Raw genomic sequence first — 55,904 nt, 5'->3', positions numbered from 1 at the left:
AGACCATGGCGCGGGCGTGCGCGCCGACGTCGAACTCGGCTGGGCACACCAAGTTTCCGACATTCTCGATGATGAGCAGGTCCAGGTCGTCCAGGGGTAGCCGGGGAAGAGCGGAGCGCACCATCGGCGCGTCGAGGTGGCATTCGCCGCCGAATCCGTTGGCGGTGTTGATCAGTGAGATGGCCGCGCCGAAGCCGCGCAGACGGTCCGCGTCGATGCTGGTCTCGATATCACCTTCGATGATCCCGATGCGCAGCCTGTCCTGGAGTCGCCGCAGCGTTTCCCGAAGCATCGTGGTCTTGCCTGCCCCGGGCGAGGACATCAGGTTGACTGCCGTCAGGGCCGCATCGTCGAAGTCGCGGCGGTTGGCCGCAGCGGTCTGATCGTTCTCGTCGAATATCCGCTCAAGCACGACGACACGCTCTGACCCCGTCGCGTAACCGGAGTGATCTCCGTGCCCATCCGCCGTGACGGGTTCGTCATGGTGATTCGGGTGGTCGTGGTCGTGCCCATCGTGATGGTGGTGACCGTCATCGTGTCGATGGAATCTGCCCATGTCGTCACACCTCTGCCAACTCGAGTGAAGTGATGAGGAATTCGTCGCCTTCGATGAGATCGACGGTGCATCCGGGGCAGGACTCGCACGCCATGGCCAGCGCGTCGAGCACCTGCTCGCGACCGCAGCCAGTGCACCGGATCTTGGCCGGGATACGTTCCACCTGTAACTCGGTACCTGCCAGCTCGGAGCTTTCGGTGACCAACGACCAGCAGTAGGCCAGGGTGTCCGGAACGATCTGACGCATCGCCCCGATCCGGATGTTCACGGTGCGAACCTCCCTGCCGGCCGCGTGTTTTCGCACGATGCCGATCATCGAGCTGCAGATCGACAGTTCATGCATCGCTGGCCTCCTCGAGTCAGACGACGACCATACATCCATCGCCGCGCTACCGCCGCAACGTTTCCGACGGGGTAACCCCCCACCTCTTGCGGTACTCGACCGCGAAGCTGCCGAGATGGCGGAACCCCCATCGGGTGGCGACGTCGGTCACCGTTACCCCGTCACTCGGCAGCGCATCGGCGAGTTCTTCGTGCACCCGCTCCAGCCGCCGGTCCCGCACGTACGTCATCGGCGACACCCCCAGCTCCTCGCGGAACCCCTGCTGGATGGACCGCACACTCATGTGCACGTTACGGGCGATCGACTCCATGGTGATCGGCTCGCCGAGGTGCTTGTCGATGTAGTCCATGGCGTCCTGAACCACCGGCCGGACGGGATTTTCGACCGGGCGAACGAACTCGTCATGGTAGTTGGAGGGCTGGATGTGCAGCAGGCTGTTCATCAGCAGCTCCTCGATCCCGCTGATGCCGTGACCGCGCTGCACCAGCGATCCGGTGTGGAAGACCTCGGTGTGCAGCAACTGCACCGCGGCGTGCCAACGCACCGCCACGTCGCTTGTCAGGTCGAATTCGGGATGGAACACCAGTTGCCGCGACAGACGCCGGCCGCGCAGCCGGGTCAGGTATTCCACCAGGGATTTTTCTTCGATGCGGAATAGCAGCTGCGGGGAGTCGTCGTCGAAGTGCATTGTCAATGCGGCGCCCGGGCTGGTCACCAGCGCCCGGATCGTGTTCGCCTCGAAATCGTGGCCGTTGTGGTGGCATTGTGCGGTCCCGTTCATCGGCATGTGCACACCGAAATACCTTCCCAGACGCGGGATCTCCAGAGTCGCCCGAACGTGCAGGTCCAGATACAACATGCTGATGTTGCGCAGTCGCACACCATGCATGGTGGCCGCGAAGCCGGATCCGTTCTCGTTCAACGTGATTCGGGCTGGCGCCAGCGCCTGACCGATCATCGTAGACGCCTCGCGAGTGTTTTCGGTGTAGAAGATCTCATGGTCGGCCAACGCCGGTGGCACGCCGCGCGAGCGGACCTTACGGCGCACCGGGTTCCCGGTGTTGTGGGTGTCGATGAAACCCAGCCTGGCCAGCCGATTCACCAGCGCAGCCTCGCCTTCCCGAGGACCGCTTGTTGACGATTTGTTGAAGGGTTCGCGGCAATCATTCAAGTCTCCAGAGCGTTTTGAGCGCTTCTACGCGCACAAGTCTGCGCAATTCTGACAGCTTTTGCGCGAAATCGATAGGCCCAACGCTTGTGCATCGCTACCTTGTGTGAACACCGACACACCGGCGTAGGAGGATTGAGTGGCTGCACACGCTTCGCTCACCGCAAGCCTTGACGGGGACGAGCTCATCGCCGAGTCCCCAGGAGACGAGCTGATTCAGCGGCTCGACGATCCACAGATCGCGTCGTCGCTTTCGCTGATCCTCGAGCACGCCGACCTGTTGGCCACCATCATCGCCGGACTGGACGGGCTGCTTCGCCGCGCTGACGTAATCGGTGACTCGCTGGCATCCGGTGTCGCGGAGTTCAGGGAACTTGCGACGTCCGGCAACGGCCAGCGGCCATGGCCGAGCGTCGATCTCGCAGCGCTCAGCGACACCGTGACACGGTTGTCGGCCGCTGCCGTCGATGCCACTCCGGCACTGGACAGGCTGCTGCATTCGCCGCTGACCGATCCGCAAACGGCGGACCTCCTCGCCGAGGTAGGCGAAGCGGTGCTCGAGGGCAAACAAGCGGCGGCCGACGACCCACGTGGGCCCAAGGGAGTTTTCGCGCTGATGCGAGTAACGAAAGACCCTGACGTTTCACGCGGTTTGGGCTTCATGATCCAGATCGCCCGAGCGTTCGGCCGAAGACTGGCTCCACCGGAGCCGCCCAAGAAGGGCCGTGCCGGCCGGCACGCAGCCGCGTAACCCCAGCCCACCGAGACAACCAACCTACGCAATCGCGTTCATTGAGAGGAGTTTTCATGGCATCTGTGCTCTGGCTACAAGGAGGCGCGTGCAGCGGCAACACGATGTCGTTCCTCAACGCCGAAGAGCCCAACGTTGTTGACCTGATCGTCGACTTCGGGCTGGACCTGTTGTGGCATCCGTCGCTGGGCCTCGAACTCGGCGACAACGCGCAGAAGGTGTTCTGGGACTGCGCCCGAGGCGAACGACCCCTCGACATCTTCGTTTTCGAGGGTACCGTGATCGAGGCACCGAACGGCACTGGACGCATGGACATGTTCGCAGACCGTCCAATGAAGGACTGGGTCACCGATCTGTGCGCCGCCGCCCAGATCGTCGTTGCGATCGGCGACTGTGCCTGTTGGGGCGGCATCCCGGCGACGGAGCCCAACCCTTCCGCGTCGACGGGCCTGCAGTTCCACAAGCGCAAGAAGGGCGGATTCCTCGGCCCCGACTTCCGGTCGAAGATGGGTTTGCCGGTCATCAACATTCCCGGCTGTCCAGCACACCCGGACTGGATCACCCAGATCATCGTCGCGCTGGCCACGGGCCGTGCCGGCGATATCACGCTCGACGAATTGCACCGGCCCGAGACATTTTTCAAGACATTCACCCAAACCGGCTGCACCCGAGTGCAATTCTTCGAATACAAGCAGTCGACCCTGTCGTTCGGTGAGGGCACCCGCACCGGCTGCCTGTTCTACGAGTTCGGCTGCCGCGGCCCGATGACGCACTCGCCGTGTAACCGGATCCTGTGGAATCGCCAGTCGTCGAAGACCCGGGCAGGCATGCCGTGCCTGGGCTGCACCGAACCCGAATTCCCACATTTCGACCTCGCCCCGGGCACCGTGTTCAAGACCCAGAAGGTAAGCGGGATGATTCCCAAGGAGGTCCCAGAGGGCAGCGACCATCTCACCTACATGGCACACGCCGCGGCCGCGCGTATCGCCGCACCGCAGTGGTCGAAAGAAGACATGTTCGTCGTCTAGCCGCTTCACCAACTCACCATCGGCATCCACCACTTGGGTGAGGCCGCACAACCGTCGGGATCGATAACGTCACGCGGTCGCGGTCGAAACACAAGCCACTTGAAGAACGTCTGTGAAAGGACCCACCAATGACCGCATTGGACCTATTTGTCAGTCCCCTAGGGCGCGTCGAGGGTGACCTCGATGTGCGCGTCACGATCGACGACGGTGTCGTGACCTCGGCGTGGACCGAGGCCGCGATGTTCCGCGGCTTCGAGATCATCCTGCAGGGAAAGGATCCGCAGGCCGGCTTGGTGGTCACGCCGCGCATCTGCGGCATCTGCGGCGGCAGCCACCTCTATAAGTCGGCCTACGCACTGGACACCGCATGGCGCACGAATGTGCCGCCGAACGCGACGTTGGTGCGAAACATCTGTCAGGCTGCCGAGACACTGCAGTCGATTCCGCGCTACTTTTACGCACTGTTCGCGATCGACCTGACCAACAAGAACTACGCGAAGTCCAAGCTCTACGCCGAGTCGGTACGGCGCTTCGCGCCCTATGTCGGTACCAGCTATCAGCCCGGCGTGGTGCTGTCGGCCAAACCCGTTGAGGTGTACGCGATCTTCGGCGGACAGTGGCCGCACTCGAGCTTCATGGTGCCCGGCGGGGTGATGTGCGCGCCAACGTTGTCCGATGTGACGCGGTCGATTTCGATCCTTGAGCACTGGAAGGACAATTGGCTGGAAAAGCAGTGGCTGGGGTGCTCGGTGGACCGCTGGCTGGCCAACAAGACCTGGGAAGACGTTCTGGAATGGGTCGACGAGAACGAGGCCCAACACAACAGCGACTGCGGGTTCTTCATCCGCTTCTGCCTCGATGTCGGCCTAGACAAGTACGGTCGGGGGGTCGGTAACTACATCGCCACCGGCACCTACTTCGAGCCGTCGCTGTACGAGAACCCCACAATCGAAGGCCGAAATGCCGCGGTGATCGGGCGATCCGGGATCTTCGCGGACGGCAAGTGGTCCGAGTTCGACCAGGCCCGCGTGCGTGAAGACGTGACGCACTCGTTCTACGAAGGTACCGGCGCTCTGCATCCGTTCGACGGCGAGACGATCCCCGTCGACCCCGAAGAGGGTCGCAAGCAGGGCAAGTACAGCTGGGCCAAATCGCCCCGCTACGACGTGCCCGGGCTGGGCCACATCCCGCTGGAGGCGGGGCCATTGGCCCGGCGGATGGCCGCCGGCGGGCCGAATGCCGCAGCACATCAAGACAACGACCCGCTGTTCGTCGATCTCTACAACAAGATCGGCCCGAGCGTGTTTGTCCGCCAGCTTGCTCGCATGCACGAGGCGCCGAAGTACTACAAGTGGACGCGCGAGTGGCTCAGCCAGCTCGACCTCAAGGAGAGCTTCTACACCAAGCCGATTGAGCACGCCGAGGGCAAGGGCTTCGGCTCCACCGAGGCCGCCCGTGGGTCGCTGTCGGACTGGATCGTGATCGAGGACAACAAGATCAAGAACTATCAGGTTGTCACCCCCACGGCATGGAACATCGGCCCGCGTGACGGTGCCGATGTGCTGGGTCCGATCGAAAGGGCATTGGTGGGATCGCCGATCGTCGATCCGGAAGACCCGGTGGAACTGGGGCATGTCGCTCGCAGCTTCGACTCCTGCCTGGTGTGCACAGTGCATGCCTACGACGGCAAGACCGGGCGTGAGCTGTCACGGTTCGTGATCAACGGAATGGTGTGATTCCCACGTCAACCAACCCGGACCAGATAACACAACCCGGCGGGTCTGAGGCAGCGCCCGACCCGCCGGGTTGTCCGGTCCTGATCGTCGGCTGCGGAAATCTGTTGCGTGGCGACGACGGCGTCGGCCCAATCCTGGTGCGCCACCTGTGGGAACGTGGCATGCCGGAGGGTCTCCGGCTCGTCGACGGCGGCACCGCGGGTATGGATGTCGCCTTCCAGATGCGAGGCGCCGAGCGAGTGGTGATCGTCGACGCGTCGGCCACCGGCGCCGCGCCGGGCACCGTCTACCGAGTACCCGCTGCAGAGTTGTCCGAGCTGCCGCCGCTGGAGGGCCTGCACACCCACTCGTTCCGCTGGGACCACGCAATCGCATTCGCGCGCTGGGCCTTAGCGGATGCGTGCCCTTCCGACATCACGGTCTTTCTCATCGAGGCCGCCAATGTCGCACTGGGCGCAGACCTTTCACCCGAGGTAACCACTGCGATGGAGCAGGTGATCGAGATGATCGAAGCCGATTACGTCGCGCCGCTGCGGCCACCGAACCCCAGCGATCCGGACGACCTCACCGTGGAGTTCACCGAGGACGGCTATCTGCGGTTGACTGCAGCGCTTTCGGCGGCCCACTTCCCCGCCAACGTCGCGGTCGGCGCCGTGCGTGACGATCAGTTGTGGCTGCTGCCGCTGCGGGGCCCGCGCAGTGGTGGGCTGCTACTCAAGCAGCGCAATGCGGCCGGCGATCGCGCGGTGCTGGTGCGCGAACTTCTCGACGACGCCATCCCCACCGGTGTGCGCCGGGCGTTCTGGGACGAGGACCATGGCGCATTGCGGATTCCGCTGGAGCGGCAGAAGTGATAATCGTGGCCGAGCAACCCGACATCGACCCGCACACCAACGATCAGGGGGACAGCGCGGCCGATGAACCCATCCTGCCGCGCACTCAACGTGGCGAGGACAGCTCGGCCGACGACGCGCTGAGCGTGGACACGGTGGTGGTCGAAGAACGCGGGCGCTGGGCCGTCGGCATCGTGGTTGTGTTCGCCGACGGCATTGTGCGCAAGCGCATCGACTCCCACCCGACCAAGGCCCGCGCCGAGTTGTCGGCCCGGATGATCAAGCGGGCCGCCGAACGTGACATAAGAGGACCGCTGAATGGCTGACTCATTGATGACCTCGACATCCGTTGTCAGCGGCGACATTTCGGTGCCGCCGGGACTCGCGGTGCGCCCGCAGCCGCTGGGCGTGTTTGCACTGCCGCTGGGCTACCTGCTGATTCCGGCCGGCGAGGAGACCGAAGCCGCACGAGCGGAGATGCTCGAGGGACGGCTACCCCGGCACTGGCCACCAAGCATGCGCGCCCACGAACTGGCCGCCGCAGGCAAGCGCGACGCTGCCATCGCCGCGCTGGAACACCGCGCCGATCCGGTGGCCCTTTACAACCGCTTCGTGCTCGACCCCGACGGCGTCGACCCCGACGAACTGCGGGCGGCACTTGGTGAGTTCGCGATCCTCGTCGACGTGGTGCTGTTCGCGCTCGGGCGCACCGACATGCCGCCACGATCGGAGAATATCCACGGCGAACTCGCCGCGGCCGTGCTTTCTGCCCAGGCCACCCACGCCCTGTCGGACGGAAACCCCGCAGCGGCAATCGAATTGCTCGACCATGCCGTCGAGGCGGCCGAGCCCGTGTCGGCGCCCCTGGCTGGACTCCTGCTCGGCGCAGCGGGCGCGATCTGCCGAGACAGCGGCGACGACGGCTGTGTTTCGCGGCTGCAGAAATCGCTGATCGCGCTCGACGGTGCCGACGGGCTGCGGGTGGCGCGCGCCGAGATCCACATGTGCCTGGCCGGTGTGTTACACGAACACGCCCAGCAGCGGCCGGAACTGCTGGCGACCGCCGTCCCCCATTACCACTCGACGCTGCAACTGATCAAGCGCACCGACGCGCCGTTGGTGTGGGCGGCCGCGCATGCCGGACTCGCCACCGTGTACCTGACGATGCCGATGGTCGAGGCTTCCGGACAGCTGCGATTGGGTGTGGCTGCCCAATCCCTACGCTCGGCGCTGACCGTCTACACCCGTGATGAGCACCCCAGGGAATGGGCCAGTGTGCAGCTGAATCTGGCTAACTCCCTGGTGTATACACCGTCGCGGCACCACAAGGAGAACCTCGTCGAGGCCGTCGAACTCTACGAGGCCATCCTCGAGACGCGTGACCGCGCGACCGATCCCCTCGGCCGGGCACGAGTGCTTGCCAACCAAGGCAACGTCCTCGCGCACCTCGGTGTGTTCGATGACGCCAAGGCCAAGCTGTACGAGGCACGGTTCCTGTTCGAGGAGCTCGGCGACGACGACTCGGTGCGCGCCGTGCGCGGGGTGCTCGACGAAATAGCGCGGCAGCGCGTGCTTTCCACCGCCGACGAAATCGGGGGTCCGTGATGTCCACAGCCATTTCCGAGGTTTCCCAACCTCGACCCGCAGGCGAGCAGCCGCCCGACCCCAGCTTTGAAGAGCTGGCGAAGCGGGTCGATGACGCCACCGCCGCGCTGCAGAAGCTAGACCCTTCGGCCCGCACGGTCGCTGAGGAGCTGAAGGCGGCCATCGAGGCCATCCACCGGGCCGGCCTGGTGACGATTGTCCGACGCATGCGCGCCGACGAGGCCACTCGGCCCCTGCTGTTCGATCTCGTCGACGACCCCGTTGTGCACCTGCTGCTTTCGCTGCACGAGATCATCCGGCCGGACCCGATGACACAGGCCACCAAGGCATTACACGCGGTGCGACCGCAACTACAAGGCCACGGCGGTGATGTCACGCTCGTGCGCATCGACGACGGAACGGCGTACGTGCGTCTGCAGGGCGCCTGCAACGGATGCTCGATGTCCTCGGTGACACTGCGCAACCTGGTGGAAAAGGCACTCGTCGAGAATGTCTCGTCGGTCACCGCCGTTGAGGTGCTACCCAATGAGCCCGAGCCGACCTTGATTTCGGCGGACTCGCTGTTCGCCGCCCGTCACCCAGTCGAAGAAGGCTGGGTGCAAGCCGGGCACGCGACCGACGTAGGTGACGGTGACCTCATCGCGGTGCAGGTGACCGCACCGAACTCCGGGCAGGAGGTGTCGGTGCTGGTGGTCAACCTGAATCAGCAGCTGACCGCCTACGTCAACGAATGTGCCCACGAGGCATTGCCTTTGGACAACGCGGTGCTCGACACCGACAACGGCACCCTGACCTGTCCCTGGCATGGCTTCTGCTACGACGCTGCGTCCGGGGAGTGTCTCACCGCACCGGCGGCGCAACTCGAGCAGCTGCCGCTGCGCGTCGACAACGGACAGATATGGATCCGGGTGGGCACATGACGGGCTTGACCGTGCGCACCAGCCTGCTGCCACCGGCGCCACGCACCGACTCCGCTGCGGCCGTGGACCTTTCCGGTGGCTGGGAGCCGGAGGTGTGGCTGGGCGCGCCCGCACCGGGCGGCCTGGCGCTGCCGCCGGCCAACCCGACGCTGGCGTGGATGTACTCACCGCGCGGAGTGTTCTTCGACGCGCATCACCTGGTGGTGGCCGACTCGGGCAATCATCGGGTGCTGATCTGGCACGGTCGGCCCGCCCACGACGAACAGCCAGCCGACGTCGTGCTCGGGCAGCCCGACGGCACCACCGAGGGGCGCGCCGCGGCCGGACGCGGCCCCGAGAACGGGATGAATCTGCCCACCGGCGTGCTCGTCCACGACGGGCGCCTCATCGTCGCCGATGCCTGGCACCACCGCATCCTGGTGTGGCACACGGTGCCCGAAACTGACTGGACCCCACCGGATCTGGTGCTGGGCCAGCCCGACAGTTCCGCAGTGGAACCCAATATGGGCGGTGAGTGCTCGGCCTCGTCGCTGTACTGGCCGTTCGGAATGGCCTTCATCGGCTCGGTGTTCTGGGTCGCCGACACCGGGAACCGTCGGGTGCTCGGCTGGAACGGGGGACTTCCCGAGCCTGGGCGCCCGGCCGACATCGTGCTCGGCCAGCCTGACCCGGCGAGCCGCGAAGAGAACCGCGGCGATCAGGTTGGGCCCGCCAGCTTCCGCTGGCCGCACAGCATCAGCGGGCGCGACGACCTGCTGTTGGTTGCCGATGCCGGCGATCACCGGGTGCTCGGCTGGTCGCCGCTGCCCGGCGGCGATCGCCCCGCCGACCGGTTGCTCGGTCAGCCGGATTTCGCCACCGCGAGCGAGTGGCCGTACGGACCGCAGCGCGGTAACCGATTCCGGTTTCCGTACGGGGTAAGCATGGACACCGCGGGCGGCGGCCCAGACCGGTTGGCTGTCGCCGACACCGCCAACAACCGCGTCCTGCTGTGGGACGGTGTGCCCGCCGATGGCCGGGCCGCCGACTACGTCCTGGCTCAGCCGACATTCGAAGCGAACGGCGAAAACCGCTGGAGTGCAGTCACTCATGACTCACTGTGCTGGCCGTACGGGCTGTGGCTGCATGGCGATCGCGTGGCTGTGGCCGACTCGGGCAACAACCGCGTCATCATCTGGCGGCGACGATGAGCCGCGCACCAACGCCCACCATGGTGGCGCCGCTGCAGCGGCGCCGGTTCACCGTGACCGGGGTCGTGCAGGGTGTGGGTTTCCGCCCCTTCGTGCACCGGGTGGCCAGCGAACTGGGGTTGGCAGGATTCGTCGGCAACGACTCGGCGGCGGTTTTCATCGAAGTGCAAGGCACGCCGACCGCCATCGCCGAATTCGGCCAACGCCTCCTCGCCGAAGCACCGCCGCTGGCCGCGATCAGCGATGTTTCGTGCGCCGACCTCGCAGCAGACCTCCACGGTGACAACGGCTTCCGCATCGTCGCCAGCCGCACCGCCGATGCCGCACCCAGCTCAATCCCCGCCGACATCGCGGTCTGTGACGACTGCGTGACCGAGCTGTTCGACCCATCCGACCGGCGTTACCGTCACCCCTTTATCACCTGTACCAACTGCGGTCCGCGGTTCACGATCATCCGTGAACTGCCCTACGACCGGCCCGCGACCACCATGTCGGACTTCCCGATGTGTGAGCACTGTGCCACCGAATACCACGACCCGGCGAACCGGCGATTCCACGCCCAGCCCATTGCGTGCCCCGACTGTGGGCCATCGCTATGGTTCACCGGCCGCGGCGTCCACATCACCGTGATCGACGCGGCGCTGGCGGCCGCCCAGCGCGCGGTGGCCGAAGGGAGCATCGTCGCCATCAAGGGCATCGGCGGCTACCACCTGGCCTGCGCGGCCGACCGCGCTGCCGCCGTCGATGAGTTGCGGCGGCGGAAAGCCCGGCGCGGCAAGGCATTCGCCGTGATGGTCCGCGATCTCAGTGTTGCACGCCGTTACGCCCACATCAGTGTCAACGAGGCGAAGGTGTTGTCCAGTCCCGCCCGGCCGGTGGTGTTGCTGCGTCGCAGAGCCGACGCGCCGGTCGCGGCCGGGGTAGCTCCCGATAATCCGTTGATCGGCTTGATGCTGCCGTACTCGCCGATCCACCACCTGCTGCTGTCTACAGTGCCGGGCGAGGCTACGACCCCACCCGAATCGATCGTGTTGACCAGCGCCAACCGATCCGACGAACCCATTTGTTACACCGACGACGATGCGGCCCAGCGGGTGCCCGCACTCGCCGACGCGGTGCTCGACCACAACCGGCCCATCCACGTGCCGTGCGACGACTCGGTGGTGCGAGTGCTTAGTGACGGGGACCGAGCTCGGGAGTTGCCGATCCGCCGCTCCCGCGGCTACGCACCCCTGCCCGTTGACCTCGGCCGGGACGGCCCACCAGTGCTTGCCGTCGGCGGGGAGCTGAAGAACACGTTCTGCCTGACCGATGGTCGACGTGCGTTCTCCTCGGCCCACATCGGCGACATGGGCACCGTCGCCACGCTGAAAGCGTTCACGCACTCGGTGCGGCAGCTCTGCGGTATCCGTCGCCAGCCTGCGCGGCTGGCCGCCGACCTGCATCCGCGTTATGTGACACGAAATTGGGCCGAGCACAACGTCGGTGACCGCCCGCTGGATCTCGTGCAGCACCATCACGCCCACGTGGTATCGCTGCTCGCCGAGCACGGCATGCTGGGCGAACCAATCATCGGCGTCGCCTTCGACGGCACGGGCTATGGATGCGACGACACCGTGTGGGGTGGGGAAATCCTGCGTCTGGGCACCGACAGCCACCGCTTCACCCGTGTCGGACACCTGGCCGAGGCGCCGTTGGCGGGCGGCGATGCCGCGGTGCGCAACCCATGGCGGATGGCGCTGGCGCACCTGTGGCACGCTCGTGTGCCGTGGACGGCGGACATGGCTCCCGTCAAGGCCGCCACCGCTGCCGAATTGCGGCTACTGCGCACGCAATTCACCACCGGCCGCGGGTGCGTGCCCACCACGAGCATGGGCCGGCTGTTCGATGCGGTGGCCGCACTGCTCGACGTGCGCCAGCACATCGACTACGAGGGCCAGGCAGCGATCGAGCTGGAGGTCCTGGCGGCATCGGTCGACGGTGACGCACCGGGGTCGGTGCCCCTGCGCCTGGACGTCGCCCCGGACGGAATCCTCGATCCCGCTCCGATGATGGCCGCGATGATGGCCGCGCTGCGGGACGGGGCCGAACCGGCCCGCCTGGCCGCGGCATTCCACCGCGCCGTCGCGGTGGCCGTCGTCGAAGCAGTCAGCCAGGTGGCGGGGCACACGCGGACGGTGGGGCTCACCGGTGGGGTGTTTCAGAACGTGTTGTTGCTGCAGGCATGCCGTCAACTGCTCGAAGGGGCGGGTTTCACCGTGCTGACTCATCGCATCGTTCCGCCAAACGACGGCGGGCTCGCACTGGGTCAAGCCGCGATATCGACACTGACGGCGCTGGAGGAAGGGACCACAGAATGTGCCTAGGGATTCCCGGCCGGATCTCCGAGATCTGGGATGCCCCCGACGGTGGCCGGTTCGCCAAGGTCGCGTTTGGCGACGAGGTCAAGACCGCGTGCCTGGCATATCTTCCCGATCTGGCGGTCGGTGACTACACCATCGTGCACGCCGGTTTCGCGCTCACCCGCATCGACGAAGAGTCCGCCCGGGTGACTCTCGCGACGATGCGCGAGTACGGCGTCTTCGGTGCTGAGGAAGCGGCATCGTGACCGCGCCAACCCATCCCGTCATGACGCCGGATCTGGCGGCCGATCTGGCGGCGGCGTCTTTTGCTCTGGCGCAACGGTTCTCGGCCGGTGCCACGATGTGGTGCGTCGCACCTGCGTTCTCCCCGCACGCCCAGCACATCGCGGTCGAGTTCGTGCACCCGGTCATCGTCGGGAAACGTGCCCTGCCCGCGGTGGCGCTGGCCGGACCGGACCTGCTCGGGCAGGTGCGGGTGTCCGCCCGCGCCGGCGATGTCCTCATTGCCGTCGCCGACGCCGCCGACCCCGACGTGCGCGCCGTCATGCGCCGCGCCGCCGCATGGGGCATCACGACGATCTGGATCGGCAACGGCGACCGGCCCGAACACGGGGCCGCCGACCACGTGCTCTGGCTCGACGATCCCGATCCGACACTGCCCACGACCGGTGAGTTCGTCCTGCTCTACCACCTGTTGTGGGAACTGACCCACGTGTGCTTCGAACATCCTGGGCTGCTGACGGCACCATCACAGGAGTGCACGGACGACGTGTGCATCACCTGCAGCGACGAGGGCAGGCTCGGCGAGGTCCTGATGACCGCCGCCGACGGAACGGCCTCGGTGCGCACCGCATCGGGCACCGAGACCGTGGTGACCACCCTGGCGGGGCCGCTGTCTCGCGGTGACCTCGTGTTGATCCATGCCGGCATGGCGATCAGCAAGTTGAGTGAGGACTGACGATGACAAGCCAGCAGCGTCTCGACGAGGCCACCAATTTTCTGTATCCGTTTATCGACGGAAACGAGTCCGATGCCAGCACGCTCCTCGCCGATCTGACGGAGTCCGCCTTAGCCAAAGCGGCGGAGAGCGCGGCGCTGCGCCGGTCAACCTTGGAAGCGTGCAGGCCCCTCATCGCGAGCGCGGCCGCCGAGATGGCGCGCCGGTTCGCCGCCGGCGGCAGGCTGTTTACCTTCGGCAACGGCGGAAGCTCAACGGACGCCGCGACACTGGCGGCACTGTTCGCGTCGCCGCCAACCGCGCAACCGCTGCCCGCATGGTCGCTGACCGCCGACCAGGCGGTGCTCACGGCGCTGGGCAATGACGTCGGATTCGACCTGGTGTTCGCGCGGCAGCTGATCGCCCGGGGTCGCGACGCAGACATCGCGATAGCAATGTCCACAAGCGGAACTTCGGCCGACCTGCTTCTCGCCCTGCGGGAGGCCCGCAGTCGCGGCATGTACACCATCGGCTTCACCGGATACGACGGCGGCGACTTCGTCGACAACCCCGACGTCGACGTCTGCTTCGTCGTTTGCTCGCAAAGTGTGCACCGCATCCAGGAATCGCAGGCGCTGGTGGGCTATCAACTGTGGGCCGCGGTGCAAGCACGGGAGGAGAACCGATGAGCGACCACGTTGCGGAATACCTGGCTTCTGGCCCGTCATTTCGCGAGAGCCAAGTCATCGAACGCATCGAGACGTTCCGCAAACGGCGGCCTCGGCTGCGCGACACAGTGGTGACACTTGCCCACGGCGCGGGCGGGAAGGCATCGGCAGCACTGGTCGACGCGGTGTTCGTTGAGGCGTTCCGCAATCCGTACCTGGAGGCGCTCGGCGACGGAGCGGTCGTCGCGATGCCCGGGGGGCAGCGGATGGCGATGTCGACCGACTCATTCGTGGTGCAGCCGCTGCGCTTTCCCGGTGGATCGATCGGCCACCTCGCCATCCACGGCACCCTGAACGACCTCGCGATGGCCGGCGCGGTGCCGTCGTGGATCACCGCGGCTTTTGTTCTCGAAGAAGGCTTTCCGATAGCCGAACTCCGCGAGATCGTCGCCGACATGGCCGCGGCCGCACTCGCCGCCGGCGTGCAGATTGTCACCGGCGACACCAAGGTCGTGCCCAGGGGGGCTGCCGACGGGATGTTCATCACCACCGCCGGGGTTGGCATCGTTCCCGCCGGCCGGGAACTGTCCCCGCACAGCGTGCGTCCCGGCGACAGGGTCCTGGTCTCCGGGACGATCGGCGACCACGGTATGGCGGTCATGCTGGCCCGCGGCGACCTTGCGATCGAGGCCGACATCCACTCCGACACCGCCGCGGTGAGCGAGTTGGTCGAGCGCCTGCTCGAAGCCGCGCCCTCAACCCGCTGGCTGCGGGACCCCACTCGCGGTGGGGTTGGCACCGTCTGCAACGAGCTGGCGCAGGCCACCGGCTTGGCGGTGGTGCTCGAGGAGGACCGGCTGCCGATCAAGCCCGAGGTCGGCGGCGCGTGCGAGATGCTCGGCATCGACCCGCTCTATGTGGCCAACGAAGGCAAGTTCCTCGCCGTCGTCGACCCCGACGAAGCGGAGAACGCGCTCGCCGCACTTCGTTCGCACCCCGACGGGCAGGACGCCACCGAGATCGGGCACATCGCCGACGAACCCGTCGCCACCGTCGTGGTGCGGACCGGTTTCGGCGGCACCCGAATCGTGGACATGCTCGTCGGCGACCCACTGCCCCGAATCTGCTGAGAGAGGACCCACCATGTGCCTGGGAATCCCCGGACGGATCATCGAGATCACCGACGCCGCCAACTGTTTGGCCAAGGTCGACGTCAGCGGCGTGCGACGGGTCATCAGCGTGCGACTGCTGGAGAAGGACATGCCCGAGCCCGACGAGTGGGTACTGGTGCACGTCGGCTTCGCGATGGCCAAGATCGACGAGACCGAGGCATTGCTGACGCTGGCCGCGGTCAAGAAGCTCGGCGAGGCCTATTCCGACGAAATCCAGGCGTTCGACTCGTCCGCAATCATCTGAGCTGGAGGCAATAATGCGATTTGTTGACGAATTCCGTGACCCGGCGGCGGCGCGAAAGCTGTTGGTCGCCATCGACTCCCTGGCCCGCGAGGCCGGCCCGAACGAGCACTTCAAGTTCATGGAGGTATGCGGCGGGCACACGCACACGATCTATCGGCACGGCATCGAACATCTGTTGCCGGAGAACGTCGAGCTGGTGCACGGGCCGGGATGTCCGGTCTGCGTCATCCCGATGGGTCGCGTCGATGACGCGATCTGGCTGGCACGTCAGCCCGGGGTGATCTTCACCTGCTTCGGCGACATGATGCGGGTGCCTGGCTCGAATGGCAGCCTGCTGGACGCGAAGGCCACCGGCGCCGATGTGCGGTTCGTTTACTCACCGCTGGACGCGCTGAAGATCGCCGTCGACAACCCCGACAAGCAGGTGGTGTTCTTCGCCATCGGCTTCGAAACCACCGCACCGTCAACGGCGGTCACCCTGGTGCGGGCGCGGGAGCTCGCAATCAAGAACTTCACCGTGTTCTGCAACCACGTGACAATCGTGCCGCCGATCAAGGCGATCCTGGAATCCCCGGACCTGCGGCTGTCGGGTTTCCTGGGGCCAGGCCACGTCTCGACCGTCGTCGGCAACCGGCCGTACCGATTCGTGCCGGCCGTCTACGGTAAACCGTTGGTGGTGGCGGGATTTGAGCCGCTGGACATCCTGGCGTCGATCGCGATGCTGCTGCGCCAGATCCGCGATGGCCGTTGCGAGGTCGAAAACCAGTACTCGCGCATTGTCCACCCGGAGGGCAACCCGGCGGCGCTCGCGCTGATGGGCGAGGTATTTGCGTTGCGGCCCCACTTCGAGTGGCGTGGGCTGGGATTCATCTCGCAGAGCGCGCTGAGACTTCGCGACGAGCTGGCCGAGTTCGACGCCGAGGAGCGATTCGCGATGCCCGGCGTGCGGGTGGCCGACCCGAAGGCCTGCCAGTGCGGTGAAGTGCTCAAGGGCGTGCTCAAACCGTGGGAGTGCAAGGTGTTCGGGACGGCGTGCACGCCGGAAACGCCGATCGGCACCTGCATGGTCTCCCCGGAGGGTGCATGCGCGGCCTACTACAATTTCGGCAGGCTGCACCGAGACGCCGCCACATTGATCGGGCAGGGCGCGCCGGCATGACCACCGCGGACATCACCCACACCCGTGGCGCGGAGATGTTCGCGAGGTATGCATATGCCCCCAACCGGCTCGGCTACTGCGGGCCTGAAGACTCGTCGGCCTTACTGGATGGCTCGCGCGACCAGATCGAGCGGGCCGCAAGACAATTCACCGGAGCATGGCCATACCTGAAGGTGTTGTCCCGAATGACGGGAATCCCAGACCCGCTCGATCATCGTCTGGTCGAGTCGTACTGGCTCGGCGGCGGCATCGGAGCCAGGCTGGATTCCCGCGCGTTCACCGCCGAGCTGCTGGCGGTCATCGGTCCGCAGGCCGGCCATTACTGGAGTCACCTCACCCCCGACCTCGCCGACGAAGCCGCCCCGAATCATTGCTTCCACGTCTTCGGGGTGTACCCGTGGACGCGACTGCTCGGCAAGGGCATGGACGACCACCCGTTGTCGGTGCTGGACAACTGCCGAATCACCTGGGGCACAGTGCTTTCCATCGACAGTATGACGGCCATGGTGCGGTGTCAGCGGCTCCGTTGGGACGACATGATGCTGTCGATGTCGCCGCCCATGACCTGTCAGGTGGAAGTCCCTGCCGATGGCAGCATGTCCGATGTCTCCCCGGGTGACCTCGTGGCAGTGCACTGGGGGCGGTTGTGCGACAGGCTGACACCTGAACAGATCGCGGCACTCAAAGACAGTACGGACCGGCAACTTCGGGTGACCAACCGCCGATTGGGTGCGCACACGCCGTGAGACCGCGAATCGTCCAGGCCGACGGTCAGATCGGCTTCTACTGGGTCACACCGGACGGTGTGCCGACCACATTGCCGGATCTGGTCATCGGTGATGAGGAGCCGGACCGGCTGGTCGCAACCCACCTGGAGGCGCTCGACGACGCGCTGATCATCGCCGCAGCGCGGTTCGGGGACCTGCTCGGCGGCGGTAAGCATCCTTATCCGGATGAACGCGACGACTTGATTGCCTTGCATCGCTGTCTGGATCTCCTGGTGCGCGACTATGCGTTGGCCGCCGAGGTCACCGGGCTCGTCCCAGATGTGCGGGCAGGCAAGATCATCGGCACCGCCACGCTGTTCTCGATCCGCGCTCGTTTCCCCGTCGGCCTGCTAGGTCCGGCGCCGCTCGACGGTGAACTCGCCGAGCCGTCCCCCGGGGTCATCAGCGGATTCGGCCAGATGGTGCAGGTCGATCCCGAGAGGCCGTGGAAGGGTGGCCGGTGGGTGCTCAAATCGGAGTCGGGAGAACGGTATCCGCTGACGTTGTCGACGATGTTGTTCGACAGCTCCGGGGTGAACAAAGACGCCGCCCGGCGCGAACACCGCGAGGCGATCGAATCCTGCGTCGCGAGCGCAACTTCTGACGATGCCGACCCGTTCACCGTCGCCTGCGCGCTGGACTGGCTGCTGTATGACTGGCTGATGGCCCACCGCGAGGATCCGGACAGCGCCGCGATCCAGATCCCGAGAGGCCACGACTCCGACGCAGGAATGATCGTGGACGCGGCGTTCGCGTCCGTTCGTGCCAGAACCAAGATCGACCCCGGCCTCACCGCCCCGATACCCACCGACTGACGCCAATAAGGTCAACCTAACCTAAGCTAATGCATTGCGGTGCTATTGATCGTGAAATCGGTTTGGGGTAGGCCTGGATACATAACCCCGAGGTGCAGATTCGCCCTATCGGCGATGCCGATCACCAGGTACTACCCACAAATGGGGGAAACAATCGTGGTATGTCGCAACGATCCGTTGACAAGACATCAGTGCCGGGAGTAAACCCAAAATCTATAGCCGCGCAAGTGGGCCGAAGGTCGACTCCAGCGGCTTAGGGGCCACAGCCCAGGCCCCGGAAAGCGGCTGCAGGATGCCAACTGAAGCAGCAGTCAAAGCGGAAGAAACATTGATCCATGTGCTCTGGATCAATGCAGGTTTGAGTTGTGACGGCGATTCGGTGGCGTTGACTGCCGCCACCCAGCCCAGTGTCGAGGAAATCGCGTTAGGCGCACTTCCCGGCCTGCCCAAAATCGCCGTCCACTGGCCCCTGATCGACTTCGAGTGCGGACCTACCGGGGGCGCCGACGACTTCCTCGAGTGGTTCTTCAAGGGAGAACGCGGCGAACTCGACCCGTTCGTGTTGGTGGTTGAGGGGTCGATCCCCAACGAGCAGATCAAGAACGAGGGATATTGGTGCGGGTTCGGCAACAACCCGGCGACGGGTCAGCCGATGACCACCAGCGAATGGCTGGACCGCCTGGCACCCAAGGCCACCGCGATCGTCGCGGCCGGGACGTGCGCGACCTACGGCGGTATCCACGCGATGGCGGGCAACCCGACCGGCGCGATGGGTGTCCCCGACTATCTCGGCTGGGATTGGAAGAGCAAGGCCGGTATCCCGATCGTCTGCGTCCCAGGCTGCCCGATCCAGCCGGACAACCTCTCTGAGACGCTGACGTATCTGCTTTACATGGCCACCGACCAGGCCCCGATGATTCCGCTCGATGAGGCGCTGCGGCCCAAGTGGCTGTTCGGCGCGACGGTGCACGAGGGGTGCGATCGAGCCGGCTACTACGAGCAGGGCGACTTCGCCACCGAGTACGGGTCACCGAAATGCATTGTCAAACTGGGCTGTTGGGGCCCGGTCGTCAAGTGCAATGTGCCCAAGCGTGGGTGGATGAACGGCGTGGGCGGCTGCCCCAACGTCGGCGGCATCTGCATCGGCTGCACCATGCCCGGTTTCCCCGACAAGTTCATGCCCTTCATGGACGAACCGCCGGGCGGCAAGCTATCGAGCGCGGCGTCCGGGCTGTACGGGTCGGTAATCCGCAGCCTGCGCAACGTCACCGGTCGCACTGTCGACAAGGAGCCGCGCTGGCGGCACCGCGGGACGAAACTCGAAACCGGAGCGACTCGCACCTGGTAGGTGCGGGTCGTTTTCGCTATCCGCCTTCAGGCGATGAGTAACCGAAGCGAAAGAAGCATTCGATGACAACGATCATCCCCGAGCCGTCACACGCGAAGCGCGAGCCTGGCCAACTGGTCGAAATGGCGTGGGACCCGATCACCCGCATCGTCGGCAGCCTCGGCATCTATACCAAGATCGACTTCGACAACCGGGAAGTGGTTGAGTGCAATAGCACTTCGTCGATCTTCCGTGGCTATTCCCTGTTCATGAAGGGCAAGGACCCACGCGACGCGCACTTCATCACCAGCCGCATCTGCGGGATCTGCGGCGACAACCATTGCACGTGCTCCTGCTACGCGCAGAACATGGCCTACGGTGTCAAGCCGCCGCACATCGCCGAGTGGATCATGAACCTCGGTGAGGCCGCAGAATACATGTTCGACCACAACATCTTCCAAGAGAATCTGGTCGGCGTGGACTACTGCGAGAAGATGGTCTCCGAGACCAATCCCGGTGTGCTCACCAAGGCCGAGAACACCCAGGCGCCGCACGCCGACATGCACGGGTACCGGACGATCGCCGACATCATGCGGGCGCTCAACCCGTTCACCGGCGAGTTCTACCGGGAGGCGCTGCAGGTCAGCCGCACCACCCGAGAGATGTTCTGCCTCATGGAGGGTCGCCACGTGCATCCCTCCACGCTGTATCCCGGCGGCGTCGGCACGACCGCGACCATCCAGCTGATGACCGACTACATGAGCCGGCTGATGCGCTATGTCGAGTTCATGAAGAGGGTCGTGCCGATGCACGACGACCTGTTCGACTTCTTCTACGAGGCGCTGCCCGGCTATGAGCAGGTCGGTTTGCGACGCACACTGCTCGGCTGCTGGGGGTCGTTCCAGGACCCCGAGCACTGCAACTTCAACTACAAGGACATGGAGTCCTGGGGCCGCAAGATGTTCGTCACCCCGGGCGTGGTCGTGGACGGCAAACTCGTCACGACGTCGCTGGTGGACATCAACCTCGGCATCCGCATCCTGTTGGGCAGTTCGTATTACGACGACTGGACCGACCAGGAGATGTTCGTCAAGACCGACCCGCTCGGGAACCAGGTCGACCGGCGACATCCGTGGAACCAGCACACCAACCCGCATCCGCAGAAGCGGGACTTGGAGGACAAGTACAGCTGGGTGATGTCGCCGCGCTGGTTTGACGGCACGGATCACTTGGCGCTGGACACGGGCGGCGGTCCGCTGGCGCGGCTGTGGGCAACCGCACTGGCGAATCTGGTGGACATCGGCTACGTGAAGTCGACCGGCCACAGCGTGCAGATCAACCTGCCGAAGACCGCTCTGAAGGGCCCGGTCTCGCTGGAGTGGAAGATCCCGCAGCACGGCAGCAACACGATCGAACGCAACCGAGCGCGGACCTACTTCCAGGCCTACGCCGCCGCGTGCGCACTGCATTTCGCCGAGAAGGCGCTGGAAGAGATACGCGCCGGCCGCACCAAGACCTGGGAGAAGTTCGAGGTGCCCAAAGAGGGCATCGGCTGCGGATTCACCGAAGCGGTGCGCGGCGTGCTGAGCCACCACATGGTGATCCGTGACGGCAAGATCGCGAACTATCACCCGTATCCGCCGACCCCGTGGAACGCCAGCCCGCGGGACAGCTACGGCACGCCGGGGCCGTACGAGGATGCGGTACAGGGTCAGCCGATCTTCGAGGAGAACGACAGGGAGCACTTCAAGGGCATCGACATCATGCGCACGGTCCGCAGTTTCGACCCGTGTCTGCCGTGCGGGGTACATATGTATCTGGGCAACGGGAAGTCGTTGGATCTATTGCACTCCCCCACCCAGTTCGCAACCGGGGAATAGCGTATGGCCCATCGCCCGGACGAAACCCAGGATGACGCGCAGTGGCGTACGGCGGGCGATCGGATCCAGACCTTGCTCGACGCCAGCGCGGCGGGCGGGGCTGTCGCGCGCGAGCGAGCGGAGCAACTGGTCCGCGAGGTAACCGACCTGTACGGTGCCGGTCTGGAGCGGATGCTAAGGATCGCCGCAGCGGTTGATCCCGAGGTCGCCGACCGCTGGGCCGCCGACGATCTGGTGGCCAGCCTGTTGTTAGTGCACGGCCTGCATCCGCACAGCGTCGAGCGGCGCGTCACCGACGCGCTGGACAGTGTGCGGCCCTACCTCGGCTCTCACGGCGGCGATGTGCACCTGCTCGAAGTCGACGGCGACGTCGTCCGCCTGCAGTTCTCGGGAAGCTGCAAGAGCTGTCCGTCGTCGGCGGTCACCCTGGAGTTGGCGGTCGAGGACGCGGTGCGGGCGGCCGCTCCGGAGATCTCGTCCATCGAAGTGGTTGCCAGTGAAAGGGAAGAACCAGGTTCAGTTTCCGGTGTGATTCCCGCAGAGTCACTGTTGACCCGCTTGCGCACCAATGGGCATCACCCGACGGCGTGGCAACCGGTTCCGGAACTCGCCGAGTTGGCTGACGGGGAGGTCGGGGGCTTCCTGGTGGCCGGTACAACCGTGTTTGTTTGCCGTATCGGTGATGAGTTCTTCGCCTACCGCGATCGATGTCCGGACTGCGCCGGCTCGCTGGCCGGAGCCCAGCTGCGCGACACGGTGCTGCGGTGCCCGCGGTGTGGCGCGACCTTTGATGCCGTCCACGCGGGCGTCGGCGTAGGAAGCACACTGCATTTGGAGCCCATCCCGCTGCTGGTGCACGACGGCGTGCTCTCGATGGCAGTCGGCGAAGCGGTGGCATCATGACCGGCTCATTGGATGTGCTGGCCCGAATCCGGGCCAACCGCGGCGCGCCGGAGCCAGCCGGCGAGCGCTGCGAAATGTGTTCGGAGCCGATCGCCGACGAGCACCAACATGTGGTGAATGTCGAAGGCCGCCAATTGATGTGCGTCTGCCGCGGCTGCTACCTGCTGTTCACCGACACCCACGCCGAGCTCCGATACCGGGCCATTCCGGACCGCTACTTGTCGTTCCCCGACTTCGCCCTGGGGCGGCGTGAATGGGAGTCACTGCAGATCCCGGTCGGACTGGCGTTCTTCTTCCGCAACTCCACCCTTGGCCGCATGGTCGCGTTCTATCCCGGTCCAGCCGGCGCCACCGAATCCCAACTGGATCTCGACGCTTGGAACGAAATCAGCGCCGCCGATCCGCGGGTGACCATGCTTGCCGACGACACCGAAGCCTTGATCGTTCGGGTGCCCGACGACGAAGCGCTGCCCCCGAGGTGCAATTTGGTGCCGATCGACGCGTGCTACGAGTTTGTCGGCCGGCTGCGCATGCTGTGGCGCGGCTTCGACGGCGGCCAGGATGTGCGCAACTTCATGGACGAGTTCTTCCGCGCCGTCGACGACCGCAGCGAGGTGGTCGAGCGATGACTGAGGTCACCTTCGCGGTCCTCGACATTGCGCCGGAACCCTATGCGGTGACCCCGATCCTGATCGCGCGCATTGGCGTCGCGGCCGTCGGTGACGAGCCGGTGCACGCCATAGCCCTGCGCTGCCAAGTCCGCATAGAACCGGTGCGACGCGGCTACACGGACGACGAGGCCGCCGGATTGTTGGACCTGTTCGGTCCCCGGGAACGCTGGAGCACCACGCAGCACACCTTCCTCTGGCAGCACAGCACCGCGATGGTGCCCGGATTCAGCGGTGCCACCCAGGTCGAGCTGCCCCTGGAATGCACGTACGACTTCGAAGTCGCAGCGGCGAAGTACCTGCACGCGTTGCGCGATGGCACTGTGCCACTGCAGTTCCTGTTCAGTGGAACGATTTTCGTACCGGGCGCCCGGGGCTTCGCGGTACAGCAGGTGCCCTGGGACCGCGAGGACCGCTACGACATGCCGGTGTCGGTCTGGCGCGGGCTGATCGCGCAGCACTATCCGAACACCGGATGGCTGCGCCTGGGGCGCGACACCATCGACGAGTTGGCGGCCTACAAGTCGCAGCGCGGACTGCTGTCGTTCGACGACGCGATCATGTCCCTGATCTCGCGCGAGGAAATACGATGAGCGCCAACTACCAGGTCCGAGCCGTCGCCGATGCCGTGCTGTACGAGGGGTACCTGCTCTACCCATATCGGGCGAATTCGCGCAAGAACCAGTCGCGCTGGCAATTCGGCGTGCTCGGTCCGCCGGGCGCCGAGGCAGCCGGCATCGGCGAGAACGACACCCTCTCGGCACAGTTGCTGGTGCAGCCGCACGGTCAGCCGGCGGTATCGGTCGTGGTGCGGTTCCTGCAGCTCCAGCACCGCGCCGCCGAACGTGACGTCGGTGGCGGCCGCTACGAACCCGTCGACGAACTGGTGGCCGGACCGCGTTCCTGGCTGAGCTGGGATGAAGCCGTGGAACGCGAGATCAGTTTCGGCCCGTTCGACCCGGCTGAACTCGAAGCGGCACAGACACATCCGATCGTGGTGGCATCCGGCACCGACATCGAGACCGTCGACGGCGGCCGCCTGGTCCGGACCCGACGCGAGCTGCGCGGCGAATTGAGCATTGCCGCCGAACAGGACGGTGCCTTGGCACGGTTGACGGTGACGGCACGCAACACCGCGGGGCCCGCCGCAGACAAGGACGAGGCGATCGCGGTGTCGTTGATCGGCACCCACCTGATCGCCGAGGTCACCGGCGGCGAGTTCGTCTCGCTGCTCGAACCGCCCCCGTCGGCCCTCAAGGCGGCGGCCCGCTGTCACCAGCATCGTTGCTTCCCCGTCCTGGCTGGATCACCGGGAATGCACGATCTCATGTTGGTGTCGCCGATCATCCTCTACGACTATCCGGAGATCGCCGAGCAAAGCGAAGGCGCGCTGTACGACGCATGCGAGATCGATGAGATCCTCACCCTGCGCATCATGACGATGACCGACGAAGAAAAGGCGGAGGCCCGCGCCACCGATGCACGGGCCGCCGAGATCATCGACCGCTGCGACTCGATGTCACCCGAAGCGATGCTCAATCTGCATGGCGCGCTGCGCAATCCGCATGCCATGACCGAACGTCCCGGTTTGATACCGGAGATACCTGAGGGCGTCGACTGGTGGGATCCATTGGCCGACAACGCCGTCAACCCCGAGATCGATGCCGTGCTGGTCAACGGCGTGCGGGTCAGCCGAGGCAGTCGGGTCCGGTTGCATCCGTCACGACGCGCCGACGCCCAGGACCTGTTCTTCGCCGACCGGATTGCGCTGGTGACCTCGGTGCACGAGGACGTCGACGGTGACCAGCACGTCGGAGTGGTGCTCGAGGACGATCCGGCCGCAGACCTGCACGACTGGTACGGCCGCTACCTGTACTTCGCACCGGACGAAGTCGAACCGTTAGCGCAGTGAAAGGGGTTCAAGATGGAAGCAGTGGGCTGGGTAGCCGTCGGTATCGCCGCGGTCGTCGTGATCGCGGGAGCGTATATCGGGATCCGGTCGATCCCGGATGCCCGGCGCTATCTGAAGATGCGGCGAATGTAGCTCGGCAGGTGTGACTACGTCCAGAATTCTGGTAGCCGGCATCGGCAACATCTTCCTCGGCGACGACGGGTTCGGCCCCGAGGTGCTGCGGCATATGCCGCAGCGGCTAGCGAGCGAACGGGTTCGGCTGCGGGACTACGGTATTCGGGGTATGCACCTGGCCTACGACCTCCTCGACGGCTGGGACGCCCTGGTACTCGTCGACGCGCTGCCCAGCCGCGGCTCGCCGGGAGCACTGCACGTCTTCCAGGCCGACCACGAAAGCCTGTCGGCCACAGTGGCTCTGGACGCGCACGCCATGGATCCCGCGGCGGTATTCGCCAGCCTCAATGCGCTTGGCGGCACACCGCCGTACACCGTGGTGGTCGGCTGCGAGGCGGCGAACGTCGATGAGGGCATCGGACTGTCCGACCCTGTCGCGTCGGCCGTACCCGATGCGGTGCAAGCGATCGAGGACGTGGTGGCGCAACTGTTGACGTCGGAACAGGTGGGCTGAGCGATGTGTCTGGGAATCCCCGGGCGGGTGGTGCGGGTGCTGGACGGATATGGCGGCCAACTTGCGCTGGTCGACGTCGCCGGACAGGAGCGCAAGGTCAACGTCGGCATGCTGCCCGAGGAGACCTTCGCCTCAGGAGATTGGGTGATCATCCACATGGGCTTCGTGGTCGAAAAGACCGACAAGGCAGGCGCCGACGCCGCGATGGCCGGTCTGCAACTGCTGGGCCGCGACGATAACGCAGAAGCGCCACCATGATGACCCGGCGCAGGTTACGGATCTGTGTGCGCGGTGTGGTGCAGGGCGTCGGCTTTCGGCCGTTCGTCTACACCACCGCCGCCGGGCTGGGGCTGGCCGGCTGCGTGCGCAACGACAGCAACGGCGCAGTGATCGAGGTCGAGGGCGACGACGACGCGGTGGGCACTTTTCTCGCCCGGCTGCACGACGACGCTCCTCCGCTGGCGGTGATCGAAACCGTTGACACCGAGGTTATTCCGTGTGTCGGTGGCACCGGGTTCGCGATCACCGACACCACTCGTAGCACTGGCGGCCGCACGCTGGCCTCCGCGGATGTCGCGATGTGCGCAGAGTGTGCAGCCGAACAACGGGACCCGGCCAACCGGCGCTACCGGCACGCGTTCGTCAACTGCACCAACTGCGGACCGCGGTTCACCATCATCGAATCACTGCCCTACGACCGCGGCGCCACCACGATGGCCGCCTTCACGATGTGCACCGAGTGCGCGCGCGAGTACGCCGACCCCGCCGACCGACGGTTCCACGCCCAACCCGTGTGTTGCCCGAATTGTGGGCCGACGCCGAGCTACCGGGATGACGGAGGCCACGTCACCCAGGGCGAGTCGGGGTTACACCAGGCGCGAACGCTGCTCCGCGACGGCGGCATTCTCGCGGTCAAAGGTATCGGCGGGTATCACCTGGCCTGCGACGCCGCCAACGAACGCGCTGTCGCCGAACTACGGCAGCGAAAGCGGCGTGGCGACAAGCCGTTTGCAGTCATGGTGCCCGATCTGTCCACGGCCCGCTGCATCACCGACGTCGACGAGGCGGCCGCGCGCGTGCTGTCCGGCCCACAACGGCCGATCGTGCTGATGCCACGACTCCCGGCAGCGCCCGTGGCCGATGCAGTGGCACCGCACAATCCCGATCTGGGTGTCATGCTGGCCTACACGCCCCTGCACGCCTTGCTGTTTGGCCTGCCCGGTGACGCACCCGGACCGCCTGTGCTGGTGATGACCTCCGGCAATTTGGGCGGCGAGCCGATCTGCTTCACCGACGACGACGCGCTGCACCGGCTCGCCCACCTAGCGGACGGCTGGCTGATGCACAACCGGGCGATCCTGGTGCCGTGCGACGACTCGGTCGTGCGGGTGCTCGACGGTGCCGAGCTGCCGATCCGCCGCTCCCGCGGCTACGCACCGCTGCCGGTGGCGCTTCCAGTGCCGGTACCGCCGACGCTGGCGGTGGGCGCAGATCTGAAGAACACACTGGCCGTCGCCGAGGGCAAGTACGCCTGGCTGAGCCAGCACATCGGCGACATGGACGATCTCGCCACCCTGGCCGCATTCGGGCGGGCCGAGCAGCACCTCGAAGCGTTGACCGGTGTGAACCCGGAAATCGTTGTGGCAGACACTCATCCGGGCTACCGCTCCGCCGCCTGGGCCCACCGAAACGCGGGCGACCGGCCGGTGCGATCAGTGCAGCACCACCACGCGCATATCGCGGCGCTCATGGCCGAGCACGGATTGGACGGTTCGCAACAGGTGCTCGGATTCGCCTTCGACGGAACGGGTTACGGTCCCGACGGTGCGGTCTGGGGTGGCGAGGTCCTGCTCGCCGACTACAAGAGCTATCAGCGCCTGGCCCAACTCAAATACGTGCCGCTGGCAGGTGGCGACATCAGCGTGTTGCGGCCATACCGGATGGCACTTTCGCACTTGTGGGCGGCCGGTCTGCCGTGGGATGCCGACCTGGTGCCGGTGCAGGCGTGCCCGATCGATGAGCGTCAAGCGCTGGAGCATCAGCTGAAGACCGGATTCGGCTGCGCACCAACGTCCAGCATGGGCCGGCTCTTCGACGCGGTGGCAGCGTTGGTCGGCGTCCGGCAAGTGGTCGCATACGAAGCCCAGGCCGCAATCGAACTGGAGGGCCTGTCGCGCGATGCCGATCCCGGCGCGACCCATTACCGCTTCGACGTCGAGACCGGCCAACTACCGGAGGGCATCGACCCGGCGCCGGTCCTCGCCGCTGTCATCGGCGATCTGCGCGCGGGCGTGCCGGCGGGGGTGATCGGCGCGCGGTTCCACCGCGCCGTGGCCGAATTGATCGTCGAACTGGCCGCCGCCGAAGGCGTGACCAAACAGAAGGTCGCATTGTCGGGCGGCGTGTTCCAAAACGCGCTGCTGCTGCGGCTGGCGCTAGTCGGCCTACGGGCCAAAGGTTTTCAAGTGATCACCCATCGGCATGTACCACCGAATGACGGCGGCATCGCCCTGGGTCAGCTAATGGTGGGGAATGCGGGGTAGCACGATGACCGCACTGCCTATCCAACCACTTCCCGCCGGACAAGCGTTATTCGGCCGATATGCCTACCCGCCCAATGAGCTTGGGTACTGCGGGCCGACTCTTGGCGTCGACACACCGACCGAAGTGGCCAGCCATGCAAGGGAATTCGACGGCGCCTGGCCCTACCTGCGGGCGATCGCGGATGCGGCCGGCTCGGATCCGCTGAGCGCCGACGTGGTGCGCAGCTACTGGGTGGGCGGACCCCTATTGGACCGGGTCGACCCCGCAACCTTGTTAGACGCCCTGAGAAGGGCATTCAAGGGTCAAGCCACGGGGTTGCTCGACGAACTGGTCGAGTCGGCGGGCGCGCTGGCGCATCACAGCTTCCACGTTTTCGTGGTTTATCCGTGGGTGCGGTTTCTCGACCGGGACGCCACGACGGCGCTTCGCGTACTGCAGGACTGCCGAATACGTTGGGGCACAGTTGAATCCATCGATAGCGAGCACGTCGTGATCACCTCTCGGCCGCTCACCTACGACGCCGGCCTGCTGGATCTCGGCGCGGCCACGACCGAACGCGTGCGATGGAGCAAGGACGGGGTGGCGCTGATCGCCGCGCCCACACCTGGCGACACGGTGTCCGCCCACTGGGACTGGATCTGCGACGTGCTCACCGGCGCGCAGAGCTCCGAATTGGCCGCGGCCACCCAGGCGACGCTGGATCTGGTCAACGCCGCCCGGCGACCGGTGGCGAATGCGGTGACGTCGCACCCAACGCGGAGCACACTGGTTGATAGGAGGTCGAAATGACCGTCACTGCACAGCCGAGTACGTCCTTCGTCGACACCGATCTGGCCGCCGACCTAGCGTCGGCAGCCCTGGACCTGGCCCGCAGGTTCCATGACGGCGCCACCCTGTGGGTGATGTCTCCCCAATGGGAACCGCACGCCCACCACGTCGCCGTCGAATTCGTCCATCCGGTGATCATGGGCAAACGGGCGCTGCCATCGGTTGCGCTCGTAGAACCGGATCCGGTGGCACAGGCGCGGGTGGCCTGCCAGCCCGGTGACCTGCTAATGGCGGTGGCTTCGGCCGACCAACCGGCGGTGGTGGACGCCATGCGACGGGCACCGGCATGGGGGGCCTTGACACTGTGGATCGGCTCTGGCCCCCGACCACCGGCCGGCGCGGCGAACCACATCCTGTGGGTCGACTCGGACGATCCGATGGTGCCGGCCACCGGACGGTTCGTGCTGCTGTATCACCTGCTGTGGGAGCTCACCCACGTCTGCTTCGAGCACCCCGGACTGCTCAAGCCGCAAGCGGAGGGCGACGCCTGCGTGACCTGCAGCGACGAAGGTCGGCTCGCCGAGGTCATTCTCGAACCCGCCGACGCGAATAATCGGGCGCTGGTCCGCACCGCGACCGGCGAGGAATCGGTCGATGTCAGCCTGATCGGCGACGTGACACCAAATGACCTCGTCCTGGTGCACGCGGGCGCGGCGATCTCGCGTCTTGACGACACCGGAAGGTGAACCGATGACAACTCACGAGGAGAGCACCGGCTTTCTGTACCCCTTCATCGAGTCCGAGGAGACCGACGCGAAGAGTCTGCTCGAGGACCTTGCCGCGTCGGCCCGCAGCAAGGCCGCCGAAAGTGCCCGCCTGCAACGAGAATCGTTGGACGAGTACGGGCCGGCATTGACCGAGGCTGGCATCAAAATGGCCGAGAGGTTCCTGCGCGGTGGCCGGCTCTACACGTTGGGCAACGGCGGCAGCTCCACCGACGCGGCGACGCTGGCGTCACTGTTCAGCCGTCCGGCGCGAGGGCGCCCCGTCGCGGCGTGGTCGCTGGCGGCCGACGAGGCGGTGGTGACCGCCCTGGGCAACGACGTCGGCTTTGAGCTGATCTTCAAACGGCAGATCATCGCCCACGCCCGCGACCGCGACGTCGCGATCGCGTTGTCGACATCGGGCAACTCCGAGGACCTCATGACGGCAATCACCGAGGCCAATCATCGGGGTGTGCTGACCATCGGGTTCTCCGGCCACGACGGCGGGCGGATGGCCGCGGCCGAGGATCTCGACTATTGCTTCACCGTGCACAGCCAAAGCATCCACCGCATCCAGGAAAGCCACGCGATGCTCGGGTACCGGCTCTGGTCGGTGACGCAGGAGCACATGGCCCGGGCACGGAAAGCATCATGAGCACCACCGCCGCCGACCGCGAAGACCGGGTGCTGGAACGCATCGACAAGTTCCGGCAACGACGCCCGCGGCTGCTAGACGACGTGGTGACCCTGGCGCACGGCGCGGGCGGGAAGTCGTCTGCGGCGCTCGTTGATGCCGTGTTCCTCGAAGCGTTCCGCAACTCCGAACTCGAACAGCTCGGTGACGCCGCCGTGTTGCCCCTACCGTCGGGCGAGCGGCTCGCTTTCTCCACCGACTCGTATGTTGTTCAGCCGCTGCGTTTTCCGGGCGGATCCATCGGACAGGTCGCGGTGCACGGAACGATCAACGACCTCGCGGTGTCCGGGGCCCGGCCCCAGTGGTTATCGGCGGGATTCGTCATCGAGGAGGGCTTCGGAATCGCCGAACTCCGCGAGATCGTCGCCGATATGAGCGAGGCCGCTGCCCGGGCCGGGGTGCAGATCGTCACCGGCGACACCAAGGTCGTCGGCAAAGGTGCCGCGGACGGCGTGTACATCTGCACTACCGGTGTGGGATTGATTCCAGAGGGCAGGCGGCTGGCCCGCGACCGGGTGCAGCCCGGGGACAAAGTGCTGCTGTCGGGCACGATCGGCGAGCACGGGATGGCGGTCATGTTGGCCCGCGGCGACCTCGCCATCGACGCCGACATCGCCTCGGACACCGCACCGGTCAATGCGCTGGTCGAGGCCCTGCTCGAGGCGGCGCCGTCGACACGCTGGATGCGCGATGCCACCCGCGGCGGCGTCGGGACGGTGTGCAACGAACTGGTCAAGGACTCCCCGTTCGCGGTGATCCTGGACGAGGACCGCCTTCCCGTCGAACCGCAGGTGTTGGGCGCCTGCGACATGCTCGGCATCGACCCCTTGTACGTCGCGAACGAAGGCAAATTCGTCGCGATCGTCGCGCCCGACGAGGTTGAGGCGGCTGTTTCCGCTCTGCGCACTCATCCGCAAGGTAATCGCGCGGCCGTCGTCGGTGAGATCGTGCCGGAACCACCGGGCATCGTCGCACTGCGTACTTCCTTCGGCGGCAGCCGAATTGTCGACATGCTCGTTGGCGACCCGCTGCCGCGGATCTGCTGAGACTCGAGAGGAGAACCACGATGTGTCTGGGGATCCCCGGCCAGGTGGTCGACATCGTCGACGCCGAGCAATACCTGGCCAAGGTTGACGTCAACGGTGTGCGCAGAAACATCAGCGTGCGGTTACTGGCCGACGACAACCTGCAAGTCGGCGACTGGGTGCTGGTGCACGTTGGATTCGCGATGGCCAAGATCGATGAACTCGAGGCCAAACTGACCCTGGATCAGGTGCAGAAGATGGGCGAGAACTACCAGCAGGAGATCGACGCATTCAACGAGTCCGAAATCGCATGAGGGTGTGAGCCATGAAGTTTGTCGACGAATTCCGCGATCCGGCGGCGGCACGCGCCCTGGTCAAGTCGATCACCGAGCTGGCGGGCGACGCCGAGTTCAAATTCATGGAGGTGTGCGGCGGTCACACGCACACGATCTACCGTCATGGCATCGAGCACCTGCTGCCCGAAGCTATCGAGTTGGTGCACGGACCCGGCTGTCCGGTGTGCGTGATCCCGATGGGCCGGGTGGACGACGCAATGTGGCTGGCCGAGCAACCCGGCATCATCTTCACGACGTTCGGGGACATGATGCGGGTGCCGGGGTCCAACGGCAATCTCATCGAGGCCAAGGCGCGCGGGGCGGATGTGCGCTTCGTCTACTCCCCGCTCGACGCCCTCAAGGTTGCGCTGGACAACCCCGACCGGCACGTGGTGTTCTTCGCGGTCGGGTTCGAAACGACCGCACCGTCAACGGCCGTGACGCTGGTGCGGGCGCGCATGCTGGGCGTGACGAACTTCAGTGTGTTCTGCAACCACGTCACCATCGTGCCGCCGATCAAGGCCATTCTCGAGTCACCAGATCTGCGCCTCGACGGGTTCCTCGGCCCGGGCCACGTTTCCACCGTGGTGGGGTTGCGGCCGTACCGATTCGTGCCCGAGGTGTACGGCAAACCGATGGTCGTCGCGGGGTTTGAACCGCTCGACATCCTCGCGTCGGTACACATGCTGCTGGCACAGATCCGCGACGGCCGCTGCGAAGTGGAGAACCAATACACCCGCGTGGTGCGCCCAGAGGGCAACACCCAGGCGTTGAAGCTGATGGCGCAGACGTTCGAGTTGCGCCCCCACTTCGAGTGGCGGGGGCTCGGGTTCATCTCGCAGAGCGCGCTGAAGATCCACCACGACTACGCCGAATACGACGCCGAGCTGAAGTTCGAGATGCCCGGCGTCCGCGTGGCCGACCCCAAGGCGTGCCAATGCGGTGAGGTTCTCAAGGGCGTCATCAAGCCCTGGGAGTGCAAGGTGTTCGGCACGGCCTGCACACCCGAAACGCCCATCGGCACGTGCATGGTGTCCCCCGAGGGCGCCTGCGCGGCGTACTACAACTTCGGCCGGCTACACCGGGAAACCGCGCAACTGCTGGGCCAGAGCGGCTGAGTTTCCGCCGCCGTGCCGCGAATGTGCGTTTTCATACGCCCTCACCGGCGCGTCGCGTATGAAACCGCACGATCAGCGCGACGGTCAGCGACGCCAGTGCGGAAAGTCGTCGTAATCCCGCAGCGTCATCACGAACCCGACACCGCCGACGAGTATCGCCACGATGTACCCGACAGCCGCATGCCATCCGGTGAGAACCGACGCGACCAGCCACACCAGCAGAACTGCAGCGATCACCACCAGAACGCCATAGAACGGCGTCCGCATCGGATGGTCGCCGAGACCCATAACTCCGGTATACGCCTATTCCCCGAACAGGAAAAGTCACCACTGATCGCGGGGTACGTCGAAGTCCGCGCACAGTGCCCGCCACACATCGCGTGGGTCGACGCCGTCCTCGATCGCCTGCGCCGCGGTGCGCCCGCCGAGCCCCGTCAGAACGTGGTCCACCAACAGCGATGCCCCGCGCACACGACCGAACTGCGCCTCCACCAACTCGTGGAATTCCGTCAGCCGCACGCGACCCAACCTACGCGAGCGCGTCTCGGCACACCCGTACCGGATCGGCGACCTCCGCCACGCTGGCTCCCGCCCGCTGCGCCGCCTCCCGGTATCGCGGTGAGCCCAACACCTCCGACACCGCCGACGCCAGCCCCGCCGCCGTCAACGGCCGCACCAGCTGCGCACTACCTTGGCGCACAACGCGATTCGCGATCTCCCATTGGTCGCCACCGCCGGGCACCACCACCAGCGGCACCCCGGCAAGCAGGGTCTTGGACACCATTCCGTGGCCGCCACCGCAGATCACCAGGTCGGCATGCGACAGCAGCTCGTCCTGCCGCCCCAGCCCGACGGTCGCCCACGGCGGCACCGAGACCTCGGAGCCGCCCAGCCGCGACACCACCACCCGCGACCCCTCGGGCAGTACCTCCCCCGGCGTCAACGTCTCCAATGCCAGCTCGGTCAGGCCACGAGCACCGGTCATCGCCGTCGACGGCGCCACCACCACCACCGGGCCGCTACCCGCTGGCACGTCCAGCACCGTCGACGTCGGCTCGAAATGCAGCGGGCCCACCACCACCGCCTCCGACGGCCAGTCCGGCCGCGGCACCTCCAGTGCGGGCAGCGTCGCGATCAGTCGCCGCAGCGGCCCGGGATCCGCAGCGGGCAAACCGATTTCGACCCGAACCACGGACCTCTGGCGCAGTCCCTCACGCCACGATCGGGCCGTCAGCGCACGCATCAACGAGTCGCGCAGGCGCCCCCGCAGCCCCACGCCCGGCGCCAGGCCGCTTCCCAGCGGCGGCAGCCCTTTCGACGGCCGATACAGCGGATGCGGGCTCAACTCCACCCACGGCAATCCCAGCAGCTCGGCCGCCAGCCCGCCGCACGCGGTGATCACATCCGAGACCACCAGATCCGGTGCCAGTTCGCGCAGCGGCGGCACGTTCAGTACTGCCATCCGCGCGGCCCGCTGGTGGATCTTCGCGCCGGCGTCGGTGTCATCGTCGAGTTCCGTCGGGTCCAGGCCCAGCAATTCCACGGCGTCCACGCCCGCCGCGCGGGCGGAATCGAGCCACTCCACGCCCGTCAGCAGCGTCGGCGACCACCCCGCGGCCAGGAATTTCAGGCACAGCGCGATGGCCGGAAACGCATGTCCGGGATCCGGCCCGGCAACCACCGCAACGCGCATCGGGCCTACCCTGCCACAGCGCTCGCCACTACCCTGAGGACCCATGAGCAACCAGACTTCCGAACTCACCGCTGTCGACACCACGCGCATCGTCGAGACATTCCTCAACGCCCTGCAAGACGAGGACTTCGACACCGTCGAAGCATCGGTGGCCGACAACTTGGTGTGGCAGAACGTCGGATGGCCGACGGTGCACGGACGTCAGCGCGTCATGAGGCTGTTCCGGTCGATGTCGGGCCGCGCGGGCTTCGAGGTGAAGATCCACCGGATCGCCGCCGACGGCACCACAGTGCTCACCGAGCGCACCGATGCGCTCACCGTCGGGCCGCTGCGGCTGCAGTTCTGGGTGTGCGGGGTGTTCGAGGTGCACGACGGCCGAATCACGCTGTGGCGCGACTATTTCGACTTGTTCGACGTCACCAAGGCCATCGCGCGTGGCATCGCCGCGACGGTGTTTCCGTCACTGCGGCCGGCGTTCTAAGCGCCGCGCAGGTGCCCCAACTCGTCAAACGCCTGCGCCCAGCCCATCAGCCGATCGGTCGCGTTGCTCAACTCGTCGCGGTAGCGCTGCGACATCGGTGAACTTGACAGCGGGCCGCTGTTGGCCGCAGATACCAATTGCGCTGCGGCGGTGACCATTTCGTTGTACTGACGCACGCCACTGTTCAGCTGTGCGGTGAACGCGTTGATGGTGGGCACCAGATGCGATCGCGAATGCGGCGCGTTGGCGATCGCCTTCTCCATCGACACCACCTCGTTGGCCGTCGCCGCCATCGTCGCCGCCGTCTGGTTGGCCGCCGCGGTCAGCTCACGCAGCTCGTCGGCCGGCAGCATCCGGCCCCGCTCCATCACTCCAAGCAGTGAGAACAGTCCCCGCTCCGAGGCCACCAGCGCGGCCATCGGCTGCCGCGCCGCCGATCCCCACGGCGGCAGGCGTCGTCCCGCCCGGGAGCGCTCAGGCGGCAGCGGAGTCGCCCGCAGCCACCGATAGCGCAGCCAGAACAACGTCGCCGGGAACGCGGCGCCCGCGGCGATGGCCCCCGTGATGATCAGCACCCAGAACGGCGTGCTCCACGCGGCCAACACGGCCGTCACCAACAACCAGAACCCGCACGCCAGCGTGAAGAACAACCCCAGCCGCAGCGCCCACCGCCGCTTACGCAACAGCTTGGCGCGCGGATCGGCTGCGGCATTGAGCTTTTCGGCCACGACGTCCGAAAGCTCAGCAGCGGTGTCGACGCCGCGCTGCACCAGCGACCGCCACGCTTCGGGCCTACCCGGCCGGGAATTCACTGCCATCGCTACGAAACCTATTGGTTGAGTGGCTTTTCCGGAGTCGCCGTGCTCGGGTTGGCGGCGGGAGTGGCCGGGGCCGGCTTGGCGGCATCGCCGGCCGGCAACTGCTCACCGCGCATCGACGCGCGGATCTGCTCCAGCCGCGAATGGCCGGCCATCTGCACGCTCGACTGCTGCACCTCGAGCATCCGGCCCTGCACCGAGTTCTGCGCCAGCTCGGCCGAACCCATCGCATTGGCGTAGCGCCGTTCGATCTTCTCGCGGACCTCGTCGAGGCTCGGCGTGGTGCCCGGGGCGGCGATCTCGCTCATCGACCGCAACGAGGCGCTGACCTGCTCCTGCATCTTGGCCTGCTCGAGCTGGCTGAGCAGCTTGGTGCGCTCGGCGATCTTCTGCTGCAGCATCATCGCGTTCTGCTCGACGGCCTTCTTCGCCTGGCCGGCCGCCTGCAACGCCTGATCGTGCAGGGCCTTGAGATCCTCGACGCTCTGCTCCGCGGTCACCAGCTGAGCGGCGAACGCCTCCGCAGCGTTGTTGTACTCGGTGGCCTTGGCGGCGTCACCCGCGGCGGTGGCCTGATCGGCCAGGGTGAGCGCCTGACGGACGTTGACCTGAAGCTTCTCAATGTCGGCGAGCTGCCGGTTCAGCCGCATCTCCAGCTGGCGCTGGTTGCCGATCACCTGGGCGGCCTGCTGCGTCAGCGCCTGGTGCTGGCGCTGCGCCTCCTCGATGGCCTGCTGAATCTGCACCTTCGGATCGGCGTATTCGTCGACCTTCGAGCTGAACAGCGCCATCAGGTACTTCCACGCCTTGACGAACGGATTGGCCATGAGTTCACTCCGCCTTTGTGTCGTTGTGCTGGTGCGCTTGCTGTACTGCCAACTTATCGGTTTTCGCGCAGTTCACCACACCCCTTGCAGGTGATTCACCAGATCGAACGGCGCACGTCGGAACTAAGCCACCGCGAGCGACACCACGGGCGGGATGACGACCTTGGTGCTCGCGTCGATATTCACGGCGCTCACCGTCTCGGGAACGGCGGCCGCGCGTTCCTCGCGGGCCAGTTCGTCACCGGCATCGGAGAGCACGCGCGACAGCGGCACGTCCAAGGCGCCGCAGATGGCGCTGAGCAGTTCGCTGGACGCCTCCTTGCGGCCGCGTTCGACCTCCGAGAGGTAGCCCAGGCTGACCCGGGCCGAATCGGACACCTCGCGCAACGTGCGCCCCTGCTCGGTGCGGGCACGGCGCAGCACGTCGCCGATCACCTCGCGCAGCAATGCCGCCATCGTACCCTCCTTCGTCGGCCGGATCGGTTACCTACGTCAACGCTGCCGCACGCCGCGTTGGTTCCCGCGCGACCGAAATCACTGTTGTTCGACGAGCCTGCGCAGACGCACGATCGCCTCGCGGACCGCGCCGACGCGGATATCCCACCGCGAGCCGGACAACTCCAGCTCGACGACCTCGGTGACTCCGGCGTCCACGGGGCCGGCCAGCCCGAGAAAGACGGTGCCCACCGGGTGACCGCCGTGCGGTTCGGGGCCCGCGACGCCGGTGATCCCGACGCCCCACGTCGCGGCGCACCGTTGTTGGGCGCCGACCGCCAGCGCGCGGGCGGTGGGCGCCGCCACGGGGCCGACCGCATCCAGGACCTGCGACGGCACGCCGGCCAGCGAGATCTTGGTGTCTTCGGTGTAGGTGATCAGCCCGCCGCGCAGCACCACACTCGCGCCGGGCACGCCGGCCAGGGTGGCGGCCAGCAGCCCCGCGGTCAGCGACTCCGCCGTCGCCACGCTCTGCCGGCGCACCGTCAGGTCGGCGATCAACGCACGGGCGTCATCACTGACCAGTGGGTCGTCCACGGGAATCCCTGACCGCCGAAACTACGTAATCGACACCGGTGATCACCGTCAGGACGATCGCCGCCCCCATGATCACCCAGGCCACCGCCAACCACGCGCCCGGCCAGTTCTCCAAGGGCAGCACGAACAATCCGATCGCGACAGCCTGCACCAGAGTCTTGAGTTTGCCCCCGCGGCTGGCCGGGATGACGCCGTGACGCAGCACCACGAAACGTAGGACAGTGATGCCGATCTCACGCACCAGAATCACCACCGTCACCCACCACGGCAGGTCGCCGAGCACCGACAGCCCGATCAGGGCCGCGCCGATGAGCGCCTTGTCCGCGATCGGATCGGCCAACGTGCCGAATTCGGTGACCATGCCGTAGCTACGCGCCAGTGCGCCGTCGAGCCGATCGGTGATGACCGCGACCGCAAAGACGATGAAAGCCGCTATCCGCCAGAAGGTTTCATGGCCGTCGCCGACGAAAAGCAGTACGAGAAAGACCGGAACCAACGCGAACCGCACGCCGGTGAGCACATTGGCGAGATTCGCCACCCGCGCGCGCGGAACCACCGGATCGGTATGAGGTTGGCCCGACACCGCCACAGAATATCGGTTGGGCAAACCGATACCCTCGCACCTGTGAGCGCTGCGCCTGATGACCGGCTTGTGGTCCGGCGTGCGCGAACGTCGGATGTGCCTGCAATCAAGGCGCTCGTCGACATCTACGCCGGCAAGATCCTGCTCGAGAAGAACCTCGTGAACCTGTACGAGGCCGTGCAGGAGTTCTGGGTCGCCGAACTCGACGGTGAGGTGATCGGTTGCGGCGCCCTGCACGTGCTGTGGGCCGACCTCGGCGAGGTGCGCACGGTCGCGGTGCATCCCAAGGTGCGCGGCCAGGGCGTCGGGCACCGCATCGTCGAGGTGCTGCTCGATGTGGCCCGCGAACTGCACCTCGAACGCATCTTCGTGTTGACGTTCGAGGTGGACTTCTTCAGCAAGCACGGGTTCGAGGAGATTGAGGGCACGCCGGTCACCGCGGAGGTCTACGAGGAGATGTGCCGGTCGTATGACACCGGCGTGGCCGAATTCCTCGACCTGTCCTACGTGAAGCCAAACATCTTGGGCAACACCCGAATGCTGCTGACGCTCTAGGTGATTTGTGTGCGTTCAGCGGCGCTCACCGCCGCTCAGCGCACACAAATCACACGTCGTCGGGCTCCGGCTCGCTGGTATCCACGCCCCGGATCGACGCTAGGGTCGCCGCCAACTCGTCGGGTTTGACCAACACCTCGCGCGCCTTCGACCCTTCGGACGGGCCGACGATGCCGCGGGTTTCCATCAGATCCATCAGCCGGCCCGCCTTGGCGAAGCCCACCCGCAGCTTGCGCTGCAGCATCGACGTCGAACCGAACTGCGACGACACCACCAGCTCGACGGCCTGCAGGAACACGTCCATGTCATCGCCGATGTCCGGGTCGACGTCGGTGCGCTCGCTGGTGGTCTTGGCCGTGGTGACACCCTCGGTGTACTCCGGTTCGGCCTGCTCCTTGCACGCGTTGACCACCGCGTGGATCTCCTCGTCGGTGATGAACGCGCCCTGCAGGCGGATCGGCTTGTTCGCGCCCATCGGCAGGAACAACCCGTCGCCCATGCCGATCAGCTTCTCGGCGCCCTGCTGATCGAGGATGACGCGGCTGTCGGTCAGCGACGACGTCGCGAACGCCAGCCGTGACGGCACATTCGTCTTGATCAGACCGGTCACCACATCGACGGACGGCCGCTGCGTGGCCAGCACCAGATGAATGCCCGCGGCGCGCGCCTTCTGCGTGATCCGCACGATCGCGTCCTCGACATCGCGCGGCGCGGTCATCATCAGATCGGCGAGCTCGTCGACGATCGCCACCACATACGGGTAGGGCCGGTATTCGCGTTGGCTGCCCAGCGGTGTGGTGATCTCCCCGGAACGCACCTTGGCGTTGAAGTCGTCGATGTGCCGCACCCGCGACGCCTGCATGTCCTGGTAGCGCTGCTCCATCTCTTCGACCAGCCACGCCAACGCCGCGGCGGCCTTCTTCGGCTGCGTGATGATCGGCGTGATCAGATGCGGAATGCCTTCGTACGGCGTGAGTTCCACCATCTTCGGGTCGATCAGGATCATCCTGACCTCTTCCGGGGTCGCGCGGGCCAACAACGAAATCAGCATCGAGTTGACGAAGCTGGACTTGCCGGAGCCCGTCGACCCCGCCACCAACAGGTGCGGCATCTTCGACAGGTTCGCCGACAGGAACTCCCCTTCGATGTTCTTGCCCAGCCCGATCACCAACGGGTGGTGGTCGCGTCGCGTCGACGGCGCGGTCAGCACGTCGGCCAGCCGTACCATCTCCCGGTCGGTGTTGGGCACCTCGATACCGACGGCCGACTTGCCCGGGATCGGCGCCAGCATCCGCACGCTCTCGGTCGCCACCGCGTAGGCGATATTGCGTTGTAGCGCAGTGATTTTCTCGACCTTGACGCCGGGCCCCAGCTCGACTTCGTAGCGGGTGACGGTCGGGCCGCGGGTGCAGCCCGTGACGGCGGCGTCGACCTTGAACTGCTGCAGCACCTCGGTGATCGCGTCGGCCATCCGGTCGTTGGCCGACGTGCGCTTCTTGGGCGGGTCGCCGGCGATGAGCAGGTCCAGCGACGGCAGCATGTACGGACCCTCGACGACACGGTCCAGCGACAGCGTGTCCTGTTTTGGCTTCTTGCGCCGCGTCTTGGCGGTCGGCTCCGGGATCGTCGGCGCCTCGTCGTCCAGCGGGTAGTTCTCCATCGGCGTGCCCGGCCAGGCCTGGGCCTCGTCGCCGCGATCCGGATCGTCGTAGTAGCCGTCCGAGAAGTCGTCGGTCTCTTCGGCAACCGGCTGCTCGTCGGCGTCGTAAACGTATTCGTCGTCGTCGTAGTCGCGGAATGCCCTGGTGGAGAACATCGCTCGCACGGTCTCCGGCACTTCCCGGATCGTCGTTCCGGTCAGCAGCAGCACCCCGAACAACACGCCGATGAACAGCAGCGGCGCGGCGATCCACTCCGTCAGCCCGTCCGACAGTGGGCCGCCGATCGCGAAGCCCAGAAACCCGGCCGCGTGCTGGCGATCCGCCGGTGTCTGCGGGGAACCCGCCCACAAGTGCCAAAGGCCAAGCGCGGGCAGCGCGACCATCGCCGCACCGAGCACCAATCTCGGCCGCGCCCCGGGATCGGGCTCGGTGCGCATCAACACCACCGCGATCAAAGCCAGGACGACGGGCGTCAACACCACCGCCGACCCGATGAGCGCTCGGATGACGCTGTCGATCCACGCCCCGACCGGGCGCGCCGCGTCGAACCAGGAACTCGCGGCCACCACCACGGCGACGCCCAAGAGCGCCAAGGCAATCCCGTCGCGCCGATGTCCCGGCTCGATGTCGTGCGCGCGGCCGACCGACCGCGCAGCGGATCCGGCGCCCTTGGCCACCATCAGCCAGCCGGCGCGCGCGCCCCGGCCGACGGTCATCCCCGCGTTGGCGAGCATCGACGGCTGGTGCCGACGGGCCGGCTTGCGCCGAGGGGCGGACGGCTTGCCCGTGCGTGCCGGACGCCGCGCACCTCCCCGCGAACCAGTCTTTGACCTGGTCGAGCGGGCTCCGGAGCGGGCGGCGGTCTTACTAGGCATGCCGGCAAGCCTAGTCGCAAATGCCCCAAATTCACCATCTGCCACACGGGTCACAGATCAGTTTCGATGCTGCTCTACGGTTCCGAAATGGACACAGCACAGCGCCCATCAGGCACGCCCACCGCAACCAAATTGTTATGTGTCACCTATGCGGCCATCGCAATCGCCGCTCTGATCGCCACCTGGAGCCAGAATGTCGCCTATCTCGACGACGCGGCCAACTTCCTGACGGCGTTTGTCAACGACACGAAAGTCAACCCGGCGTCGCGGTCCATCACCGTCGACATCGTGCTGTTCTTTCTCGCCGCCGCAATCTTCATGGTGGTCGAAGCACGCAAACACGGCATCCGGTTCGTCTGGGCATACATCGTCGGTGGCGGGTTGATTGCCATCAGCGTGACGTTCCCGCTCTTCTTGATCGCCCGTGAACTGCGCATCGGACGGACCGACGCGACGCGGCTGCCGGCCGTCGACACCGTCGCGCTCGCGGCACTGGGCGTTGCCGCGGTGGCTTTCACGATCTGGGTCGACTTCGTCTGACCCGGCGTGAGTAGGCTGGGCACTCGTCCAGCAGCACTCATCGAGGAGTTCTCACCTATGCCCATCACCGTCGTCGCCACCATGACCGCCAAGCCCGAATCGGTCGACACCGTGCGCGAGGCATGTAAGAAGGCGATCGAAGCCGTGCATCAGGAGCCGGGCTGCGACCTGTACTCCCTGCACGAGGCCGACGGCACGTTCGTCTTCGTCGAACAGTGGGCAGACGCTGACGCACTCAAGGCGCACAGCACCGCGCCCGCAGTTGCGAACCTGTTCGGCACGGTGGGCGAACACCTCGATGGCGCACCGGATATCAAGATGCTGCAACCCGTCGTCGCGGGTGATCCGAGCAAGGGTCAGCTGCGTCCGTAATGTCTGGCCTCGAAGGCAAAGTCGCATTCATCACCGGCGCGGCGCGGGGGCAGGGTCGCGCGGAGGCCGTCCGGCTCGCGGCCGACGGCGCTGACATCATCGCCGTCGACATCTGCGACCAGATCGCGTCGGTCCCCTATCCGATGTCCACGCCCGACGACCTGGCTGCGACGGTCAAACTCGTCGAGGAGGCCGGCGGACGAATTGTGGCGCGGGAAGCCGACGTTCGCGATCAAACCGGCCTGCAGAAGGCCCTGCAGGCCGGGCTCGACGAGTTCGGCCGGCTCGACATCGTCGTCGCCAATGCCGGTATCGCCCCGATGATGTCGGGTGCCGACGGCTGGCGTGACGTGATCGATGTCAACCTCACCGGCGTGCACCACACGGTGGAGGTGGCCAAGCCAACGATGGTGGAGCAGGGTGACGGCGGGTCCATCGTGCTGATCAGTTCGGTGGCCGGGTTGATCGGCGTCGGCAGCGACGACCCTGGCGCAATCGGCTATGTCGCGGCCAAACACGGCATCGTCGGGCTGATGCACCTGTACGCGAACCTGCTGGCCCAGCACAGCATTCGGGTCAACTCGGTGCACCCGGCGGGTGTGGATACCCCGATGATCAACAACGAAGCCACCCGTGCATGGCTGGGCAGCATCGCCGAGAAAAGCCCCCAGGATATGGGTAATGCACTGCCGGTGCAGGTGCTGCAGGCGGAAGACATTGCGAATGCGGTGGCGTGGCTGGTATCCGATCAAGCCCGGTACGCCGCAAGAGATTCATCGACGAGAAACTCGACGCGGCACTGCCCGATATCGATGCGGTGGTGGTGCTCGGCGCGGGCCTGGACACCCGGGCCTACCGCCTTGCCCATCGCAGCGATGTTCCGGTGTTCGAGGTCGACCTGCCCATCAACATCGCGCGCAAGGAGGCCCTAGTGCGCCGCGCGCTCGGCGGGCAGCCGGCGTCAGTTCATTTGGTCCCCGTCGACTTCGAGCGCGATGAACTCGCTGCCGAACTTGCCAAGCACGGCCACCGCGCCGAGGGCCGCACCTTCTTCATTTGGGAAGGGGTGACCCAGTATCTGACGGAAGACGCGGTGCGCGCGACGTTTTCGTATCTCCAGGGTGCGGCGTCGGGCAGTCGGCTGGTATTCACCTACGTCCAGCGGGATTTCATCGACGGCACCAACCTCTACGGTTCGAAGTCGGCGTACCGGAAGTTCCGGGGCAAGCGGCAGATCTGGCATTTTGGCCTGTACCCCGACGAAGTCGCCGATTTCGTGGCCGAATACGACTGGCAGCTCGTCGAACAAGCCGGCCCGGACTACTTCGTACGCCACTACATCGCGCCGGCCGGTCGCAATCTGACCGCGTCGAACCTCGAGTGGTCGGCATACGCGGAGAAGGCCTGATGAGCTTCGCGGTCGCGCTCACCTTCGTGTGGCTTGGCATGGTGCTGGCCATCTCGTTTCTCGAAGCGCCGCTGAAGTTCCGTGCGCCCGGGGTCACGCTACAGATCGGACTCGGCATCGGCCGCTTGGTCTTTCGCGCGCTCAATACCGTCGAGGTAGTGCTCGCCGTGGGCATCGTGATCGCGCTGGCCGTCAGCCGTCCACCCGTCGGGTTCGTGGTGGCGTTCGGGGTCGCGGTCGCTGCTCTGGCCGTGCAGTTGCTCGCCGTGCGGCCGCGGCTGACTCGTCGTTCTGATGCGGTGCTGGCCGGTGAGGACGCGCCGCGATCGCGTGGGCACTACGCGTACGTTGGGCTCGAGACGGTCAAGGTGATTGCCCTGCTGGTCGGGGGCATTGTCCTGCTGGCCGGCTGAGAACCCGCGAGACTGTAGTTGCCGTGGTCGTTACTCGAACTTTCGCTCGGTAACAACAGTTTCGCGAGCAAACGCGTCAGATCTCGATGACGGTGGGCACGATCATCGGTTGCCGACGGTAGGTCTCGCCCACCCACTTGCCGACCGTGCGGCGCACCGCCTGCGCGATGCGCGTCGGGTCGGTGACCTTGTCGGCGGCCAGGATCTCCAGCTCGGCCTCCACCTTTCGCGCTGCGGGCTCCAGCGCCTTGGGATCTTCGGAAAAGCCTCGCGAATGTAGATGCGCCGGCGCGGCGGCTCGGCCGGTGCCGCGATGCACCACCACCGTCACCGCGACGAATCCCGACGTCAGGATCAGCCGCTCGCCCAGCGTCGCATCACCGACGTCACCCGTGATCAGCCCGTCGACGAACATCTTGCCGACCGGCACCGCGCCGGCGATCGATGCCTTGCCCGCGACGAGGTCGACGCTGACGCCGTTCTCCGCCAGCATGATCGACTCCGGCGACACCCCGCTGCGCGTCGCCAAGGCGGCGTTGGCCCGAAGCATCCGCCAGGTGCCGTGCACCGGCATGACGTTGCGTGGCCGAACACCGTTGTAGAGGAAAAGCAATTCGCCGGCGTAGGCGTGGCCCGAAACATGCACGCGTGCTTGGGCGTTGGTCACTACGCGCGCGCCGATCTTGGAGAGCGCATCGATGACGCCGTAGACCGCTTCCTCGTTGCCGGGAATCAGCGATGACGACAACACGATCAGGTCACCCGAAGTCAGCGTGATGCTGCGATGTTCGCCGCGCGACATTCGGGACAGCGCCGACATCGGTTCGCCCTGAGTTCCGGTGGTGATCAGCACAACTCGATCGCCTGGCATCTCCTCGGCCGCTCCGATGTCGAGCACATCGGAGTCGTTCACCCGCAGGTAGCCAAGCTCACGCGCTATGCCCATATTGCGCACCATCGACCGCCCGACGAACGACACCTTGCGGCCCAGCGCGACAGCGGCGTCGATGATCTGTTGTACCCGATCGACATTCGACGCGAAGCAAGCGACGATCACTCGGCCTTCTGCCCCGCGAATCAGCCGGTGCAGCGTCGGGCCGACTTCACTTTCCGAGGGGCCGACACCGGGAATCTCGGCGTTGGTCGAATCGCAGAGGAACAGGTCGACACCGGCGTCGCCGAGCCTCGACATGCCGGGCAGATCGGTCGGGCGGCCGTCGAGCGGCAGCTGGTCGAGTTTGATGTCGCCGGTGTGCAGCACCGTCCCCGCGCCCGTGTGCACGGCGACGGCCAGACAGCCCGGAATCGAGTGGTTGACCGCAAAATACTGGCATTCGAACACGCCGTGGGTGCTGCGCTGGCCCGCGTCGACCTCGGTGAACACGGGCTTGATGCGGTGCTCGCGGCACTTCTCGGCCACCAGCGCGAGGGTGAACTTGGACCCGACCACGGGGATGTCGGGGCGAAGCTTCAGCAGAAACGGGATCGCACCGATGTGGTCCTCGTGCGCGTGGGTCAGCACCAGCGCTTCCACATCGTCGAGCCTGTCCTCGACGTGGCGCAAGTCCGGCAGGATCAAGTCCACGCCCGGTTCGTCGTGCGTCGGAAAGAGCACTCCGCAGTCGATGATCAGCAACCGCCCGAGGTGCTCGAAAATCGTCATATTGCGGCCGATTTCGCTGATACCGCCCAGCGCCGTAACCCGCAATCCGCCAGGCGTCAGCGGCCCAGGCGGTGCGAGTTCTTCGTTCATGACCGCAGTACCGCGGCGGCGCGCATGTCCTGAGCCAGGGCTTCGACTTGCTCAGGGGTGGCCGGCATTTGGGGCAGGCGCGGATCGCCGGCCTCAAAGCCCTGCAATCGCAACCCCGCCTTGGACAACGTGACACCGCCGAGGCGGGCCTGGGCGGCAGCCAGCGGCGCGAGCGTGACATTGATCTTGCGCGCCGTCGCGATATCGCCGGAAGTGAAGGCCGACAACATGTCTCGCAGCTGGCTGGCGGCGAGGTGGCCCCAGACACTGATGAACCCGACGGCGCCCATCGCCAGCCAGGGCAGGTTCAGCGCGTCGTCCCCCGAGTAGTACGCCAGCCCCGTCTCGGCGATGATCTGACCGCCGCCGGGCAGATCGCCCTTGGCGTCCTTGATACCGACGATGTTCGGATGGTTGGCCAGGGTGCGGATGGTGTCCCAGGCGATGGGGATTGCCGACCGAGGCGGAATGTCGTAGAGCAGCACCGGCAGCGGGGTGGCGTCGGCGACCGCGGTGAAATGCGCCACCAGCCCGGCCTGCGGCGGCCGCGAGTAGTAGGGCGTCACCACCAGCAGCCCGTGCGCGCCTTCGGCGGCGCATGCCTTGGCGAGGTGCACGCTGTGCGCGGTGTCGTAGGTGCCGGCGCCGGCGACGATGCGCGCGCGGTCGCCGACGGCCTCCAGCACGGCGCGCAGCAGGGCGAGCTTCTCGTCGTCGGTGGTGGTGGGTGATTCACCGGTGGTGCCCGAAAGGACCAGGCCGTCGCAGCCGGCGTCGACCAGACGGGTGGCCAGCCGGGCGGCGGTCGCGGTGTCCAGCGAGCCGTCGGGCTTGAACGGCGTCACCATCGCGGTCAACACGGTGCCCAGTTGGGCGGTGACGTCGAATCCGCTGGTGCTCACGGCCACCAAGATTACCTGCTCGACCTCACGCCTCCGTGGCTAGCGGGCTGGTTGCCACCTCCGTGCCGTCGGCAAGCGTGGAGATCTCGAAGTCGGCGAACGCCTGCGGGGCGAGATCGATGAGTTGCCGCAGGCATTCGATGGCCAGTCGGCGAATCTCCACATCGGCGTGTTCGCTGGCCCGCATCGCGATGAAATGCCGCCAGGCGCGGTAGTTGCCGGTGACCACGATGCGGGTCTCGGTGGCGTTCGGCAGCACCGCGCGGGCGGCCTGGCGGGCCTGTTTGCGGCGCAGCACGGCGTTGGGCTGATCGGCGAACTTGGCCTCGAGCTTGGCCAACAGGTCGATATAGGTGGCGCGGCTGGCGTCGGCGGCCGCCTTGAGGATCTCCTGCAGTTCGGGGTCGTCGTCCATGCCCGGCGGGACGACGACCTGCGAATCGTGCTCGGGCACGTAGCGCTGCGACAGCTGCGAGAACGAGAAGTGGCGATGCCGGATGAGCTCGTGGGTGCAGGAGCGCGACACGCCTGTGATGTAGAAGGACACCGTCGCGTGCTCGAGCACCGAGAAGTGCCCGACGTCGATGATGTGCCGCAGGTAGGCGGCGTTGGTCGCGGTCCGCGGGTTGGGCTTCGACCAGCTCTGGTAGCACGCCCGGCCGGCGAACTCCACCAGCGCGGGTCCGCCGTCGGCGTCGGTTTCCCACGGCACGTCGGGCGGCGCCAAGAACTCGGTCTTGGCAATCAGTTGCACGCGCAGCGGCGCGGTCTCGGCCACGGGTGTGACCTTAGCCCGCGTCGTGCTGACGACGGGCCAGCGGCTCCGCTGCTACGACGATGCGGAGTAGGGCCAACCTGCCGGGGCACGGCGAGGATTCGTGCAGGGAGCCCATCCCGTGGTCACTTAGGATCGACCTACACCGGAAGTCAAGTTCGCTTAGGGATCATGTTTGACAACCTGAAGGTCGACACTGAGCAAGCGTTCAACACCGCGCACGCTGTGTGTAACGACGCCGAGGAACTGCGAGAAGAGCTAGCCGGCATCGTGCGTGAGTGGGACAACATTTCTCGCGGATGGTCCGGTGCGGCGGCGTCGGCCTTCGCCGCGATCTGGGAGGAGTGGCACGAAGGCGCTGCCAAAGTCGTCGAGACGCTTGCAGAATCGTCGCGCCGCTTAGCTGAGGCCGCCGTTCGCTACAGCGAACGAGACGCCGATTCCGCGGAACAGCTGGGCTCGGTTGCGATGGATATGGGGCTCTGATGCGCTACCGAGTCGAACTTGAGGAACTGCTGGCATTTGTCGAGACCCTCCGCGCGTTCGAACAGCGTGCCGAAGCCATCGCTGCACGAGTCGACGAACAGATCGCAGACCTGCATACCAGCTGGTCAGGCGAGGCGGCCGCCGCGCATCGCGCACATCACGACGAATGGAGCGCGGCAGCAGCACAAATGCGACAAGCCCTCGGGCAACTGCGCGAAGCTGCGCACTCGGCTCACCGCAACTACACCGAGGCCGTCAAACTGAATATCGCGATGCTGTCATGACGCGCTGGAGTCCGGCGTGACACAGGACGTCGATCCCGAGACGTTTTATCTGGTCGGCAAGCGGCTCTACGAGCTGGCCGGTCAGATGTATGACGCCTTCGCCGTCAACGTTGCGATCCTCGGCGAAACCGGTGCGATGGCCGGCTCAGACGATGCGGGCACCGCATGGGCGGCTTCGTATGACGCACGTGCCCGCGAAATCTTGGATGCGGTCAACGACCTAACCGTGGCAATGGAAAACTATGGCGGCGTTGTGATCCAAGCTGGATACAACCATGCGATGGCCGAACACAACGCCACGCCAGGCGCTGGCGCGCCGCCGACACGCCCGCCCGAACCAGCAAGCGTTGCAGGGGTTTTGACGGCACCGCCCTCGGCGGGTGGACCAGGCGAAGGCCTGATCGACAATGCACTTGGTCTGGTCGATCAAATCGGTGTTCCAGTGCCCGATGGCGATACAGACAAGGTTGACAAGGCCGCGCAGGCGTGGGATCGGTTGGCGACGGTGTACCAGACGAAGACCGTGCCAGAGGCACTCGATGTGCAGGCGGGGATCTTCAGCAATACGAGTACGCCCGAGGTGGAGTACATCGGCAAAGATTTGGGCGAGCTGCGTGACGCCGCCAAGGGGATCCTTGCCGCGTGTGGCGAGCTGTCACAGTCGTGCAAGGACTATCGAGCTGCTCTCGATGACCTGCGGAATCAATTGAAGGGCATCCTGAATGATCTGGCCGTGGAATTGGCGGCCACAGCTGCGATCGGCATCGCAGCATCATTCGTCACCTTCGGAGTCGGGGCGGTTGCCGCTACCGCGAAGACGGCGCACACGATCACGAAGTTCGCAGGGATCATCCGCACGGCGATAGCTGGATGGAAGATCTCGAAGAACATCAGCAACGGAGTCAAGAAGGCGCAGGACGTAGCCGCCGTCCGGCAACGCCTCCAGCGGATCAAGAACCTCGGGCGTAAGGGGAAGCCGGAGGAACCGAAGCTCGGCCCGGGAGTGCAGACGACAAGTGGCCAGCCTTTGACGACGTCCCGCGCTCAAATTGAATCCAAGTACAAGCACGCTGCGGACTTCGGAGTCACCGAGCCACGCGGCAAGGCAGGCTTCGAAACCTTCGAGAACGCAGTCAAGCAACACGTCGACGATCCTGCGACGATGCATATCAACGGCACTTATCGGGGGGAACCCGCTATTCTTAACTACAACTCGAACAATGGGTTAGTCGTTGTCCAGTCCCCGACCGGAGAGTTCATCTCTGGCTGGCGCGTAAGCCCGGCGCAAGCTACGAACATTCTCAATCAAGGAAAGCTCGGTGGTGGCTGATGTCGTCCAATGGAGATGCCGTGGACAGGATGCTAAGCGGATACAAGCCGATCATCGGTAGATTCGTGTCCGGGGAATCGTCTGCCGCTCAATTCGAGGAAGACTTCCTCAATTACTTCAAGTCCGATGCCAATCAGATCCCCGGTGAAGACTTCGACATCCTCGATGCCTTATTCGCCGATGTTGACGACTACGTCGACGATCCAGCACTAAGAGCTGAAGTCGGTGGTCTCGACGAGATCGAGCTTCGAGAGCGCGCAAGCAATGCCTACCGACGTCTGTATGGAGAGCAATGATCATCGAGAATGCTTGGCGCCGAACGTGGTACCTCCGACGGTAGTGTAGTTACCGGATGGGCGAACTATAGCAGCGGAACACGAGGAGCAGGTGGATAGTACATTCAGTTGCCTGTCTAGCTCGCAAGCACGGCGTCTCAACGACATTCTGACGCACTGCAATTCGGCGCTTCTTTTTCGTATTCAGCGCTGTGACAACGTAACCCGCTCCGACGCACAGGAAATCATAGAGATACTTTCAGACGAGTTCACCGACGATTTGGATGACGACTGGGAGCCAATGGAGTACGGGCGAGACGTGAACATTGTTCTCGCACGGTTCAATGCAGGCCGCATCCAAGAGTGGCCGGAATGATGGATCGATCGGGGCAACACGTTAATGTGTCTCGCTGACGGTATTCGTTCCATGGCAGACGACCGAGGTTGGCGCAGCAGATCCCGAATCCGTGACGAGAGCTATGGTCGCGAGCGCTGACCTCGCCCACGAGGACCAATCATGACGTCGCGAGGATCTTGTTCGATAATCGCCACCTCGAAGGCTTGGTCGCAGTAGATCTCGCTGGCGCACTCGCGTCCCTCGCGATCGAACGCGATCTCGTGGATCCGCAAAGTCGTCGTCCACTTCCACTGCGCCATCTGCTCGACGACCTCGTGAACCGATGCATCGCACTCAGCGCAGTCATCGGCCTCCTGCTCAACGTGGGCTTGGCACGGTTCTAGTTCAGTTGTGTAAACGATGCCCGGATCCCACAGATGCGCCACCGGCGGCCATTCGAGCTCAAGCCACTGCCCCGGTTCCAAATCGTAGATGCCTACCGCACGCTCCAGTGCGGCCTTCTTGTCAGCTTCCGTCCAGTGGACCGACGGTGCAACGGCGACATCCTCGATCTCGCCCGCGTAATCGGCAGGGTTATCGACGCGCACCAGGTCGCTGCCACTGGGCGGCACAAGCTTGGCGCACGCTGGATCGAGCGGTTCGGTCACCTCAGCTTCCAGATATGCCCAACTGTTGCGCATCTCGTGCACGAGCCGTGGCGGTAGCTGGCCGATGATGTCGCGTTCAATCACTTGATCTTCTGCGCGTGCATGAGCTTGCAACGCCGCGGTCACCGCCTCTAGCCCATGCAGGCCATCGGGGCCACGTTCCCGGTCAGCTTCGTCCCACAGCTCACCAGCGATCCGGTCCTGCTCTTCACGTAGCCAACGCACATGACGGTACCGAGCTTCTGCATCGGCGTATTGCGGGTCACGCAAATACTTCTCCTGCACGGTTTCAAATGCCCGCAGCAGCCGATCAATCATGGTTCTCCACCTTCACCGCTTGGGCGCGCTCGGCGTATTGCGGTGCCAGCGCCTCCATCTGCTCGATGACCAGCTTGATCGCCGCCGGCTGCTTGTCCGGCGGATACTTGTACTTCACCAGCAGCCGCTTGATTGACGACCGCAGCTTCGCCCGCACGTCATCGCGCACTGTCCAATCAGTCTTGGTGTCCCGCTGCATCACGCCCACCAGTTCACGCGCAATCTGGGCGAGCACTTCCTCGCCCTGCAGCTCGACCGCCGACTCGTTCTGGGCCACCGCGTCGTAGAAGGCGAGTTCGTCGTGTGACAGCGGCGGGCTGAAGTGCTTACCCCGGTTTCCCTCGGCCGCAACTTCTTTCGCCATGGCTACCAGTTCGGCGATCACCTCAGCGGAAGTCAGCTGCTGATTGGTGTAACGGCGCATCAGGTCGGCGATCCGATCCGAGAATGCTCGCTGGCGCACCAGATTGTTCTTCGTCGCCGTGGCCATCTCCTCGGTGAGCACTGCCCGCAACGCCTCAATTGCCAGGTGCGGGTTAGCCGCGGCCTTGGCTTTAGCTTCGAAATCGGGCCCGAGGTCCGAGAGCGATGGTTTCGGCAGCCCGGCGGCGTCGTAGATATCCAGGATCTCCCCCGCGGCAGTCGATTCCGCAACGAGCGTCGACAGCAAGCGCTTGATGTCGTCAGGGATGGGCTTGCCTTCGGCCTGCCGTTGCTGGGCGTCGAACTTGGCCATCCAGACCCGGACCTGTTCGTAGAACTTGACCGTCGGCCGCAAGGTGTCCAACGTCTCGTTGCCGGAGCACAACGACCATGCGCGCGCCAGATGGTTGGCCAGCTTGCGGAAACGGTCCCCCAGAGTCGGCTCGCCTTCCGCGACCCGGTTGCCCGGCGTGGACGGCGACCGCAGGTACGCGGTGAGGCCGATCGCGGCCTTCATCCATCCATGTTGTGGTGCCTTGAGTTTGGCGCGCCAATCGTATCCCGAGCACAGCTCGTCCAGTTGACCGACAAGCTCTGTGGTCAGCTTGACCGCCGTGTCGATGTCCTTGCCGACGGGTTTGGCCTTCCGGTCGGTGTCGGTGTACTCCTCCAGCGCGGCAGCCAGATTCTCGGCGAGCGGCGCGTACGCGACAAGCAGACCCGACGGCTTCCCACGGAAGGTCCGGTTGACACGGGCCAGAGTCTGCATCAGCAACGCGCCCTTGAGCGGCCGGTCAAGGTAGAGCGTGTGCAAAGGCGGCGCGTCGAAGCCGGTGAGCATCATGTCCTTAACGATGACGATCTGCAGCTCATCCTCGGCATCGCGCAATCGCTTTTGGATCGTCTTGTTCTGGGATTCGCGGCGCACGTGTTTGGCGATGATGCCCTGGTCCTGCGGAGAGCCGGAGTAAACGACCTTGATGACGCCTTTGTCGATTGCGTCATCATGCCAGTCCGGTCGTAGTTTGATGATCTCCTCGTACAACTGTGCGCAGATCTCTCGCGTCGCGCCCACAATGAACGCCTTACCGGGCGACAAGATGAACTTCCACATCTCCTCTGAACGAGATTCCCAATGCTCGACAATGTCTTTCGCTAACGCGGCCAACCGTTCCGGGGCCCCATAGACCGCGTTGATGACGGCAACCGACTTTTCGATCTGCGCCCGCTCCACGTCATCGAGTCCAAGAGTTGCCTCGTCTACGGCCTTGTCGAGGTCCTCCTCGCTGAGATCCTTGGACCACCCGACTTTGGCGAGCCGGGGTTCGAAGTACACCGGCACGGTCGCCTTGTCGGTGACGGCTCTGGTGAGGTCGTATACGTCGATGTCTGGGCCGAAGACGTCGCGGGTGTTGCGTTCGGCGAACGAGATTGGCGTGCCGGTGAATGCGATGAAGACGGCGTTCGGCAGGGCGTCGCGGATATGACGGGCAAAGCCATCAAGATTGTCGTAATGGCTGCGGTGGGCCTCGTCGACAACCACGATGATGTTGCGACGCTCGGTCAGCAGCGGATGATCCGCGCCCGACTTGCGTTCGGCTTCAGTCAGTCCGAATTTCTGGAGTGTGGTGAAGTAGATGCCACCCGTGACGCGGTTGGAGAGTTCGTCACGAAGCTCCGAACGCTTGGTGACCTTCTTCGGTGATTCGTCGAGCAGCCGTGAGCGGTTGAAGGTTTCGAACAGCTGTGTGTCGAGTTCCTTGCGGTCGGTGACGACGACGATGGTCGGGTTCTTGAGCTTGGGCTGTTGGGCGACGAGGTGCGCGTAGAGCTCCATCTCCATTGACTTGCCGGAGCCTTGCGTGTGCCAGACAACGCCAGCCTTGCCATTACTCTCGGCCGCCTGGACCGTCTGCCCGACCGCCTTGGTTACGGCAAAGTACTGGTGCGGCTTGGCGATTCGCTTGCTCAGCCCCTCGGCACCCGCATCAAACGCGGTGAAGTTGCGTATCAACTGAAGGAAGCGCTCGGTGTTGAATAGTCCGTCGATGAGTGTCTCGAGTTCGATTGGAACCTCCGCATCCGCAGCCGACTCCCCGAAGTTCACCAGTCTGCCGTCGTCGTCGACGTTCCACGGCGCGAAGTGCTCTAGCGGCGTAAACGGCGTCCCGTAGCGAGCGGTGATGCCGTCGCTGACGACAGTGAGCACGGCGAAACGGAACGCCATTGGGAATTCGCGCAGGTAGGTCTGCAACTGCGCGTGCGCGGCCGGGATGTCGGCGTGCAACGAGCCGGCTTGCTTGAGCTCGAACATCGCGACAGGCATGCCGTTGAGGTAGAGCACGATGTCGAAGCGGCGCTGATGCTCCGCGGTGCGGATCGTAACCTGTTGCACCGCAAGGAATTCGTTGTCTTCAGGCCGGTGGCCGACTAGCCGGATGGTCGGATTCTGCTCGATACCCTCGGAGTCGATGTAATTGATGCCGCGGTAGCCGCCCACCAGAATCTGGTGTATCCGGAAGTTTTCGGCTATGGCGTCCTGCGATTGCGGTTGGATGATCGCCGCGCGGGCCTGCTCGAGGTACTCGCCCGGAACATGGGGGTTCAGCTCGCGCATCTTGGCAAGCATGCGGTCGGGCAGAACGATGTCATCCCACGACTGTCGCCCGTTGTCGGTGCCGGGTGCGATCTGAGTCCCGGTGAGCGCCTGCCACTCCCGTTCACCGAGGGCGTCGAGTGCGACCTGTTCCCAGTCGGCTTCGCTGAATCCGGTCATTTGTCTTCTCCTTTGGAGGTCTCGCCTCCGGGCTCGTCTGCCAGCTCGGCTTCGAGTTCTTCGACGGTCGGCAAGCTCGATTCGAGTTCGGCGGGCAGGCTCTTAGTGATGGCCGTTTTCCATTCCGCGACACCGATGGGGGCGGTGTAGCCGCGTAGTGCGTACTCGGCGACCACGTTGTTCTTCGTCTTGCACAACAGCAGTCCGATGGTTGGCTTGTCGTCGGGATGCCGGAGCAGGTCGTCGACGGCCGACATGTAAGTGCCGAGCTGGCCGAGGAAACTCGGGTCGAAGTCACCCACTTTGAGTTCGATGACCACAAAGCATCGCAGCTTCAGGTGATAGAAGAGCAGGTCAGTGTAGAAGTCGGCGTCGCCGATTTCGAGATGAATCTGCTTGCCGACGAATGCGAAGCCCTGGCCGAGTTCGAGAAGGAACTTCTCGACGTGGTCGATTAGGGCTCGTTCGAGGTCACGTTCGCGTCGGATATCGGCATTGCCGACGAAGTCGAACAGGTAGGGGTCGCGGGTCGATTGCTGCGCCAGGTCGGAGTCGGGCGGGGGCAGGGTGCGGGTGAAGTTTGTTACGGCCCGGCCGGCACGCTCATGAAAACGCCCGTCGATGTGGTGGACGAGGACGTCGCGGCTCCAGCCCTGGTCGATGGCGGCCTGGGCGTACCATAGCCGCAGGTCAGCAGTGTCGAGCTTGTCGAGGAGGGCGACGTTGTGGCGCCAGGGCAATCGTGCAACGGTGCGTTGCACAATTGCGAGATCTGGCCACGCCGCGGCGAAGGCCCGCATGTATTTGAGGTTGCGCGGCGAGAAGCCAGACGTGCCGGGGAATCGTTCACGCAGATCAGCGGAGAGCCGGTCGATCACGCGCGCGCCCCAACCTTCAGCATCTTGACGCGCCAGGATTTCGGCGCCGACCGCCCAGTATGTGCTGACCAATTCCTGGTTGGCCGCGGAGAGCGCCCGTTGGCGCCCAGTGCGGACGCAATCCGCGACGGCATCGAGCAGTTCCGGGTACCAGTCCGGTACGGCCGCCTTGGCGGGTCGTACCGGGAACCGCGCCTGGGCGCCCGACGGATTCGGCTCCAGGCTGGCATCAACCTCATTCATCAGCTGTCGCGTTCAATTCGCTCGGTGTCGGACTAATAACTCCCTCTTCAGCCGTGGGAGCGAATCCAACGTCAACAGCCACTACTGAACCGTCGATCGGCTTCACCTCGTTTGCAATTCCATATGGAACGTGAACTCCCGCGATGTACTCGATCGCGGTGTCTAGGTGGACGTGTTGGTCGTCGAAAAAGATGTGCGGGCGCAGAACTTGGAGCACCTTTGCCTTCTCGATGCCGCCCAGGAAGAAGGCGTCATTCACGTTCACGCCCCATGCCCGCAGCGAATGCACTGCCCGTTCATGTGCTGGTGCGTTCCGCGCGGTGATCAAGGAGATCCTCAACGGAACCTGTCAACCTGAATGAGGCACCGTTGCGCGG

The 55,904-nt window shown here is 65.5% G+C and carries 61 protein-coding genes and 2 pseudogenes (1 of these 63 running past the window's edge); 44 read left to right on the top strand and 19 right to left on the bottom strand.

What is annotated here, in order from left to right; all coding sequences use genetic code 11:
- The 3 genes in view from hypB to CWS39_RS08705 are tightly spaced (at most 46 nt apart) and all read right to left on the bottom strand, a layout consistent with a single transcriptional unit that may run on beyond the window.
- Positions 1–556: the 5' portion of a hydrogenase nickel incorporation protein HypB gene (gene hypB / locus CWS39_RS08715; RefSeq protein ID WP_102142512.1), read on the bottom strand. It extends 254 nt beyond the left edge of the window; the window shows 556 of its 810 coding nt (coding positions 1–556); the start codon lies at positions 554–556; its stop codon lies beyond the left edge, outside the window.
- A gap of 4 nt (positions 557–560) precedes the next feature.
- Positions 561–899 carry a hydrogenase maturation nickel metallochaperone HypA gene (locus CWS39_RS08710; RefSeq protein ID WP_102142511.1) on the bottom strand — a complete coding sequence of 113 codons (339 nt, stop codon included), beginning with the start codon at positions 897–899 and terminating at the stop codon, positions 561–563.
- Between the two features lie 46 nt (positions 900–945).
- Positions 946–2,001 carry an AraC family transcriptional regulator gene (locus CWS39_RS08705; protein ID WP_199178012.1) on the bottom strand — a complete coding sequence of 352 codons (1,056 nt, stop codon included), beginning with the start codon at positions 1,999–2,001 and terminating at the stop codon, positions 946–948.
- A 205-nt stretch (positions 2,002–2,206) separates the two neighbouring features.
- On the opposite strand from CWS39_RS08705, the gene CWS39_RS08700 reads away from it, so the two are divergent.
- The 33 genes from CWS39_RS08700 to hypD (CWS39_RS08545) all read left to right on the top strand — a co-directional run bounded on the left by CWS39_RS08700 (position 2,207) and on the right by hypD (CWS39_RS08545) (position 32,821).
- The gene (locus CWS39_RS08700) at positions 2,207–2,818 is read left to right on the top strand and encodes a helical membrane plugin domain-containing protein (protein ID WP_102142510.1); all 612 of its coding nucleotides are present in this window, start codon (positions 2,207–2,209) and stop codon (positions 2,816–2,818) included.
- Between the two features lie 56 nt (positions 2,819–2,874).
- On the top strand, positions 2,875–3,846 hold the full coding sequence (locus CWS39_RS08695; RefSeq protein WP_102142509.1) for an NADH-quinone oxidoreductase subunit B family protein: 972 nt from the start codon (positions 2,875–2,877) through the stop codon (positions 3,844–3,846).
- 128 nt (positions 3,847–3,974) lie between these two features.
- Entirely contained in the window at positions 3,975–5,582 is a 1,608-nt protein-coding gene (locus CWS39_RS08690; RefSeq protein ID WP_102142508.1) for a nickel-dependent hydrogenase large subunit, read from the top strand.
- On the top strand, positions 5,579–6,436 hold the full coding sequence (locus tag CWS39_RS08685) for a hydrogenase maturation protease (RefSeq protein WP_233213412.1): 858 nt from the start codon (positions 5,579–5,581) through the stop codon (positions 6,434–6,436). The genes CWS39_RS08690 and CWS39_RS08685 overlap by 4 nt, the downstream gene beginning before the upstream one ends.
- 5 nt (positions 6,437–6,441) lie before the next feature.
- On the top strand, positions 6,442–6,741 hold the full coding sequence (locus CWS39_RS08680; protein WP_233213411.1) for a hypothetical protein: 300 nt from the start codon (positions 6,442–6,444) through the stop codon (positions 6,739–6,741).
- On the top strand, positions 6,734–8,020 hold the full coding sequence (locus CWS39_RS08675; protein ID WP_431306101.1) for a hypothetical protein: 1,287 nt from the start codon (positions 6,734–6,736) through the stop codon (positions 8,018–8,020). The genes CWS39_RS08680 and CWS39_RS08675 overlap by 8 nt, the downstream gene beginning before the upstream one ends.
- On the top strand, positions 8,020–8,940 hold the full coding sequence (locus tag CWS39_RS08670; protein WP_102142507.1) for a NifU family protein: 921 nt from the start codon (positions 8,020–8,022) through the stop codon (positions 8,938–8,940). Before CWS39_RS08675 ends, CWS39_RS08670 begins: the two co-directional genes overlap by 1 nt.
- A complete protein-coding gene (locus CWS39_RS08665; RefSeq protein ID WP_233213410.1) occupies positions 8,937–10,130 on the top strand; it encodes an NHL repeat-containing protein in 1,194 nt (397 codons plus the stop codon). The genes CWS39_RS08670 and CWS39_RS08665 overlap by 4 nt, the downstream gene beginning before the upstream one ends.
- On the top strand, positions 10,127–12,496 hold the full coding sequence (gene hypF, locus CWS39_RS08660) for a carbamoyltransferase HypF (protein ID WP_102142506.1): 2,370 nt from the start codon (positions 10,127–10,129) through the stop codon (positions 12,494–12,496). Before CWS39_RS08665 ends, hypF (CWS39_RS08660) begins: the two co-directional genes overlap by 4 nt.
- The gene (locus tag CWS39_RS08655; RefSeq protein WP_102142505.1) at positions 12,487–12,738 is read left to right on the top strand and encodes a HypC/HybG/HupF family hydrogenase formation chaperone; all 252 of its coding nucleotides are present in this window, start codon (positions 12,487–12,489) and stop codon (positions 12,736–12,738) included. Before hypF (CWS39_RS08660) ends, CWS39_RS08655 begins: the two co-directional genes overlap by 10 nt.
- Positions 12,739–12,758: 20 nt before the next feature.
- Positions 12,759–13,451, top strand: a complete 693-nt coding sequence (locus CWS39_RS08650) for a hydrogenase assembly protein HupF (RefSeq protein WP_102142504.1) — start codon at positions 12,759–12,761, stop codon at positions 13,449–13,451.
- Between the two features lie 2 nt (positions 13,452–13,453).
- The gene (locus CWS39_RS08645; RefSeq protein ID WP_102142503.1) at positions 13,454–14,119 is read left to right on the top strand and encodes a D-sedoheptulose-7-phosphate isomerase; all 666 of its coding nucleotides are present in this window, start codon (positions 13,454–13,456) and stop codon (positions 14,117–14,119) included.
- The gene (hypE, locus tag CWS39_RS08640) at positions 14,116–15,228 is read left to right on the top strand and encodes a hydrogenase expression/formation protein HypE (protein WP_102142502.1); all 1,113 of its coding nucleotides are present in this window, start codon (positions 14,116–14,118) and stop codon (positions 15,226–15,228) included. The genes CWS39_RS08645 and hypE (CWS39_RS08640) overlap by 4 nt, the downstream gene beginning before the upstream one ends.
- 13 nt (positions 15,229–15,241) lie before the next feature.
- On the top strand, positions 15,242–15,514 hold the full coding sequence (locus CWS39_RS08635) for a HypC/HybG/HupF family hydrogenase formation chaperone (protein WP_102142501.1): 273 nt from the start codon (positions 15,242–15,244) through the stop codon (positions 15,512–15,514).
- A 13-nt stretch (positions 15,515–15,527) separates the two neighbouring features.
- The gene (gene hypD / locus CWS39_RS08630) at positions 15,528–16,673 is read left to right on the top strand and encodes a hydrogenase formation protein HypD (RefSeq protein WP_102142500.1); all 1,146 of its coding nucleotides are present in this window, start codon (positions 15,528–15,530) and stop codon (positions 16,671–16,673) included.
- A complete protein-coding gene (locus tag CWS39_RS08625; protein ID WP_102142499.1) occupies positions 16,670–17,419 on the top strand; it encodes a DUF6390 family protein in 750 nt (249 codons plus the stop codon). Before hypD (CWS39_RS08630) ends, CWS39_RS08625 begins: the two co-directional genes overlap by 4 nt.
- The gene (locus CWS39_RS08620; RefSeq protein WP_102142498.1) at positions 17,416–18,255 is read left to right on the top strand and encodes a hypothetical protein; all 840 of its coding nucleotides are present in this window, start codon (positions 17,416–17,418) and stop codon (positions 18,253–18,255) included. The genes CWS39_RS08625 and CWS39_RS08620 overlap by 4 nt, the downstream gene beginning before the upstream one ends.
- Before the next feature lie 292 nt (positions 18,256–18,547).
- Entirely contained in the window at positions 18,548–19,603 is a 1,056-nt protein-coding gene (locus CWS39_RS08615) for an NADH-quinone oxidoreductase subunit B family protein (protein WP_102142497.1), read from the top strand.
- A 62-nt stretch (positions 19,604–19,665) separates the two neighbouring features.
- Positions 19,666–21,462: a nickel-dependent hydrogenase large subunit gene (locus CWS39_RS08610; RefSeq protein WP_102142496.1), complete on the top strand. Its 1,797-nt coding sequence runs from the start codon at positions 19,666–19,668 to the stop codon at positions 21,460–21,462.
- 3 nt (positions 21,463–21,465) lie between these two features.
- Entirely contained in the window at positions 21,466–22,365 is a 900-nt protein-coding gene (locus CWS39_RS08605; RefSeq protein ID WP_102142495.1) for a NifU family protein, read from the top strand.
- A complete protein-coding gene (locus CWS39_RS08600) occupies positions 22,362–22,994 on the top strand; it encodes a DUF5947 family protein (protein WP_102142494.1) in 633 nt (210 codons plus the stop codon). Before CWS39_RS08605 ends, CWS39_RS08600 begins: the two co-directional genes overlap by 4 nt.
- Positions 22,991–23,626: a DUF6084 family protein gene (locus tag CWS39_RS08595; protein WP_102142493.1), complete on the top strand. Its 636-nt coding sequence runs from the start codon at positions 22,991–22,993 to the stop codon at positions 23,624–23,626. The genes CWS39_RS08600 and CWS39_RS08595 overlap by 4 nt, the downstream gene beginning before the upstream one ends.
- On the top strand, positions 23,623–24,945 hold the full coding sequence (locus CWS39_RS08590) for a hypothetical protein (protein ID WP_102142492.1): 1,323 nt from the start codon (positions 23,623–23,625) through the stop codon (positions 24,943–24,945). The genes CWS39_RS08595 and CWS39_RS08590 overlap by 4 nt, the downstream gene beginning before the upstream one ends.
- Before the next feature lie 12 nt (positions 24,946–24,957).
- Positions 24,958–25,077, top strand: a complete 120-nt coding sequence (locus CWS39_RS30265) for a DUF6893 family small protein (protein WP_431306100.1) — start codon at positions 24,958–24,960, stop codon at positions 25,075–25,077.
- Positions 25,078–25,087: 10 nt separating this feature from the next.
- Entirely contained in the window at positions 25,088–25,573 is a 486-nt protein-coding gene (locus tag CWS39_RS08585) for a hydrogenase maturation protease (protein ID WP_102142491.1), read from the top strand.
- 3 nt (positions 25,574–25,576) lie between these two features.
- Positions 25,577–25,831, top strand: coding sequence for a HypC/HybG/HupF family hydrogenase formation chaperone (locus CWS39_RS08580; RefSeq protein WP_102142490.1), 255 nt, complete (start codon positions 25,577–25,579; stop codon positions 25,829–25,831).
- On the top strand, positions 25,828–28,116 hold the full coding sequence (gene hypF / locus CWS39_RS08575; RefSeq protein WP_102142489.1) for a carbamoyltransferase HypF: 2,289 nt from the start codon (positions 25,828–25,830) through the stop codon (positions 28,114–28,116). The genes CWS39_RS08580 and hypF (CWS39_RS08575) overlap by 4 nt, the downstream gene beginning before the upstream one ends.
- 4 nt (positions 28,117–28,120) lie before the next feature.
- Positions 28,121–28,906 carry a DUF6390 family protein gene (locus tag CWS39_RS08570; RefSeq protein WP_102142601.1) on the top strand — a complete coding sequence of 262 codons (786 nt, stop codon included), beginning with the start codon at positions 28,121–28,123 and terminating at the stop codon, positions 28,904–28,906.
- Positions 28,903–29,631 (top strand): HypC/HybG/HupF family hydrogenase formation chaperone, encoded by a 729-nt coding sequence (locus CWS39_RS08565; protein ID WP_102142488.1) that lies wholly within the window; start codon positions 28,903–28,905, stop codon positions 29,629–29,631. Before CWS39_RS08570 ends, CWS39_RS08565 begins: the two co-directional genes overlap by 4 nt.
- Before the next feature lie 4 nt (positions 29,632–29,635).
- Entirely contained in the window at positions 29,636–30,304 is a 669-nt protein-coding gene (locus tag CWS39_RS08560) for a D-sedoheptulose-7-phosphate isomerase (protein WP_102142487.1), read from the top strand.
- Positions 30,301–31,389, top strand: coding sequence for a hydrogenase expression/formation protein HypE (gene hypE, locus CWS39_RS08555; RefSeq protein ID WP_102142486.1), 1,089 nt, complete (start codon positions 30,301–30,303; stop codon positions 31,387–31,389). Before CWS39_RS08560 ends, hypE (CWS39_RS08555) begins: the two co-directional genes overlap by 4 nt.
- Before the next feature lie 20 nt (positions 31,390–31,409).
- The gene (locus tag CWS39_RS08550; protein WP_102142485.1) at positions 31,410–31,682 is read left to right on the top strand and encodes a HypC/HybG/HupF family hydrogenase formation chaperone; all 273 of its coding nucleotides are present in this window, start codon (positions 31,410–31,412) and stop codon (positions 31,680–31,682) included.
- Between the two features lie 11 nt (positions 31,683–31,693).
- On the top strand, positions 31,694–32,821 hold the full coding sequence (gene hypD / locus CWS39_RS08545; RefSeq protein ID WP_102142484.1) for a hydrogenase formation protein HypD: 1,128 nt from the start codon (positions 31,694–31,696) through the stop codon (positions 32,819–32,821).
- An 84-nt stretch (positions 32,822–32,905) separates the two neighbouring features.
- On the opposite strand, the gene CWS39_RS08540 is transcribed toward hypD (CWS39_RS08545), so the two are convergent.
- The 3 genes from CWS39_RS08540 to CWS39_RS08530 are packed head-to-tail and all read right to left on the bottom strand — an operon-like array spanning position 32,906 to position 34,514.
- Complete coding sequence (locus CWS39_RS08540; RefSeq protein ID WP_102142483.1) at positions 32,906–33,109, bottom strand: hypothetical protein; 204 nt, start codon at positions 33,107–33,109, stop codon at positions 32,906–32,908.
- Positions 33,110–33,145: 36 nt separating this feature from the next.
- Positions 33,146–33,340, bottom strand: coding sequence for a DUF3046 domain-containing protein (locus CWS39_RS08535; RefSeq protein ID WP_102142600.1), 195 nt, complete (start codon positions 33,338–33,340; stop codon positions 33,146–33,148).
- 10 nt (positions 33,341–33,350) lie between these two features.
- A complete protein-coding gene (locus tag CWS39_RS08530) occupies positions 33,351–34,514 on the bottom strand; it encodes a glycosyltransferase (protein WP_102142482.1) in 1,164 nt (387 codons plus the stop codon).
- Between the two features lie 43 nt (positions 34,515–34,557).
- Here CWS39_RS08530 and CWS39_RS08525 point away from each other — a divergent pair, with 43 nt between their 5' ends.
- Positions 34,558–34,995, top strand: a complete 438-nt coding sequence (locus CWS39_RS08525; RefSeq protein WP_102142481.1) for a limonene-1,2-epoxide hydrolase family protein — start codon at positions 34,558–34,560, stop codon at positions 34,993–34,995.
- Here the strand turns inward: CWS39_RS08525 and pspM are convergent.
- The 5 genes from pspM to pgsA all read right to left on the bottom strand — a co-directional run bounded on the left by pspM (position 34,992) and on the right by pgsA (position 38,255).
- Positions 34,992–35,813, bottom strand: coding sequence for a phage shock envelope stress response protein PspM (gene pspM / locus CWS39_RS08520; protein WP_199178011.1), 822 nt, complete (start codon positions 35,811–35,813; stop codon positions 34,992–34,994). The genes CWS39_RS08525 and pspM overlap by 4 nt on opposite strands.
- A gap of 11 nt (positions 35,814–35,824) precedes the next feature.
- Positions 35,825–36,640 (bottom strand): phage shock protein PspA, encoded by an 816-nt coding sequence (pspA, locus tag CWS39_RS08515; protein WP_102142480.1) that lies wholly within the window; start codon positions 36,638–36,640, stop codon positions 35,825–35,827.
- A 123-nt stretch (positions 36,641–36,763) separates the two neighbouring features.
- Entirely contained in the window at positions 36,764–37,096 is a 333-nt protein-coding gene (gene clgR / locus CWS39_RS08510) for a transcriptional regulator ClgR (RefSeq protein ID WP_102142479.1), read from the bottom strand.
- Between the two features lie 78 nt (positions 37,097–37,174).
- Positions 37,175–37,672, bottom strand: a complete 498-nt coding sequence (locus tag CWS39_RS08505) for a CinA family protein (protein ID WP_102142478.1) — start codon at positions 37,670–37,672, stop codon at positions 37,175–37,177.
- Positions 37,650–38,255, bottom strand: a complete 606-nt coding sequence (gene pgsA / locus CWS39_RS08500; protein WP_102142598.1) for a CDP-diacylglycerol--glycerol-3-phosphate 3-phosphatidyltransferase — start codon at positions 38,253–38,255, stop codon at positions 37,650–37,652. The genes CWS39_RS08505 and pgsA overlap by 23 nt, the downstream gene beginning before the upstream one ends.
- Positions 38,256–38,324: 69 nt before the next feature.
- On the opposite strand from pgsA, the gene CWS39_RS08495 reads away from it, so the two are divergent.
- Positions 38,325–38,810, top strand: a complete 486-nt coding sequence (locus CWS39_RS08495; protein ID WP_431306103.1) for an amino-acid N-acetyltransferase — start codon at positions 38,325–38,327, stop codon at positions 38,808–38,810.
- A 49-nt stretch (positions 38,811–38,859) separates the two neighbouring features.
- On the opposite strand, the gene CWS39_RS08490 is transcribed toward CWS39_RS08495, so the two are convergent.
- Positions 38,860–41,400: an FtsK/SpoIIIE family DNA translocase gene (locus tag CWS39_RS08490; protein ID WP_102142476.1), complete on the bottom strand. Its 2,541-nt coding sequence runs from the start codon at positions 41,398–41,400 to the stop codon at positions 38,860–38,862.
- 33 nt (positions 41,401–41,433) lie between these two features.
- Here CWS39_RS08490 and CWS39_RS08485 point away from each other — a divergent pair, with 33 nt between their 5' ends.
- The 5 genes and pseudogenes from CWS39_RS08485 to CWS39_RS08465 all read left to right on the top strand — a co-directional run bounded on the left by CWS39_RS08485 (position 41,434) and on the right by CWS39_RS08465 (position 44,079).
- Entirely contained in the window at positions 41,434–41,886 is a 453-nt protein-coding gene (locus tag CWS39_RS08485) for a DUF2834 domain-containing protein (protein ID WP_102142597.1), read from the top strand.
- Positions 41,887–41,943: 57 nt separating this feature from the next.
- Positions 41,944–42,258 carry a putative quinol monooxygenase gene (locus CWS39_RS08480; RefSeq protein WP_102142475.1) on the top strand — a complete coding sequence of 105 codons (315 nt, stop codon included), beginning with the start codon at positions 41,944–41,946 and terminating at the stop codon, positions 42,256–42,258.
- Positions 42,258–43,019 (top strand): annotated as a pseudogene (locus CWS39_RS08475) (mycofactocin-coupled SDR family oxidoreductase); the annotation flags it as partial. The gene CWS39_RS08480 and the pseudogene CWS39_RS08475, both read left to right, overlap by 1 nt.
- Positions 42,998–43,666, top strand: a pseudogene (locus CWS39_RS28855) (SAM-dependent methyltransferase); the annotation flags it as partial. The pseudogenes CWS39_RS08475 and CWS39_RS28855, both read left to right, overlap by 22 nt.
- Positions 43,666–44,079, top strand: coding sequence for a hypothetical protein (locus CWS39_RS08465; protein ID WP_102142472.1), 414 nt, complete (start codon positions 43,666–43,668; stop codon positions 44,077–44,079). The pseudogene CWS39_RS28855 and the gene CWS39_RS08465, both read left to right, overlap by 1 nt.
- Positions 44,080–44,155: 76 nt before the next feature.
- Here CWS39_RS08465 and CWS39_RS08460 read toward each other — a convergent pair whose 3' ends face one another.
- Genes CWS39_RS08460 through thyX form a run of 3 tightly spaced genes read right to left on the bottom strand, consistent with a single transcriptional unit; the run spans position 44,156 to position 47,512 of the window.
- Entirely contained in the window at positions 44,156–45,832 is a 1,677-nt protein-coding gene (locus tag CWS39_RS08460; RefSeq protein ID WP_102142471.1) for a ribonuclease J, read from the bottom strand.
- The gene (dapA, locus tag CWS39_RS08455; RefSeq protein WP_102142596.1) at positions 45,829–46,734 is read right to left on the bottom strand and encodes a 4-hydroxy-tetrahydrodipicolinate synthase; all 906 of its coding nucleotides are present in this window, start codon (positions 46,732–46,734) and stop codon (positions 45,829–45,831) included. The genes CWS39_RS08460 and dapA overlap by 4 nt, the downstream gene beginning before the upstream one ends.
- A gap of 25 nt (positions 46,735–46,759) precedes the next feature.
- Positions 46,760–47,512, bottom strand: a complete 753-nt coding sequence (gene thyX / locus CWS39_RS08450) for an FAD-dependent thymidylate synthase (RefSeq protein WP_102142470.1) — start codon at positions 47,510–47,512, stop codon at positions 46,760–46,762.
- A 168-nt stretch (positions 47,513–47,680) separates the two neighbouring features.
- Here thyX and CWS39_RS08445 point away from each other — a divergent pair, with 168 nt between their 5' ends.
- The 4 genes from CWS39_RS08445 to CWS39_RS08430 are packed head-to-tail and all read left to right on the top strand — an operon-like array spanning position 47,681 to position 49,905.
- Positions 47,681–47,995, top strand: coding sequence for a WXG100 family type VII secretion target (locus tag CWS39_RS08445; RefSeq protein WP_102142469.1), 315 nt, complete (start codon positions 47,681–47,683; stop codon positions 47,993–47,995).
- Entirely contained in the window at positions 47,995–48,279 is a 285-nt protein-coding gene (locus tag CWS39_RS08440; protein ID WP_102142468.1) for a WXG100 family type VII secretion target, read from the top strand. The genes CWS39_RS08445 and CWS39_RS08440 overlap by 1 nt, the downstream gene beginning before the upstream one ends.
- 16 nt (positions 48,280–48,295) lie before the next feature.
- Positions 48,296–49,609 (top strand): colicin D domain-containing protein, encoded by a 1,314-nt coding sequence (locus tag CWS39_RS08435; RefSeq protein ID WP_102142467.1) that lies wholly within the window; start codon positions 48,296–48,298, stop codon positions 49,607–49,609.
- Between the two features lie 29 nt (positions 49,610–49,638).
- A complete protein-coding gene (locus CWS39_RS08430; protein ID WP_233213423.1) occupies positions 49,639–49,905 on the top strand; it encodes a colicin immunity domain-containing protein in 267 nt (88 codons plus the stop codon).
- Between the two features lie 456 nt (positions 49,906–50,361).
- Here CWS39_RS08430 and CWS39_RS08425 read toward each other — a convergent pair whose 3' ends face one another.
- Genes CWS39_RS08425 through CWS39_RS08410 form a run of 4 tightly spaced genes read right to left on the bottom strand, consistent with a single transcriptional unit; the run spans position 50,362 to position 55,867 of the window.
- Positions 50,362–51,207, bottom strand: a complete 846-nt coding sequence (locus tag CWS39_RS08425) for a hypothetical protein (protein WP_102142465.1) — start codon at positions 51,205–51,207, stop codon at positions 50,362–50,364.
- Positions 51,200–54,406 carry a type I restriction endonuclease subunit R gene (locus CWS39_RS08420; RefSeq protein ID WP_102142464.1) on the bottom strand — a complete coding sequence of 1,069 codons (3,207 nt, stop codon included), beginning with the start codon at positions 54,404–54,406 and terminating at the stop codon, positions 51,200–51,202. The genes CWS39_RS08425 and CWS39_RS08420 overlap by 8 nt, the downstream gene beginning before the upstream one ends.
- Entirely contained in the window at positions 54,403–55,527 is a 1,125-nt protein-coding gene (locus CWS39_RS08415) for a PDDEXK nuclease domain-containing protein (RefSeq protein ID WP_102142463.1), read from the bottom strand. Before CWS39_RS08415 ends, CWS39_RS08420 begins: the two co-directional genes overlap by 4 nt.
- Complete coding sequence (locus tag CWS39_RS08410; protein ID WP_255412994.1) at positions 55,520–55,867, bottom strand: 5'-nucleotidase; 348 nt, start codon at positions 55,865–55,867, stop codon at positions 55,520–55,522. Before CWS39_RS08410 ends, CWS39_RS08415 begins: the two co-directional genes overlap by 8 nt.
- Between the last annotated feature and the right edge of the window lie 37 nt (positions 55,868–55,904).

Origin of the sequence: Mycobacterium hubeiense (assembly GCF_002838065.1) — a bacterium.
Classification (GTDB): domain Bacteria; phylum Actinomycetota; class Actinomycetes; order Mycobacteriales; family Mycobacteriaceae; genus Mycobacterium; species Mycobacterium hubeiense.
This window is presented reverse-complemented; position numbering and strand designations above follow the sequence as displayed.

Bases quoted from the DNA above. Each gene is read 5' to 3' on its own strand.
- CWS39_RS08415 (WP_102142463.1), bottom strand. From the start codon at position 55,527: ATGAATGAGGTTGATGCCAGCCTGGAGCCGAATCCGTCGGGCGCCCAG.
- CWS39_RS08635 (WP_102142501.1), top strand. From the start codon at position 15,242: ATGTGCCTGGGAATCCCCGGACGGATCATCGAGATCACCGACGCCGCC.
- CWS39_RS08670 (WP_102142507.1), top strand. From the start codon at position 8,020: ATGTCCACAGCCATTTCCGAGGTTTCCCAACCTCGACCCGCAGGCGAG.
- CWS39_RS08655 (WP_102142505.1), top strand. From the start codon at position 12,487: ATGTGCCTAGGGATTCCCGGCCGGATCTCCGAGATCTGGGATGCCCCC.
- CWS39_RS08605 (WP_102142495.1), top strand. From the start codon at position 21,466: ATGGCCCATCGCCCGGACGAAACCCAGGATGACGCGCAGTGGCGTACG.
- CWS39_RS08600 (WP_102142494.1), top strand. From the start codon at position 22,362: ATGACCGGCTCATTGGATGTGCTGGCCCGAATCCGGGCCAACCGCGGC.
- hypE (WP_102142486.1), top strand. From the start codon at position 30,301: ATGAGCACCACCGCCGCCGACCGCGAAGACCGGGTGCTGGAACGCATC.
- CWS39_RS08425 (WP_102142465.1), bottom strand. From the start codon at position 51,207: ATGATTGATCGGCTGCTGCGGGCATTTGAAACCGTGCAGGAGAAGTAT.
- CWS39_RS30265 (WP_431306100.1), top strand. From the start codon at position 24,958: ATGGAAGCAGTGGGCTGGGTAGCCGTCGGTATCGCCGCGGTCGTCGTG.
- CWS39_RS08710 (WP_102142511.1), bottom strand. From the start codon at position 899: ATGCATGAACTGTCGATCTGCAGCTCGATGATCGGCATCGTGCGAAAA.
- CWS39_RS08645 (WP_102142503.1), top strand. From the start codon at position 13,454: ATGACAAGCCAGCAGCGTCTCGACGAGGCCACCAATTTTCTGTATCCG.
- CWS39_RS08675 (WP_431306101.1), top strand. From the start codon at position 6,734: ATGGCTGACTCATTGATGACCTCGACATCCGTTGTCAGCGGCGACATT.
- CWS39_RS08440 (WP_102142468.1), top strand. From the start codon at position 47,995: ATGCGCTACCGAGTCGAACTTGAGGAACTGCTGGCATTTGTCGAGACC.
- pspA (WP_102142480.1), bottom strand. From the start codon at position 36,640: ATGGCCAATCCGTTCGTCAAGGCGTGGAAGTACCTGATGGCGCTGTTC.
- CWS39_RS08610 (WP_102142496.1), top strand. From the start codon at position 19,666: ATGACAACGATCATCCCCGAGCCGTCACACGCGAAGCGCGAGCCTGGC.
- CWS39_RS08465 (WP_102142472.1), top strand. From the start codon at position 43,666: ATGAGCTTCGCGGTCGCGCTCACCTTCGTGTGGCTTGGCATGGTGCTG.
- CWS39_RS08695 (WP_102142509.1), top strand. From the start codon at position 2,875: ATGGCATCTGTGCTCTGGCTACAAGGAGGCGCGTGCAGCGGCAACACG.
- CWS39_RS08480 (WP_102142475.1), top strand. From the start codon at position 41,944: ATGCCCATCACCGTCGTCGCCACCATGACCGCCAAGCCCGAATCGGTC.
- CWS39_RS08565 (WP_102142488.1), top strand. From the start codon at position 28,903: ATGACCGTCACTGCACAGCCGAGTACGTCCTTCGTCGACACCGATCTG.
- CWS39_RS08650 (WP_102142504.1), top strand. From the start codon at position 12,759: ATGACGCCGGATCTGGCGGCCGATCTGGCGGCGGCGTCTTTTGCTCTG.
- CWS39_RS08570 (WP_102142601.1), top strand. From the start codon at position 28,121: ATGACCGCACTGCCTATCCAACCACTTCCCGCCGGACAAGCGTTATTC.
- CWS39_RS08445 (WP_102142469.1), top strand. From the start codon at position 47,681: ATGTTTGACAACCTGAAGGTCGACACTGAGCAAGCGTTCAACACCGCG.
- CWS39_RS08615 (WP_102142497.1), top strand. From the start codon at position 18,548: ATGCCAACTGAAGCAGCAGTCAAAGCGGAAGAAACATTGATCCATGTG.
- CWS39_RS08665 (WP_233213410.1), top strand. From the start codon at position 8,937: ATGACGGGCTTGACCGTGCGCACCAGCCTGCTGCCACCGGCGCCACGC.
- CWS39_RS08595 (WP_102142493.1), top strand. From the start codon at position 22,991: ATGACTGAGGTCACCTTCGCGGTCCTCGACATTGCGCCGGAACCCTAT.
- CWS39_RS08580 (WP_102142490.1), top strand. From the start codon at position 25,577: ATGTGTCTGGGAATCCCCGGGCGGGTGGTGCGGGTGCTGGACGGATAT.
- clgR (WP_102142479.1), bottom strand. From the start codon at position 37,096: ATGGCGGCATTGCTGCGCGAGGTGATCGGCGACGTGCTGCGCCGTGCC.
- CWS39_RS08530 (WP_102142482.1), bottom strand. From the start codon at position 34,514: ATGCGCGTTGCGGTGGTTGCCGGGCCGGATCCCGGACATGCGTTTCCG.
- CWS39_RS08485 (WP_102142597.1), top strand. From the start codon at position 41,434: ATGGACACAGCACAGCGCCCATCAGGCACGCCCACCGCAACCAAATTG.
- hypF (WP_102142506.1), top strand. From the start codon at position 10,127: ATGAGCCGCGCACCAACGCCCACCATGGTGGCGCCGCTGCAGCGGCGC.
- CWS39_RS08420 (WP_102142464.1), bottom strand. From the start codon at position 54,406: ATGACCGGATTCAGCGAAGCCGACTGGGAACAGGTCGCACTCGACGCC.
- CWS39_RS08525 (WP_102142481.1), top strand. From the start codon at position 34,558: ATGAGCAACCAGACTTCCGAACTCACCGCTGTCGACACCACGCGCATC.
- CWS39_RS08540 (WP_102142483.1), bottom strand. From the start codon at position 33,109: ATGGGTCTCGGCGACCATCCGATGCGGACGCCGTTCTATGGCGTTCTG.
- CWS39_RS08460 (WP_102142471.1), bottom strand. From the start codon at position 45,832: ATGAACGAAGAACTCGCACCGCCTGGGCCGCTGACGCCTGGCGGATTG.
- hypE (WP_102142502.1), top strand. From the start codon at position 14,116: ATGAGCGACCACGTTGCGGAATACCTGGCTTCTGGCCCGTCATTTCGC.
- CWS39_RS08550 (WP_102142485.1), top strand. From the start codon at position 31,410: ATGTGTCTGGGGATCCCCGGCCAGGTGGTCGACATCGTCGACGCCGAG.
- hypD (WP_102142484.1), top strand. From the start codon at position 31,694: ATGAAGTTTGTCGACGAATTCCGCGATCCGGCGGCGGCACGCGCCCTG.
- CWS39_RS08625 (WP_102142499.1), top strand. From the start codon at position 16,670: ATGACCACCGCGGACATCACCCACACCCGTGGCGCGGAGATGTTCGCG.
- hypF (WP_102142489.1), top strand. From the start codon at position 25,828: ATGATGACCCGGCGCAGGTTACGGATCTGTGTGCGCGGTGTGGTGCAG.
- CWS39_RS08690 (WP_102142508.1), top strand. From the start codon at position 3,975: ATGACCGCATTGGACCTATTTGTCAGTCCCCTAGGGCGCGTCGAGGGT.
- CWS39_RS08430 (WP_233213423.1), top strand. From the start codon at position 49,639: ATGCTAAGCGGATACAAGCCGATCATCGGTAGATTCGTGTCCGGGGAA.
- CWS39_RS08590 (WP_102142492.1), top strand. From the start codon at position 23,623: ATGAGCGCCAACTACCAGGTCCGAGCCGTCGCCGATGCCGTGCTGTAC.
- pspM (WP_199178011.1), bottom strand. From the start codon at position 35,813: ATGGCAGTGAATTCCCGGCCGGGTAGGCCCGAAGCGTGGCGGTCGCTG.
- hypD (WP_102142500.1), top strand. From the start codon at position 15,528: ATGCGATTTGTTGACGAATTCCGTGACCCGGCGGCGGCGCGAAAGCTG.
- CWS39_RS08560 (WP_102142487.1), top strand. From the start codon at position 29,636: ATGACAACTCACGAGGAGAGCACCGGCTTTCTGTACCCCTTCATCGAG.